This window comes from Streptomyces sp. NPDC058955, from assembly GCF_042741435.1.
In the GTDB taxonomy this organism is placed as follows: domain Bacteria; phylum Actinomycetota; class Actinomycetes; order Streptomycetales; family Streptomycetaceae; genus Streptomyces.
This window is the reverse complement of record NZ_JBHYKM010000069.1, coordinates 1-41338: the sequence shown is the minus strand read 5'-3', so window position 1 is coordinate 41338 and position 41338 is coordinate 1. Positions and strand designations below refer to the sequence as shown.

The 41338-nt window shown below is 73.1% G+C and carries 45 protein-coding genes; 23 read left to right on the top strand and 22 right to left on the bottom strand.

The annotated features are described in order from the left end of the window. Positions 1 to 134: 134 nt before the first annotated feature. Positions 135 to 938 (bottom strand): purine-nucleoside phosphorylase, encoded by an 804-nt coding sequence (locus ACFW1I_RS24325; protein ID WP_384673503.1) that lies wholly within the window; start codon positions 936 to 938, stop codon positions 135 to 137. Between the two features lie 193 nt (positions 939 to 1131). Continuing rightward, positions 1132 to 1569 (bottom strand): gamma-glutamylcyclotransferase, encoded by a 438-nt coding sequence (locus ACFW1I_RS24320; RefSeq protein ID WP_031012990.1) that lies wholly within the window; start codon positions 1567 to 1569, stop codon positions 1132 to 1134. 232 nt (positions 1570 to 1801) lie between these two features. On the opposite strand from ACFW1I_RS24320, the gene ACFW1I_RS24315 reads away from it, so the two are divergent. Then, positions 1802 to 3241, top strand: coding sequence for an NAD(P)H-quinone dehydrogenase (locus ACFW1I_RS24315; RefSeq protein ID WP_384673501.1), 1440 nt, complete (start codon positions 1802 to 1804; stop codon positions 3239 to 3241). A 189-nt stretch (positions 3242 to 3430) separates the two neighbouring features. Further along, complete coding sequence (locus ACFW1I_RS24310) at positions 3431 to 4393, top strand: DeoR/GlpR family DNA-binding transcription regulator (protein ID WP_384673498.1); 963 nt, start codon at positions 3431 to 3433, stop codon at positions 4391 to 4393. A 125-nt stretch (positions 4394 to 4518) separates the two neighbouring features. Here the strand turns inward: ACFW1I_RS24310 and ACFW1I_RS24305 are convergent, their stop codons facing one another. Beyond that, positions 4519 to 6273 carry an acetyl/propionyl/methylcrotonyl-CoA carboxylase subunit alpha gene (locus ACFW1I_RS24305; protein ID WP_384673495.1) on the bottom strand — a complete coding sequence of 585 codons (1755 nt, stop codon included), beginning with the start codon at positions 6271 to 6273 and terminating at the stop codon, positions 4519 to 4521. Positions 6274 to 6646: 373 nt separating this feature from the next. On the opposite strand from ACFW1I_RS24305, the gene ACFW1I_RS24300 reads away from it, so the two are divergent. Then, entirely contained in the window at positions 6647 to 7114 is a 468-nt protein-coding gene (locus tag ACFW1I_RS24300) for a hypothetical protein (protein ID WP_384673493.1), read from the top strand. A gap of 7 nt (positions 7115 to 7121) precedes the next feature. Here ACFW1I_RS24300 and ACFW1I_RS24295 read toward each other — a convergent pair whose 3' ends face one another. The 3 genes from ACFW1I_RS24295 to ACFW1I_RS24285 all read right to left on the bottom strand — a co-directional run bounded on the left by ACFW1I_RS24295 (position 7122) and on the right by ACFW1I_RS24285 (position 8666). Continuing rightward, positions 7122 to 7742, bottom strand: a complete 621-nt coding sequence (locus tag ACFW1I_RS24295) for a nucleoside triphosphate pyrophosphatase (protein WP_384673490.1) — start codon at positions 7740 to 7742, stop codon at positions 7122 to 7124. Between the two features lie 13 nt (positions 7743 to 7755). Continuing rightward, positions 7756 to 7884 (bottom strand): morphogenic membrane protein MmpB, encoded by a 129-nt coding sequence (gene mmpB / locus ACFW1I_RS24290; protein ID WP_384673488.1) that lies wholly within the window; start codon positions 7882 to 7884, stop codon positions 7756 to 7758. A 116-nt stretch (positions 7885 to 8000) separates the two neighbouring features. Beyond that, entirely contained in the window at positions 8001 to 8666 is a 666-nt protein-coding gene (locus ACFW1I_RS24285; protein WP_384673486.1) for a TetR/AcrR family transcriptional regulator, read from the bottom strand. 36 nt (positions 8667 to 8702) lie between these two features. On the opposite strand from ACFW1I_RS24285, the gene ACFW1I_RS24280 reads away from it, so the two are divergent. Beyond that, positions 8703 to 10094 (top strand): MFS transporter, encoded by a 1392-nt coding sequence (locus ACFW1I_RS24280; protein WP_384673484.1) that lies wholly within the window; start codon positions 8703 to 8705, stop codon positions 10092 to 10094. A 62-nt stretch (positions 10095 to 10156) separates the two neighbouring features. Here the strand turns inward: ACFW1I_RS24280 and ACFW1I_RS24275 are convergent, their stop codons facing one another. Next, the gene (locus ACFW1I_RS24275) at positions 10157 to 10369 is read right to left on the bottom strand and encodes an acyl-CoA carboxylase epsilon subunit (protein ID WP_384673482.1); all 213 of its coding nucleotides are present in this window, start codon (positions 10367 to 10369) and stop codon (positions 10157 to 10159) included. A 20-nt stretch (positions 10370 to 10389) separates the two neighbouring features. After that, positions 10390 to 11994, bottom strand: a complete 1605-nt coding sequence (locus ACFW1I_RS24270; RefSeq protein WP_384673480.1) for an acyl-CoA carboxylase subunit beta — start codon at positions 11992 to 11994, stop codon at positions 10390 to 10392. Between the two features lie 134 nt (positions 11995 to 12128). Between ACFW1I_RS24270 and ACFW1I_RS24265 the strand changes: the two genes are divergently transcribed. The 5 genes from ACFW1I_RS24265 to hutH all read left to right on the top strand — a co-directional run bounded on the left by ACFW1I_RS24265 (position 12129) and on the right by hutH (position 17948). Further along, positions 12129 to 12980, top strand: a complete 852-nt coding sequence (locus ACFW1I_RS24265; RefSeq protein WP_384673478.1) for a biotin--[acetyl-CoA-carboxylase] ligase — start codon at positions 12129 to 12131, stop codon at positions 12978 to 12980. A 115-nt stretch (positions 12981 to 13095) separates the two neighbouring features. Further along, on the top strand, positions 13096 to 14268 hold the full coding sequence (locus ACFW1I_RS24260; protein WP_384673476.1) for an adenylate/guanylate cyclase domain-containing protein: 1173 nt from the start codon (positions 13096 to 13098) through the stop codon (positions 14266 to 14268). Positions 14269 to 14319: 51 nt separating this feature from the next. Next, positions 14320 to 15108 (top strand): enoyl-CoA hydratase/isomerase family protein, encoded by a 789-nt coding sequence (locus ACFW1I_RS24255; protein WP_384673474.1) that lies wholly within the window; start codon positions 14320 to 14322, stop codon positions 15106 to 15108. A gap of 85 nt (positions 15109 to 15193) precedes the next feature. Continuing rightward, a complete protein-coding gene (locus tag ACFW1I_RS24250) occupies positions 15194 to 16327 on the top strand; it encodes a diguanylate cyclase domain-containing protein (protein WP_384673472.1) in 1134 nt (377 codons plus the stop codon). A gap of 79 nt (positions 16328 to 16406) precedes the next feature. Next, positions 16407 to 17948 (top strand): histidine ammonia-lyase, encoded by a 1542-nt coding sequence (hutH, locus tag ACFW1I_RS24245; RefSeq protein WP_384673511.1) that lies wholly within the window; start codon positions 16407 to 16409, stop codon positions 17946 to 17948. 236 nt (positions 17949 to 18184) lie between these two features. Here hutH and ACFW1I_RS24240 read toward each other — a convergent pair whose 3' ends face one another. Further along, positions 18185 to 18448: a hypothetical protein gene (locus ACFW1I_RS24240; protein ID WP_384673509.1), complete on the bottom strand. Its 264-nt coding sequence runs from the start codon at positions 18446 to 18448 to the stop codon at positions 18185 to 18187. A 114-nt stretch (positions 18449 to 18562) separates the two neighbouring features. Here ACFW1I_RS24240 and ACFW1I_RS24235 point away from each other — a divergent pair, with 114 nt between their 5' ends. The 3 genes from ACFW1I_RS24235 to ACFW1I_RS24225 all read left to right on the top strand — a co-directional run bounded on the left by ACFW1I_RS24235 (position 18563) and on the right by ACFW1I_RS24225 (position 20998). Next, positions 18563 to 18922: a hypothetical protein gene (locus ACFW1I_RS24235; protein ID WP_384673469.1), complete on the top strand. Its 360-nt coding sequence runs from the start codon at positions 18563 to 18565 to the stop codon at positions 18920 to 18922. Between the two features lie 193 nt (positions 18923 to 19115). Next, on the top strand, positions 19116 to 20387 hold the full coding sequence (locus ACFW1I_RS24230) for an Ig-like domain-containing protein (protein ID WP_384673466.1): 1272 nt from the start codon (positions 19116 to 19118) through the stop codon (positions 20385 to 20387). A 212-nt stretch (positions 20388 to 20599) separates the two neighbouring features. Then, positions 20600 to 20998 carry a DUF1330 domain-containing protein gene (locus ACFW1I_RS24225; RefSeq protein ID WP_384673463.1) on the top strand — a complete coding sequence of 133 codons (399 nt, stop codon included), beginning with the start codon at positions 20600 to 20602 and terminating at the stop codon, positions 20996 to 20998. On the opposite strand, the gene msrA is transcribed toward ACFW1I_RS24225, so the two are convergent. Next, positions 20938 to 21597 carry a peptide-methionine (S)-S-oxide reductase MsrA gene (msrA, locus tag ACFW1I_RS24220; RefSeq protein WP_384673461.1) on the bottom strand — a complete coding sequence of 220 codons (660 nt, stop codon included), beginning with the start codon at positions 21595 to 21597 and terminating at the stop codon, positions 20938 to 20940. The genes ACFW1I_RS24225 and msrA overlap by 61 nt on opposite strands. A 78-nt stretch (positions 21598 to 21675) precedes the next feature. Beyond that, the gene (locus ACFW1I_RS24215; RefSeq protein WP_384673458.1) at positions 21676 to 22782 is read right to left on the bottom strand and encodes a hypothetical protein; all 1107 of its coding nucleotides are present in this window, start codon (positions 22780 to 22782) and stop codon (positions 21676 to 21678) included. 72 nt (positions 22783 to 22854) lie between these two features. Here ACFW1I_RS24215 and ACFW1I_RS24210 point away from each other — a divergent pair, with 72 nt between their 5' ends. Beyond that, positions 22855 to 24009 (top strand): cystathionine gamma-synthase, encoded by a 1155-nt coding sequence (locus ACFW1I_RS24210; protein WP_384673456.1) that lies wholly within the window; start codon positions 22855 to 22857, stop codon positions 24007 to 24009. Positions 24010 to 24220: 211 nt separating this feature from the next. Here the strand turns inward: ACFW1I_RS24210 and ACFW1I_RS24205 are convergent, their stop codons facing one another. From ACFW1I_RS24205 to ACFW1I_RS24190, 4 genes are all read right to left on the bottom strand, one after another. Then, positions 24221 to 24412, bottom strand: a complete 192-nt coding sequence (locus ACFW1I_RS24205; protein WP_384673453.1) for a DUF1059 domain-containing protein — start codon at positions 24410 to 24412, stop codon at positions 24221 to 24223. 57 nt (positions 24413 to 24469) lie between these two features. Beyond that, on the bottom strand, positions 24470 to 24718 hold the full coding sequence (locus tag ACFW1I_RS24200) for a hypothetical protein (protein WP_384673450.1): 249 nt from the start codon (positions 24716 to 24718) through the stop codon (positions 24470 to 24472). After that, positions 24715 to 25170: a sigma factor-like helix-turn-helix DNA-binding protein gene (locus tag ACFW1I_RS24195; protein WP_384673448.1), complete on the bottom strand. Its 456-nt coding sequence runs from the start codon at positions 25168 to 25170 to the stop codon at positions 24715 to 24717. Before ACFW1I_RS24195 ends, ACFW1I_RS24200 begins: the two co-directional genes overlap by 4 nt. A 64-nt stretch (positions 25171 to 25234) precedes the next feature. Continuing rightward, complete coding sequence (locus ACFW1I_RS24190; RefSeq protein WP_384673445.1) at positions 25235 to 25735, bottom strand: MarR family winged helix-turn-helix transcriptional regulator; 501 nt, start codon at positions 25733 to 25735, stop codon at positions 25235 to 25237. A gap of 146 nt (positions 25736 to 25881) precedes the next feature. Here ACFW1I_RS24190 and ilvA point away from each other — a divergent pair, with 146 nt between their 5' ends. The 3 genes from ilvA (at position 25882) to ACFW1I_RS24175 (ending at position 29093) form a co-directional block, all read left to right on the top strand. Then, positions 25882 to 27111: a threonine ammonia-lyase gene (ilvA, locus tag ACFW1I_RS24185; protein ID WP_384673443.1), complete on the top strand. Its 1230-nt coding sequence runs from the start codon at positions 25882 to 25884 to the stop codon at positions 27109 to 27111. Positions 27112 to 27174: 63 nt separating this feature from the next. After that, positions 27175 to 28248: an ATP-binding cassette domain-containing protein gene (locus tag ACFW1I_RS24180; protein WP_384673441.1), complete on the top strand. Its 1074-nt coding sequence runs from the start codon at positions 27175 to 27177 to the stop codon at positions 28246 to 28248. Beyond that, positions 28245 to 29093 (top strand): ABC transporter permease, encoded by an 849-nt coding sequence (locus tag ACFW1I_RS24175; RefSeq protein WP_384673439.1) that lies wholly within the window; start codon positions 28245 to 28247, stop codon positions 29091 to 29093. Before ACFW1I_RS24180 ends, ACFW1I_RS24175 begins: the two co-directional genes overlap by 4 nt. Positions 29094 to 29167: 74 nt before the next feature. Here the strand turns inward: ACFW1I_RS24175 and greA are convergent, their stop codons facing one another. Continuing rightward, positions 29168 to 29665, bottom strand: coding sequence for a transcription elongation factor GreA (greA, locus tag ACFW1I_RS24170; RefSeq protein WP_031013045.1), 498 nt, complete (start codon positions 29663 to 29665; stop codon positions 29168 to 29170). 189 nt (positions 29666 to 29854) lie between these two features. Then, positions 29855 to 30256 (bottom strand): DUF4307 domain-containing protein, encoded by a 402-nt coding sequence (locus tag ACFW1I_RS24165; RefSeq protein WP_384673436.1) that lies wholly within the window; start codon positions 30254 to 30256, stop codon positions 29855 to 29857. 97 nt (positions 30257 to 30353) lie between these two features. Between ACFW1I_RS24165 and mca the strand changes: the two genes are divergently transcribed. From mca to ACFW1I_RS24150, 3 genes are all read left to right on the top strand, one after another. Then, positions 30354 to 31235: a mycothiol conjugate amidase Mca gene (gene mca, locus ACFW1I_RS24160; RefSeq protein WP_384673434.1), complete on the top strand. Its 882-nt coding sequence runs from the start codon at positions 30354 to 30356 to the stop codon at positions 31233 to 31235. Continuing rightward, a complete protein-coding gene (locus ACFW1I_RS24155) occupies positions 31228 to 31470 on the top strand; it encodes a hypothetical protein (protein ID WP_384673432.1) in 243 nt (80 codons plus the stop codon). Before mca ends, ACFW1I_RS24155 begins: the two co-directional genes overlap by 8 nt. A gap of 204 nt (positions 31471 to 31674) precedes the next feature. Beyond that, positions 31675 to 33699, top strand: a complete 2025-nt coding sequence (locus ACFW1I_RS24150; protein WP_384673429.1) for a thioredoxin domain-containing protein — start codon at positions 31675 to 31677, stop codon at positions 33697 to 33699. Positions 33700 to 33775: 76 nt separating this feature from the next. Here the strand turns inward: ACFW1I_RS24150 and ACFW1I_RS24145 are convergent, their stop codons facing one another. Together ACFW1I_RS24145 and ACFW1I_RS24140 are read right to left on the bottom strand one after the other, a co-directional pair. After that, positions 33776 to 34174 (bottom strand): rodlin, encoded by a 399-nt coding sequence (locus ACFW1I_RS24145; protein WP_384673427.1) that lies wholly within the window; start codon positions 34172 to 34174, stop codon positions 33776 to 33778. Between the two features lie 95 nt (positions 34175 to 34269). Then, positions 34270 to 35304, bottom strand: a complete 1035-nt coding sequence (locus tag ACFW1I_RS24140) for an LCP family protein (protein WP_384673424.1) — start codon at positions 35302 to 35304, stop codon at positions 34270 to 34272. Positions 35305 to 35464: 160 nt separating this feature from the next. On the opposite strand from ACFW1I_RS24140, the gene ACFW1I_RS24135 reads away from it, so the two are divergent. Next, positions 35465 to 35650: a hypothetical protein gene (locus ACFW1I_RS24135; RefSeq protein WP_384673422.1), complete on the top strand. Its 186-nt coding sequence runs from the start codon at positions 35465 to 35467 to the stop codon at positions 35648 to 35650. A gap of 79 nt (positions 35651 to 35729) precedes the next feature. On the opposite strand, the gene ACFW1I_RS24130 is transcribed toward ACFW1I_RS24135, so the two are convergent. Beyond that, positions 35730 to 36140: a rodlin gene (locus tag ACFW1I_RS24130; RefSeq protein ID WP_384673419.1), complete on the bottom strand. Its 411-nt coding sequence runs from the start codon at positions 36138 to 36140 to the stop codon at positions 35730 to 35732. Between the two features lie 223 nt (positions 36141 to 36363). Here ACFW1I_RS24130 and ACFW1I_RS24125 point away from each other — a divergent pair, with 223 nt between their 5' ends. Both ACFW1I_RS24125 and ACFW1I_RS24120 read left to right on the top strand, forming a co-directional pair. Beyond that, a complete protein-coding gene (locus ACFW1I_RS24125; protein WP_319010284.1) occupies positions 36364 to 36774 on the top strand; it encodes a rodlin in 411 nt (136 codons plus the stop codon). Between the two features lie 173 nt (positions 36775 to 36947). Further along, positions 36948 to 37181: a chaplin gene (locus ACFW1I_RS24120; protein WP_384673416.1), complete on the top strand. Its 234-nt coding sequence runs from the start codon at positions 36948 to 36950 to the stop codon at positions 37179 to 37181. Positions 37182 to 37256: 75 nt separating this feature from the next. Here ACFW1I_RS24120 and ACFW1I_RS24115 read toward each other — a convergent pair whose 3' ends face one another. Beyond that, positions 37257 to 38519 carry an FAD-dependent oxidoreductase gene (locus ACFW1I_RS24115; RefSeq protein WP_384673505.1) on the bottom strand — a complete coding sequence of 421 codons (1263 nt, stop codon included), beginning with the start codon at positions 38517 to 38519 and terminating at the stop codon, positions 37257 to 37259. Positions 38520 to 38563: 44 nt separating this feature from the next. Further along, the gene (locus ACFW1I_RS24110) at positions 38564 to 39871 is read right to left on the bottom strand and encodes an ATP-grasp domain-containing protein (RefSeq protein WP_384673415.1); all 1308 of its coding nucleotides are present in this window, start codon (positions 39869 to 39871) and stop codon (positions 38564 to 38566) included. A gap of 154 nt (positions 39872 to 40025) precedes the next feature. Here ACFW1I_RS24110 and ACFW1I_RS24105 point away from each other — a divergent pair. Beyond that, positions 40026 to 41338: glycoside hydrolase family 26 protein (locus ACFW1I_RS24105; protein WP_384673412.1), on the top strand; the 1313-nt coding region annotated here is incomplete at its 3' end.

Here is a 41338-nt window from a genome sequence, read left to right as displayed (position 1 = left end):
GGCCGTACGGGGGCCCGGGGGCTCCCCCCCGGTTTCGGGAAGGGGCGGGGTGGGGGAGAAGCCCCGCGCAGCGGCCCCGCCCCTGGGCCCGCGCCCCCGCCGCCCGCCCATTCAGGCCACCGGTCGGCGAAGAATCAGATCCGGTCGAGAACCCGCGTCAGCAGTTCACCCATCCGCGCCGCCGAGTCCCGCCCCGCCTGGAGGACCTCCTCGTGGTTCAGCGGCTCGCCCGACAGGCCCGCCGCCAGGTTGGTGACGAGCGAGATGCCGAGGACCTCCGCGCCGGCCTCGCGCGCCGCGATGGCCTCCAGGACGGTGGACATGCCGACGAGGTCGCCGCCGAGCACCCGCACCATGTTGATCTCGGCGGGGGTCTCGTAGTGCGGGCCGGGGAACTGGACGTACACGCCCTCCTCCAGCGTCTCGTCGACCTCCTTGCACAGCGCCCGCAGCCGCGGCGAGTACAGGTCCGTCAGGTCGACGAAGTTCGCGCCGACGATCGGCGAGGCGGCCGTCAGGTTGATGTGGTCGGAGATGAGGACCGGCTGGCCGGGGCGCATGCCCTCGCGCAGACCGCCGCAGCCGTTCGTCAGGACGACGGTCTTCACGCCGGCGGCGACGGCCGTGCGGACGCCGTGGGCGACGGAGGCGACGCCGCGGCCCTCGTAGAAGTGGGTGCGGCCGAGGAAGACCAGGGCGCGCTTCTCACCGATCTTGTACGAGCGGATCTTGCCGCCGTGGCCCTCGACGGCCGGCGGCGGGAAGCCCGGGAGCTCGGTGACGGGGAACTCGGCCTCGGGGGCGCCCAGGGCGTCGACGGCCGGGGCCCAGCCGGAGCCCATGACCAGGGCGACGTCGTGGTTCTCGACTCCGGTCAGCTCGCGCAGGCGCGCGGCGGCGGCGTCGGCGGCCTCGTACGGGGTGGCAGTAGCGTTCACTGGCTCTTCTCGCCTCGGGGAGGGGGTCCGAGGGAGGTGACCCCGGACGGAATTCGTTCGCGAAGAAGCCTAGCCCGAGAATTCCTACGCGCGTAGATGACGGCGCGGACGGACATGCGATCGTTGTCTTGTCGTTTCCGACAAACGCACGCGAACCAAGCGCACGCGAACCGAACACACGCGCGGCGCGGCGTCAGCACGGCCGCTTGCGGATCTCCATCACGTAGTCGTGCGGCGCGCCCGCCGACTCCGCCGCGTCGGCGACCTCGCCGAGGTAGCGGGCGGACGGCAGCCCGCCCTCGTACGCGTTGAGCACGTACACCCAGGCCGGCTCGTCCCCGTCGAGGGTGTGCACCCGGACCCGCATCCGCCGGTAGATGTCGAGCCCGACGCCCTCCCAGCGGTCCATCGAGTCCTCGTCCATCGGGGCGATGTCGTACAGCGCCACGAAGACCTGCTGGCGCGGGGCCTCCACGAGGGTGGCGAGCGCCCCCTCCCAGCCCATCTGCTCGCCGCCGAAGGTGAGCCGCCAGCCGTTCAGCCAGCCGGTGCCGCGCAGCGGGGAGTGCGGGGCGCGGCGGCTCATCAGCCGCGCGTCGAGGTTGCCGGCGTAGGCGGCGTAGAGCGACATGGGACCGAGGGTACGGGAGTGGCTCCGGTATCCGGTGAACACCGAGGTGGGGGCCGCGGGGGCGGATCGGGGCCCGTGCGGGGGCGCGTTCGCGGGCCCCGGCGCGAGGGAGTCCGCCGCGTGCGGGAGAATGGGGTACGCACTTGAAGCGTGCGGGACAATGGCGTACGCACTGCAGCCCAGCGGGGGCCGCACACCCCCGGCAGAACGAGAGCGCGAGGCGTAGATCCCAGTGACCCGGATCGTGATCATCGGCGGCGGACCCGGCGGATACGAGGCTGCCCTGGTGGGCGCCCAGCTCGGCGCGGAGGTGACCGTCGTCGACTGCGACGGCCTCGGCGGCGCGTCCGTCCTGACCGACTGCGTCCCCTCCAAGACCCTGATCGCCACCGCCGAGGTGATGACCACCTTCGACTCCTCGTACGAGGAGCTGGGCATCATCGTCGCGGACGACACCCCGCACATCGAGCAGGCCGCCCGCGTCGTCGGCGTGGACCTCGGCAAGGTCAACCGACGGGTGAAGCGGCTCGCGCTCGCCCAGTCGCACGACATCACCGCCTCCGTCACCCGGGCCGGCGCCCGGGTGCTGCGCGGCCGCGGCCGGCTCTCGGGCCGGCAGGCCGTGGACGGCTCCCGTCAGGTGATCGTGACGGCGGCCGACGGCACCGAGGAGACGCTGACCGCGGACGCCGTGCTGATCGCGACCGGCGGCCACCCGCGCGAGCTGGCCGACGCCAAGCCGGACGGCGAGCGGATCCTGAACTGGACCCAGGTCTACGACCTGAAGGAGCTCCCGGAGGAGCTCATCGTGGTCGGTTCCGGTGTGACCGGCGCCGAGTTCGCCGGCGCCTACCAGGCCCTCGGCTCCCGCGTCACGCTGGTCTCCAGCCGCGACCGCGTGCTCCCGGGCGAGGACCCGGACGCGGCCGCCGTCCTGGAGGACGTCTTCCGGCGCCGCGGCATGAACGTCATGGCCCGCTCGCGCGCCGAGTCCGCCAAGCGGGTCGGCGACCGGGTCGAGGTCACCCTCGCGGACGGCCGGGTCATCTCCGGCACCCACTGCCTGATGGCGGTCGGCGCGATCCCGAACTCCGCCGGCATGGGCCTGGAGGAGGCCGGGGTCAAGCTCAAGGACTCCGGCCACATCTGGACCGACAAGGTCTCCCGCACCTCCGCCCCCGGCGTGTACGCGGCCGGCGACGTCACCGGCGTCTTCGCCCTGGCCTCGGTCGCCGCCATGCAGGGCCGGATCGCCATGTACCACTTCCTCGGCGACGCGGTGGCCCCGCTCAACCTGAAGACGGTCTCCTCGAACGTCTTCACCGACCCCGAGATCGCCACCGTCGGCTACACCCAGGCCGACGTCGACGCCGGCAAGATCGACGCCAAGGTCGTCAAGCTGCCCCTGCTGCGCAACCCGCGCGCCAAGATGCAGGGCATCCGGGACGGCTTCGTCAAGATCTTCTGCCGCCCCGGCACCGGCATCGTGGTCGGCGGCTGCGTCGTCGCCCCCCGGGCGAGCGAGCTGATCCACCCCATCTCGATCGCGGTCGACAACAATCTGACGGTCGAACAGATCGCAAATGCTTTCACCGTGTACCCCTCCCTGTCGGGCTCGATCGCCGAAGTGGCACGGCAGTTGCACACCCGAAAGACCTCGGGCGAGGGCTGAGGCCGGCGGCGATCACCGGTCCCGCCTGCGGGAACGGTTCGCCGACTCGGACAACCCCCGGCACAACGGGGCATAGAACGATCAATGGCGGGGCTCTCCATACCACTTGGGAGCCCCGCCCGTGTGCATCTTCCGCAATCCGGTCCATAGTGCTGAAAAGCAACGGCGGCGCACGTTACTGTCAGTTTCGTGTTCGCTGCAGAACGTCGCCAGTTGATCCTCGAAATGGTGCGAGCCAATGGGGCCGTGTCGCTCCGCGAGCTCGCCCGCGTCGTCCAGACCTCCGAAGTGACCGTGCGCCGCGACGTACGGGCCCTGGAGGCAGAAGGACTCCTCGACCGCCGGCACGGCGGTGCGGTGTTGCCGGGCGGATTCACGCGAGAATCCGGCTTCCCGCAGAAATCCCATCTCGCGACCGCGGAGAAGACGGCCATCGCCGACGTCGCCGCGAGCCTGGTCGAAGAGGGCGAGGCCATCGTCGTCGGCGCCGGGACCACCACCCAGGAGCTGGCCCGCCGGCTCGCCCGGGTGCCCGGGCTGACCGTGGTCACCAACTCGCTGCTGGTCGCCCAGGCCCTGGCGCACGCCAACCGGGTCGAGGTCGTCATGACCGGCGGCACCCTGCGCGGCTCCAACTACGCCCTGGTGGGCAGCGGGGCCGAGCAGTCGCTCCAGGGGCTGCGCGTCTCCCGCGCCTTCCTCTCCGGCAGCGGGCTCACCGCCGAGCGCGGGCTCTCCACGTCCAACATGCTCTCCGCGAGCGTGGACCGGGCGCTGGTGCAGGCCGCCGCCGAGGTCGTGGTCCTCGCCGACCACACCAAGCTCGGCACCGACACCATGTTCCAGACGGTGCCGACCGACGTGATCACCCGCCTGGTCACCGACGAGCCCCCGCCGCACGACGAGCGGGCCGCCTCCGAGCTCCAGGCCCTCGCCGACCAGGGCGTGCAGATCGCCGTGGCCGGTACGGGGCAGGGCGGCGTCCCCGCCGGCGAGCAGCTGCCGCCGGGCGTCCGGGGCCGCCGCGAGATGCCGCTCCCCGTCCAGCGCGGCGGCAGGATCCCGGCCGGCCAGTTCCGCGGCCCCGGCCCCGGCCTGGGCGCCGAACCCCTGGAGCGCACGGCGCGCGTCGCGGACCTGCGCCGCCGCTGAGCCCGTAGCCCACCCCGTACCACCCGGGTCGTCCCCGTACGCAGTGAGCCGCCGCCCCTTCCCGTACCCCGCATACGGCGAAGGGCCCCCAGGCGGCTGCCTGCGGGCCCCTCGTGCGCGGGAACTCAGCCCTTGATCTCGCAGATGCCGGCGCCGGACGTCACCGACGCGCCGACCTCGGCGCTCAGGCCCGTCACGGTGCCCGCCTTGTGCGCGTTGAGCGGCTGCTCCATCTTCATGGCCTCCAGGACGACGATCAGGTCGCCCTCCTTGACCTCCTGGCCCTCCTCGACCGCGACCTTCACGATCGTGCCCTGCATGGGCGAGGCGAGGGTGTCGCCCGAGGCGGTCGGGCCGGACTTCTTGGTGGCGCGGCGCTTCGGCTTGGCACCGGCGGCCAGACCCGTGCGGGCCAGGGACATGCCGAGCGACGACGGGAGGGAGACCTCCAGGCGCTTGCCGCCGACCTCGACCACGATCGTCTCGCGGCCGGCCTCGTCCTCGTCCGCGTCGGCACCGGCCGGGGCGAACGGCTTGATCTCGTTGACGAACTCCGTCTCGATCCACCGGGTGTGGACCCGGAACGGGTCCGCGGTGAACGCCGGGTCGACCACCACGGCCTGGTGGAACGGGATGGCCGTGGCCATGCCCTCGACCTTGAACTCGGCGAGCGCGCGGGCGGCGCGCTGCAGCGCCTGCTCACGGGTGGCGCCGGTGACGATCAGCTTGGCGAGGAGCGAGTCCCAGGCCGGGCCGATGACCGAGCCGGACTCGACGCCCGCGTCCAGACGGACGCCGGGGCCGGTCGGCGGCTGGAAGAGGGTGACCGTGCCGGGGGCCGGGAGGAAGTTGCGGCCCGGGTCCTCGCCGTTGATGCGGAACTCGAAGGAGTGACCGCGCACGGCCGGGTCGCCGTAGCCGAGCTCCTCGCCGTCGGCGATCCGGAACATCTCGCGGACCAGGTCGATGCCGGTGACCTCCTCGGTCACCGGGTGCTCCACCTGCAGACGGGTGTTGACCTCCAGGAAGGAGATCGTCCCGTCGAGGCCGACGAGGAACTCGACCGTGCCGGCGCCGACGTAGCCGGCCTCCTTCAGGATCGCCTTCGACGCCGCGTACAGCTCGGCGTTCTGCTCCTCCGTCAGGAACGGCGCGGGGGCCTCCTCGACGAGCTTCTGGTGGCGGCGCTGGAGCGAGCAGTCACGGGTCGAGACGACGACCACGTTGCCGTGCTGGTCGGCGAGGCACTGGGTCTCGACGTGACGCGGCTTGTCGAGGTAGCGCTCGACGAAGCACTCGCCGCGGCCGAAGGCGGCGACGGCCTCGCGGACGGCGGAGTCGTACAGCTCCGGGACCTCTTCGAGGGTGCGGGCGACCTTGAGGCCGCGGCCGCCGCCGCCGAAGGCCGCCTTGATGGCGATCGGCAGGCCGTGCTCCTCGGCGAAGGCGACGACCTCGTCCGCGCCGGAGACCGGGTCGGGGGTGCCCGCGACGAGCGGGGCGCCCGCGCGCTGGGCGATGTGGCGGGCGGCCACCTTGTCGCCGAGGTCGCGGATGGCCTGCGGCGGCGGGCCGATCCAGGTCAGCCCGGCGTCGATCACGGCCTGGGCGAACTCCGCGTTCTCGGAGAGGAACCCGTAGCCGGGGTGGATGGCGTCCGCGCCGGCGTCCTTCGCGGCCTGGAGCACCTTGGCCATGTCCAGGTAGCTGGTGGCCGGGGTGTCACCGCCCAGGGCGAACGCCTCGTCGGCCGCGCGGACGTGCAGAGCGTCCCGGTCCGGGTCGGCGTAGACGGCTACGCTGGCGATCCCGGCATCCCGGCAGGCACGGGCGACACGAACAGCGATTTCGCCACGGTTGGCGATGAGCACCTTGCGCACGATGGCTCCCTCCTTGAAACAAGCTGAGTTTAGGGACTGCCGACACGGCCCCTCGACCCGTCCCCAAGGGTGAGCTTGCCCACACGGAGTGTGACGCGGCGGTCGCTCGGGTCGTGAAATCCCTTGTCGCACCACGGTACGCAGGGTTTCTTGACGGCACAGTAGCTCCGCGGTGTGGCGCAGGTCTCTGTTAGCGGAGCCAGTCGCCATTCGGGTTTCTTTGTCGAGTCCCTACGAATGGCTCAATGATTCTTTGCCGGACCGCCGCCCTTCGGCCATCGTGCGCGAACTCTTGTCCGGAGGTTTACCGGCCAGTAGCCTTCGCGCTGTCGACCGTACTGTCGGTAACAGGCGAATTCAGGGGGTGGCCGAGGTGGCCCGCAGACCGATCGCGCTCGTCACGGCCGCCGTGCTCCTCGTGGAGGCGCCCGCCATCGTCGGCATCAACGCGATCATGGCCCGGTTCGTGGAGGTCCAGTCGATGTCCCTCGACGGACTGGACCCCGATCACATGGTCACCGGCACCTGGGCCCTCGGCATCGGCTCCGGCCTCGCCCTCGCGCTCTGCGCCCTCGTCGCCCTCGTCGCGGGCGTCCGCGACCGCGGCCCCGGCCGCTTCGGCCGCGGGCTGCTGATCGGCTGCGCGGTCGTCCACGGTCTGCTCGGCGCCGTCGCGGCCGCCCTGATCGGCTGGGGCGCCTTCGCCGTCCTGATGACCGTCGTCGGGCTGATCGTGCTCACCCTGGTGATGTACGGGAAGGAGCCCGCCGGAAGGCCGGCGGCGGAGAAGCCGGCGGCCGGGAAGTCCGCGGCCGGGGAGGCCGGGGCCGCGACCGCCTGACGGGGGCTCAGGACCAGAGCTCGGTGATGCCCACGTCGAGCTTGGCGAGGAGCCGGCGCAGCAGCGGCAGCGAGAGGCCGATGACATTGCCCGGATCGCCGTCGATGCCCTCGATGAACGGCGCCGACCGGCCGTCCAGGGTGAACGCGCCCGCCACGTGCAGCGGTTCGCCGCTCGCCACGTACGCCGCGATCTCCTCGTCCGTCGGCTCGCCGAACCGCACCACCGTGGAGGCCGTGGCCGACTCGTACCGCTTCGCCGCCGTGTCGTAGACGCAGTGGCCGGTCTGCAGGATGCCGACCCGGCCGCGCATCTCCTTCCAGCGGGCGGTGGCCTCGCCGGCGTCGGCGGGCTTGCCCAGGGCGCGCCCGTCCAGCTCCAGGACCGAGTCGCAGCCGATCACCAGGGCGCCGCTCGCCTCCGGGCGGGCGGCGACGTGGGCCGCCTTGGCCTCGGCGAGCGCCAGCGCGAGCTCGGCCGGGGTCGGGGCGTGGACCTTGTCCTCGTCGACGCCGCTGACGATCACCTCGGGTGCGAGGCCGGCCTGGCGGAGCAGGCCGAGCCGGGCGGGGGAGGCGGAGGCGAGGACGAGCCGGCGGGGCGTGCCGCCCGGGTGATCAGCAGTCATGGGGGCAGCGTACTCAGCGCGCGCCGATGACGAGCATCAGGACGACGATGGCCAGCGCCAGGAGTACGCCCGATCTGCGGAGCATCTCCTGGGTCTCGCGCAGGAACTTCGGCGGCTTGTTCTCCGGGTCGGACCACAGCATGCCCCCGATCCTGCTGCCGGGACGGCCGGAGCGCCTGAGTACGGATACTCAAGCACCCCGGGAATCCGCCCCCGGGTCGCCTCCGGGGTTGTCCCAGGGTCGCCTCCGGGTCGCCCTCAGGGGACGTACGCACCGGCCGCCGCGGCCGCCAGGGCGGTCGTGACGGCCCGCTCGGCGTCGGCGGCGGTCAGCTCCTCCTGGGTGATGGCGAAGCGGTAGTAGAGCGGCGCGGAGACGGCCCGGAGCAGTTCCAGCGGGTCGGTGCCGGCGGGCAGTTCGCCGCGCGCGGCCGCCCGCTCGGCGACCGGGGCCCATTCGGCCAGCCGGGTGCGGTAGAAGCCGTGGAGGGCCCGGGCGCAGCCCTCGTCGCAGGCGGCGGCGGCGATGACGGCGCGGAAGACGGCGCCCATCCGCGGGTCGGTGAGCGTCTCCCGGACGAGCGCGGCGTTGGCGCGCAGGTCCCCGGCGAGGGTGCCGGTGTCGGCGGCGGGCCGGGACTGCTCGGCCATGTCGGTCAGCAGGTCGGCGACGAGGCCGACGGGGCTGCCCCAGCGGCGGTAGACGGTGGTCTTGCCGACGCCGGCGGCGGCGGCGATCTGGTCCATGTTCAGGGTGGGGAAGCCGCCGGTGGCGAGGGTCTCCTGGGTGGCGTCGAGGACGGCCCGGCGCACTTTGGCGGTACGGCCTCCGGGGCGCTGGGTGCCGGGCACGGCCGACGGGCTCTCGCTCAAATGGGTCTCCTGTTCCGTTAAGGCGGCTCGGTCTGCTACGGTCTCGTTCATCTTAACGGAACCAGTCTCCCATTAAGGGGTCCCGTCATGGTCGCCCTCGACGCTCCTCCCGTCGCCGCCCCGGCCGCCCGCATGGACGGACGGATGCGGCTCGTCCTCGTCGTCCTCCTCGTCGCCCAGTTCATGCTGGCCGTCGACTTCTCGATCCTGAACGTCGCCCTCCCCGTCATCGGCGAAGGACTCGGCTTCTCCCTCGGCGGGCTGCAGTGGATCGCCACCGCCTTCGCCCTCGCCGCCGCCGGCTTCACCCTCCTCTTCGGACGCCTCGCCGACCTCCTCGGCCGCCGCCGCGTCTTCCTCGGCGGCATGGCCGTCCTCGGCGCCGCCTCCCTCGCCGGCGGCCTCGCCACCATCCCCGAACTCCTCATGGCCGCCCGCGTCGCCCAGGGCCTCGCCACCGCCGCCGTCACCCCGGCCGGCCTCTCCCTGCTCACCTCCGCCTTCCCCGAGGGCCCGCTCCGCGACAAGGCCCTCGGCCTCAACGGCGCCCTGATGTCCGCCGGCTTCACCACCGGCGCCGTCCTCGGCGGCGTCCTCACCGACCTGCTCTCCTGGCGCTGGGCCTTCTTCGTCAACGTGCCGGTCGCCCTCGCCGTCCTGCTCGTCGCCCCCGCCGTCATCAAGGAGAGCCGCCCCGCCGCCCGCCCCCGGCTCGACGTCCCCGGCGCGGTCACCGTCACCGGCGGCCTGCTCGCCCTCGTCCTCGGACTCACCGCCGCCGGCGAGCACGGCTGGGCCGCCCCCGGCACCCTCGTCCCGCTCGCCGCGGCCGCCGCCCTGCTCACCGCCTTCCCCTTCGTCGAGCGGCGCTCCGCCGAGCCCCTCGTCCCGCTCCGGATCCTCCGGCGCCGTACCGTCGTCTGGGGCAACCTCGCCGGCCTCGCCGCCTTCGCCACCGAGACCTCACTGGTCTTCCTGATGACCCTGCACCTGCAGGACGTGCTCGGCTTCTCCCCGCTCGCCGCCGGCCTCTCCTTCGGCGTCCTCGGCGCCGGCACCGTCCTCGGCGGCCTGCTCGCCCCCCGCTTCCTCGGCCGCTTCTCGCCCCGCGCCGCCCTCGTCGCCGGCGGGGCCCTGCAGGCCGCCGCCACCCTCGCCCTCCTCGGCATCGGCGACGGGCGGAGCACCTACGGACTGCTCCTCGCGGCCACCTTCGCCGGCGGCGTCGGCAACATGCTCGCCATCGTCGGCTTCATGGTCACCGCCACCTCCGGCCTCCCCGACAGCGAGCAGGGCATGGCCACCGGCATCGCCACCATGACCCAGCAGATCGGCATCACCCTCGGCACCCCGGTGATGAGCGCCGTGGTCGTCACCGCCGCCACCCTCCCCGGCGGCATCGCCCGCGCGGTCGCCGTCAACGCGGCCCTCGTCCTCCTCGCCGCCCTCGCCTCCGCCGTCTTCCTCAGGAAGCGTTGAGCGGGCACGACGAAGGCCGGACCCCCCGCACACGGGGTCCGGCCTCCGCCGTACACACGCCTCTACGCCGGCCAGTAGGACCGCGCCCAGGCCCGCGGGCCCGGCCGCTGCCGTACCGCGCGCGCGATCCGCGCCGGATCCGACCAGCCCTCCGGTACCGCCGGGCCGCCGTCCCGCGCGGCCGCCGCCGCCGTGGCCGCGGCCCGGGCCTGGACCACCGCCAGTGCGGCGGCCAGCTCCTCGGGCGTCGGGTTGCCTCGTACGACCTTGATCATCGTGCTGTCCCTCCCGAGGGCTAGAGCGGGATGTTGCCGTGCTTCTTCGGCGGCAGGGATTCCCGCTTCGTCCGGAGCTGACGCAGCGCCTTCACGATCTGCGGGCGGGTGTCCGACGGCAGGACCACCCCGTCGATGTAACCGCGCTCGGCCGCGATGTACGGGTTGAGCAGGGTGTCCTCGTACTCCTGGATCAGCCGCGCCCGCACCGCCTCGACGTCCTCGCCGTTCGCCTCCGCCTCCGCGATCGTCCTGCGGTGCAGGATGTTGACGGCGCCCTGCGCGCCCATGACCGCGATCTGCGCCGTCGGCCACGCCAGGTTCAGGTCGGCGCCCAGGTGCTTGGAGCCCATGACGTCGTACGCGCCGCCGAACGCCTTGCGGGTGATGACCGTGATCAGCGGGACGGTCGCCTCGGCGTACGCGTAGATCAGCTTCGCGCCGCGCCGGATGATGCCGCCGTACTCCTGGTCCACGCCCGGCAGGAAGCCCGGCACGTCCACGAAGGTCAGCACCGGGATGTTGAAGGCGTCGCAGGTGCGCACGAACCGCGCGGCCTTCTCCGAGGCGTTGATGTCCAGACAGCCCGCGAACTGCATCGGCTGGTTGGCGACGATGCCGACCGGGAAGCCCTCCACCCGGCCGAAGCCGGTCAGGATGTTCGGCGCGAACAGCGCCTGCGTCTCCAGGAACTCGCCGTCGTCCACGACGTGCTCGATGACCTTGTGCATGTCGTACGGCTGGTTCGCCGAGTCCGGGATCAGCGCGTCGAGTTCCAGGTCCTCGTCCGACACCTCGGTGTCCGCCGTCTCCGGGAAGGCCGGCGCCTCGGAGAGGTTGTTCGACGGCAGGTACGAGAGCAGCTGCTTCACGTACTCGATGGCGTCCTTCTCGTCACCCGCCATGTGGTGCGCCACGCCCGACGTCGTGTTGTGCGTCCGGGCGCCGCCCAGCTCCTCGAAGCCCACGTCCTCGCCGGTCACCGTCTTGATGACGTCCGGACCCGTGATGAACATGTGCGAGGTCTGGTCCACCATCACCGTGAAGTCGGTGATCGCGGGGGAGTACACCGCGCCGCCCGCGCACGGGCCCACGACCAGCGAGATCTGCGGGATCACGCCCGACGCGTGGGTGTTGCGGCGGAAGATCTCGCCGTACATGCCGAGCGCGCTCACACCCTCCTGGATGCGGGCGCCGCCGGAGTCGTTGATGCCGACGACCGGGCAGCCGGTCTTCAGCGCGAAGTCCATCACCTTGATGATCTTCTGCCCGTACGTCTCGCCGAGCGCGCCGCCGAAGACCGTGAAGTCCTGCGAGAACACCGCGACCGGACGGCCGTCGACCGTGCCGTAGCCGGTCACCACACCGTCGCCGTACGGCCGGTTCTTCTCCAGGCCGAAGTTGGTCGACCGGTGCCGGGCCAGCTCGTCCAGCTCCACGAAGGAGCCCTCGTCGAGCAGCAGGGCGATCCGCTCACGCGCGGTCAGCTTGCCCTTCGCGTGCTGCTTCTCCACCGCGCGCTCCGAGCCGGCGTGCGTGGCCTCGCCGATGCGGCGCTTCAGATCCGCGATCTTGCCCGCGGTCGTGTGAATGTCGATCTCGTACTGCTCTGCCGGCTCGGACATCGGGATGCGGCTCCCTGCCTGGTCACGGGGGGTTCGTTGACTGCGAATGGGCTACTGACGGCCTACTGGTCCGTAGCGTATCGGCGCCGGTACGGCAGCGCAGTGCGGTCTATCCCACACCTAGTCTGGCTTGCATGACGTCCTCCCACGCATCAGGCGGACCCTGGTCCGACCTCGAACGGCCCCCGCTCAACGCCCGCGCCCTGCGCCAGGCACTGCTCCTCCCGGACGGCCTCTGGACCTCCCTCGACGTGGTCCCCACCACCGGCTCCACCAACTCGGACCTCGCCGCCCGCGCCGACGCACTGCCCGAGGGCGCCGTCCTCGTCGCCGAGGAGCAGACCTCCGGTCGCGGCCGGCTCGACCGCACCTGGAGCGCCCCCGCCCGCTCCGGGCTCTTCCTCTCCGTCCTGCTCAAGCCCGACGTGCCCGTGCACCGGCTCGGCTGGCTGCCGCTGCTCACCGGCGTCGCCGCCGCCACCGGCCTGGTGAAGGCCGCCGGCGCCGACGTCTCCCTCAAGTGGCCCAACGACCTCCTGGTCACTGTGGACGGCGAGGAGCGCAAGGCCGGCGGCATCCTCGCCGAGCGGGCCGGCGCGGACGGCGTCGTCGTCGGCCTCGGCCTCAACGTGTCGCTGCGCGCCGACGAACTGCCGGTCCCCACGGCCGGCTCCCTGCTCCTCGCGGACGCCGTCTCCACCGACCGCGACACCCTGCTCCGGGCCGTCCTCCGCTCCCTGGCCGACTGGTACGGCGCCTGGACGCGGGCCGGCGGCGACCCCGAGGCGTCCGGTCTCCAGGCCGCGTACAAGGCGCACTGCTCCACCCTCGGCCGCCGGATCCGCGCCGACCTGCCGGGCGAGCGGATGCTGGAGGGCGAGGCGGTCGCCGTCGACGGCGACGGGCGCCTGGTCGTCGCCACCGAGGGCGGCGGCACCGATGCGGTCGGCGCCGGCGACATCGTCCACCTGCGCGCGGCGGACTGATCCCCCGGCCGTTCCGGCGTGAGCCAGCCCACACCTGTCGTATCGTGGAGCGCGATCCAGGCGAACAGATCGGCAGGACAGTGGGCAGCGGCAGGGAACGGGCAGGAGGCGGCCGGTGACCGTCGACGACGCGAACACGGGAGACGGCCGGTCCGAGCCCCCCGAGCCGTCCGGGACGGCCGCCGAGCCCTCGGCGTACCCGACCCCGCACCACGCCGTCGACCACACGGTCGAGCCGACCGACGACCCGCTCGCCATCCGCCTCGAACAGCTCATCCTCGGCGCCGACCGCCGCTACACCCCCTTCCAGGCCGCCCGCACCGCCGGCGTCTCCATGGAGCTGGCCTCCCGCTTCTGGCGGGCCATGGGATTCGCCGACATCGGACAGGCCAAGGCGCTCACCGAGGCCGACGTGCTCGCCCTGCGGCGGCTCGCCGGCCTCGTCGAGGCGGGGCTGCTCAGCGAGCCGATGGCGGTGCAGGTGGCCCGCTCCACCGGGCAGACCACCGCCCGGCTGGCCGAATGGCAGATCGACTCCTTCCTGGAGGGCCTGACCGAGCCGCCCGAGCCCGGCATGACCCGCGCCGAGGTCACCTACCCGCTGGTCGAGCTGCTCCTGCCGGAGCTGGAGGAGTTCCTGATCTACGTGTGGCGGCGGCAGCTCGCCGCCGCCACCGGCCGGGTCGCGCAGGCCGCCGACGACGAGGAGATGGTCGACCGGCGGCTCGCCGTCGGCTTCGCCGACCTCGTCGGCTTCACCCGCCTCACCCGCCGCCTGGAGGAGGAGGAGCTGGGCGAGCTGGTCGAGGCCTTCGAGACCACCTGCGCCGACCTGGTCGCCGCGCACGGCGGCCGGCTCATCAAGACCCTCGGCGACGAGGTGCTGTACGCGGCGGACGACGCCGGCATCGCCGCCGAGATCGCGCTCCGGCTGATCGAGACCCTCAGCCAGGACGAGACCATGCCGGCGCTGCGGGTCGGCATCGCCTTCGGCACCGTGACGACCCGGATGGGCGACGTCTTCGGCACCACCGTGAACCTGGCCAGCCGGCTCACCTCGATAGCGCCGAAGGACGCCGTCCTGGTCGACAGCGCCTTCGCCGAGGAGCTGACCCGCACCGGCGAGGTGCCCCGCTCCGAGGCCGAGGCGGCGGAGGAGGCGGCCCGCGCGGAGAAGGAGGGCCGGGCCCCGGAGACGTACCGCTTCGCGCTCCAGCCGATGTGGCAGCGGTCCGTCCGCGGCCTCGGCGTCGTGGAGCCCTGGCTCCTGAACCGCCGCCCGACCTAAGATCCCTCCCGGTGAACATGTGAACCGTCGTTAACCGGGAGGGCGCAGGAGATGTCCGAGCAGCGTTTTGGTGAGTTCGTGCTGGTCCGCAAGGAGGGGCACGTCGCCGAGTTCGTCCTCGACCGGCCCAAGGCGATGAACGCGGTCTCCTCCGAGATGGCCCGCTCCATCGGCGAGGCGTGCGCGGCGCTCGCCGCCGACCGGGAGGTTCGGGTCACCGTCCTGACCTCCTCGAACGACCGGGCCTTCTGCGTCGGCGCCGACCTGAAGGAGCGCAACTCCTTCACCGACGCCGAGCTGGTCCGCCAGCGGCCCACCGCCCGCGGCGCCTACACCGGCGTCCTGGAGCTGCCCATGCCGACCGTGGCGGCCGTGCACGGCTTCGCCCTCGGCGGGGGCTACGAGCTGGCGCTCTCCTGCGACGTCATCGTCGCCGACGCCACCACCGTCGTCGGCCTCCCCGAGGTCTCCGTCGGCGTCATCCCGGGCGGCGGCGGTACGCAGCTGCTGCCGCGCCGGGTGGGCGCCGCGCGCGCCGCCGAGCTGGTCTTCACGGCGCGCCGGGTGGAGGCGGCCGAGGCCGCGGAGCTCGGCCTGGTGGACGTCGTCGCGGAGGACGCCCGGACGGCCGCCCTGGAGCTGGCCGGGCGGATCGCCGCGAACTCGCCGGTCGGGCTGCGCGCCGCGAAGAAGGCGATGCGGCTGGGGCAGGGCCTGGACCTGCGGGCCGGCCTGGAGGTCGAGGACGCGGCCTGGCGCTCGGTGGCCTTCTCCGCCGACCGGGCGGAGGGCGTGGCGGCGTTCAACGAGAAGCGGAAGCCGGAGTGGCCCGGCGAGTGACCCAAGTGATCCCATTTTGTACCAGATGTCACTTTCTGTGACGTCTCGGTGGGGAAAACGGATCAAACCTCCCTAAGCTGGAGGAATGGGTGAGGATGTGCGGCTGCGGGCCGTGGTGGCGCTGGCGCAGGGGATGGCGGCGGCGCACACCCCGCGCGAGTTCTGGCGGGCCGCGGCGCTCGGAGCGTCCGCCGGTCTGGACGGGAGCTTCGGCGCCCTGTCGGTCTGGGAGCGGGACCACGGGCGGCTGAGGGTGCTGGTGAACGCCGGGGACCGGGCCGTCGGCGAGGAGGAGTTCCCGGACGCGGAGACGTATCCGGTCCACCAGTTCCCCGAGATCACCGAGTTCCTGCACGAGCGGTGGGCGGTCGGCGCGGGCCCGCACGCCTGGGTCGAGAGCGCCGACGCGCCCGTCCTGACCGGCCGGGTGGCCGGCCTCCGCCGTCGAGGGAGGTGCTGCTGCGTGGTCGCCCCGATCGTGCTGCACGGGCGGGCCTGGGGTGAGCTGTACGTGGCCCGGCCCGCGGGGGCGAAACCTTTCGCCGCCGCGGACGCGGACTTCGCGAACGTCCTCGCGGCGGTCGTCGCGGCCGGCATCGCCCAGGCCGAGCGCCTGGAGGAGGTCCGCAAGCTCGCCTTCACCGACCCGCTCACCGGCCTCGCCAACCGGCGCGCGGTCGACGCCCGCCTCGACGAGGCCATCGAGCGCTACCGCGCCGACGGCTCGGTCGTCAGCCTCGTGGTCTGCGACCTCAACGGCCTCAAGCGCGTCAACGACACCCACGGCCACGCCGTCGGCGACCGCCTCCTGGAGCGCTTCGGCTCCGTCCTCTCGCGCTGCGGGGCCCGTCTCCCCGGCGCCCTCGCGGCCCGGCTCGGCGGCGACGAGTTCTGCCTCCTGGCGGTCGGCCCGACCGCCGACGAGGTGGTCGCGGTGGCGGAGGAGCTCTGCGTCCGCGCGGCCGAGCTGGAGCTCGGCGAGGGCGTCGCCATCGGCGTCGCCTCCACCGGCGACCCCATCGGCCCCCTGAAGTCCGCCCGCCGGCTCTTCCGGCTCGCCGACGCCGCCCAGTACCAGGCCAAGGCGGCCCGCTCGGCGAAACCGGTGGTGGCCGGCCGGGACGGCACCGTCATCCGCCTCGCCGACGCCCCGCCCGGGGTCCGCGACCGGCGCCGCTTCCGCGACGCCCCGACGGTGGAGCTCCCGCCGGAGCCGTAAGGGGCCGTCCCGGTGGGGGACGGTGACAGATTGCCTAGTGACAGGTCGGTCTTCAATCCGTAGGGTGCTGAATATGGATATGCAGACAGTCGTTCTCGGCACGTCCGGCACGACCCCGCAGGACGTCATCGCCGTCGCCCGCCACGGCGCTCGTGTCGAGCTGTCGGAGGAGGCCGTCGCGGCGCTCGCCGCCGCCCGCGCCGTCGTCGACGCGCTCGCCGCCAAGCCCGAGCCCGTCTACGGCGTCTCCACCGGATTCGGCGCCCTCGCCACCCGGCACATCGACCACGAGCTGCGCACCCAGCTCCAGCGGAACATCGTCCGCTCGCACGCCGCCGGCATGGGCCCGCGCGTCGAGCGCGAGGTCGTCCGCGCCCTGATGTTCCTGCGGCTCAAGACCGTCGCCTCCGGCCACACCGGCGTCCGCCCCGAGGTCGCGCAGACCATGGCCGACGTCCTCAACGCCGGCATCACCCCGGTCGTCCACGAGTACGGCTCCCTCGGCTGCTCCGGCGACCTCGCCCCGCTCTCCCACTGCGCCCTCGCCCTCATGGGCGAAGGCGACGCCGAGGGCCCCGACGGCACCGTGAAGCCCGCCGGCGAACTGCTCGCCGCCGCCGGCATCGAGCCCGTCGTCCTGCGCGAGAAGGAGGGCCTCGCCCTCCTCAACGGCACCGACGGCATGCTCGGCATGCTGATCATGGCCCTCGCCGACCTCGACACCCTCTACAAGTCGGCCGACGTGACCGCCGCGCTCTCCCTCGAAGCCCTCCTCGGCACCGAGAAGGTCCTCGAACCCGAGCTGCACGCCATCCGCCCCCACCCCGGCCAGGCCGCCTCCGCCGCCAACATGCTGGCCGTCCTCAAGGGCTCCGGCCTCACCGGCCACTTCCAGGCCGGCGAAGCCCCGCGCGTCCAGGACGCCTACTCGATCCGCTGCGCCCCGCAGGTCGCCGGCGCCGGCCGCGACACCATGGCCCACGCCCTGCTCGTCGCCGAGCGCGAGCTCGCCGCCGCCGTCGACAACCCGGTCGTGCTGTCCAGCGGCGAGGTCCGCTCCAACGGCAACTTCCACGGCGCCCCGGTCGCGTACGTCCTCGACTTCCTCGCCATCGCCGCCGCCGACCTCGGCTCCATCGCCGAGCGCCGCACCGACCGGCTCCTCGACAAGAACCGCTCGCACGGCCTGCCGCCCTTCCTCGCCGACGACGCCGGCGTCGACTCGGGCCTCATGATCGCCCAGTACACCCAGGCCGCCCTGGTCAGCGAGATGAAGCGGCTCGCCGTCCCGGCCTCCGCCGACTCCATCCCGTCCTCGGCGATGCAGGAGGACCACGTCTCCATGGGCTGGTCCGCCGCCCGCAAGCTGCGCACCGCCGTCGGCAACCTCGCCCGGATCATCGCCGTCGAGCTGTACGCCGCCACCCGCGGCATCGAGCTGCGCGAGGGCCTCACCCCCGCCCCCGCCTCGCGGGCCGCCATCGACGCGCTGCGCGCCGCCGGCGTCGAGGGCCCCGGCCCGGACCGCTTCCTCGCGCCCGACCTGGCCGCCGCCGACGCCTTCGTCCGGGAGGGCCGCCTGGTCGCCGCCGTCGAGCCGGTCACCGGCCCGCTGGCCTGACACACGGCCGAGGGGCGCCCCCCCCCGGGGGGGGCCCCCGCCCCGTGCCGGATACCTCGAATGCTCCGCCCCCCCGGCCCCGCCTAGCCCCCCCCCCCCCAACCCCGCCCCCCCCCCCTTCGGCGGGGCGGCCCGCGGGGTCCCCGCCGACGAGCGGGCCCCCGCCCCGTGGGAGAACCACCGGCCGGGGGCCCCCCCCCGCCGGGGGCGGCCCTCAGCCGTGTCCGGAAGCCGTCCTAGGACGCGCGCCCGTGCCGCCGCATCGCCAGCGCCACGAACCCGGCGCCCACCCCGAGGAACCCCGACCCGCCCAGCACGTAGGCGGTCGTGTCCGGGCCGCCGGTCTCGGCCAGCCGGCCGGTCGCGGGCGCGGTGCTCCCGCTCCGTACCCCCGCCCCGGCCGCGCTGTCGGAGGCGTTCGCCGAGGGGACGAACCAGAGGGCGCACAGCAGGGTCCCCGCCGCGGTGGCGGTCAGCAGCGGGCGTCGGGCGGCGGACACGTCGATCTCGATCTCCCTCACGGAAAGCCCCGCGGGACTCCGCGGTGGCCAGATGCTAGTGAACCCAGCGGGTCGCGGGAAAGCCGAGGCCGGGCAGACCCTACGCTCCCAGCCATGAGCACCTCCGAGACCACCGGTACCGAGACCACCACCCGTCACGTCCGCCTCCGCGTCGACATCGTCCTGGAGATCGACGGGCCCGCCGAGCTGACCGCCGCCGCCGAGGGGCGGATCGACTCCGACGAGTTCATGCCGGCCGACGAGCGGGACCACGCCCGCGCCTCCGTCCAGGAGGACCCCTCCGAGGCCCTCGCGTACCTGGTGGAGCCCTTCGACCTCGTCCGCGACCTGCCCGGCGTCGAGCTCGTCCAGGCCGCCTGGAGCAGCGAGGAGATCGAGTACGACCCCGACTCCATGGAGTGGGAGCTCGACGAGGAAGATGAGGCCGAGGAAGACGACGACGACCGGCCGTAGCGGCGGTACGGACCGCCCTGTCCGCGGGCCCCGGGACGGCGTCCCGGGGCCCTTTCGCGCCGGTGCGCGGCGAACCGGGAACCGGAAGGCGCCCCCGCGCGTGTCGATCAGTGGTGTTCCCCACAAACCCCCCGGTACCGGAACCGGCGGGGTGTCATGGGTGTTCTGATGGATTGACAGGGAATCGGCGACGATGGAGAAGCGTGTGATGACGGTCGGCAAGCGCAGCAGGAGCCTGGCCGCGGCGGCGGCGGTGCTGAGCGGCGTACTCGTGCTCTCGGCCTGCAACGACGACGACCCGGCCGGCGCGGCCGCGGCCGGATCGCCCACCGCCACGTCACAGGCCCAGGTCGACGAGGCCGCCGAGCAGAAGACCTCCAAGGCGCAGATCACCATCTCGCCGGAGAACGGCGCGCAGAACGCCTCCATCAACAACGACGCCAAGGTCGCCGTCACCGAGGGCAAGCTCACCGAGGTCACCATGACCTCCGCCGAGGGCACCGAGGTCAAGGGCGAGATAGCGGCCGACGGCCTCTCCTGGAAGCCGACCGGCCAGCTGGAGCGCGCCACCGTCTACAAGATCGCCGCCACCGCCGTCGACGCGGGCGGCCTGGAGGCGCACGAGAACTCCTCCTTCACCACCGTGTCGAAGGAGAACAGCTTCATCGGCAACTTCACCCCCGAGGACGGCTCGACCGTCGGCGTGGGCATGCCGGTCTCGATCAACTTCAACAAGGCGATCACCGACAAGAAGGCCGTCCAGAGCGGCATCACGGTCTCCTCCAGCTCCGGTCAGGAGGTCGTCGGCCACTGGTTCAACTCGACCCGCCTCGACTTCCGCCCGGACGACTACTGGAAGGCCGGCTCGAAGGTCACCCTCAAGCTCGACCTCGACGGCGTCGAGGGCGCCGACGGCGTCTACGGCGTCCAGCAGAAGACCGTCACCTTCACCGTCGGCCGCAGCCAGGTCTCCACGGTCGACGTCGAGAAGAAGACGATGACCGTCGTGCGCGACGGCAAGGTGCTCCGGACCATCCCGATCTCCGCCGGCTCCCCGGACAACACCACCTACAACGGCCAGATGGTGATCTCCGAGAAGTTCAAGGAGACCCGGATGAACGGCGCCACCGTCGGCTTCACCGACTCCGACGGCAAGGGCGAGTACGACATCAAGGACGTGCCGCACGCCATGCGCCTGTCCACCTCCGGCACCTTCATCCACGGCAACTACTGGGGCGCCCGCTCCATCTTCGGTTCCGTGAACACCAGCCACGGCTGCGTCGGCCTCGCCGACGTCAAGGGCGCCGGCGACCCCAACCAGATGGCCGCCTGGTTCTACGACCAGTCGATCACCGGCGACGTCGTCATCGTCAAGAACTCCAAGGACAAGACGATCGCCCCCGACAACGGCCTCAACGGCTGGAACATGAACTGGTCGGCCTGGAAGGCCGGCTCGGCGGTCTGACCCGCCGCACGGCTCCGGGACAAGGGCCCCCTCCGCTGCGGAGGGGGCCCTTCCCCGTGCTCAGGCCACCTTGTCGCACAGCGGCTCGACCGAGCCGCGCAACAGGTCCAGCCTCCTGTACCCGGTGGCCGACACCTCCACCCCGCGTCCCCGGCCGGAGCATGACCTCCGACGTCATCGAACCCGCCGCCGCGCCCCGGCAGGCTGGTCCCATGACCGCATACGCGATGGCCAACCTGAGCCCGACACCCGTCCTCGACCCCGAGGTGCTCGCCTACATGGAAGGCATCCAGGCCACCCTGGACCCCTTCGGCGGACGCTTCCTCGTGCACGGCGCACCCCGGCGCGAGGTGCTCGAAGGCGAGTGGCCCGGCGCCGTCGTCATCATCGCCTTCCCGTCGTACGACAAGGCGAGGGCCTGGTACGACTCCGAGCCGTACCAGGCCCTGCTGCCCCTGCGGACCCGCCACATGGCGGGCGACGTGCTGCTGATCGACGGCACCCCCGAGGGGTACGCCCCGGCCGCGACGGCCGCGGCCCTGCGCGCGGCCTACTCCGCCGGCGCCACCCCGATCGGGCAGGAGACGCCGGTGCCGCCGATGCCGCAGTAACCGGCCGGGTTCTTGTCCAGGTACTGCTGGTGGTACGCCTCCGCCGGGTAGAACGGGCGGTCGTCCACCGGGAGGACGGCGGTGGTGATCTCGCCGTAGCCGGAGGCGGCGAGCACCTTCTGGTAGGCGGCCCGGGACGCCTCCGCCGTCTCCGCCTGGGCGGGGGAGTGGGTGTAGACGGCCGAGCGGTACTGGGTGCCCACGTCATTGCCCTGGCGGAAGCCCTGGGTCGGGTCGTGGGACTCCCAGAAGACCTTCAGCAGCGTCTCGTACGACACCTTCGCCGGGTCGAAGACCACCCGGACGACCTCGGTGTGCCCGGTGAGACCCGAGCAGACCTCCTCGTACGTCGGGTTCGGCGTGTAACCGCCCTGGTAGCCGACGAGCGTCGTCCAGACGCCGTCGGTCTGCCAGAACTTCCGCTCGGCGCCCCAGAAACAGCCGAGCCCGAAGTCGGCCGTCTCCAGGCCCTCCGGGTACGGCCCGAGCAGCGGGTTGCCGAGCACCGTGTGGCGCTCGGGGACGGAGAACTCCGGCTCCGGGCGGCCACGCAGGGCCTGCTCCGGGGCGGGCAGCACGGGGGTACGGGACAGGAACATGCGGCATCTCTCCTCGACGCGGACCGGGCAGTCCGCACAACACCGGCGCGCCCACCCCTGTTCCCCGCCGCCGCCCGGTCAGCGCCGCAGCGTCGCCGGGTTCCCGCCGTTCGCCTCGTAGCCGGCCACCGCCAGGTTCCGGTGCAGGGTGTACTCGGCCGCCGGGTCGCCGCTCAGGGTCCAGGGCAGCGCGCCGACGTGGCCGTCGACGTGGACCAGCTGGTGCATCGCCTCGGCCCAGCGCTCGCCGCGGACCAGGAACCACACCAGCAGGTGGCGCACGTGCGCCAGCATCGGGTCGTCGGGGCGGGCCGAGTGGACCGCGTACAGCGCGCCCTCCATCGCCTTGCTCACCACCGCCGTGCGGTAGAAGTCCTGCACCAGCACCACGTCCGGCACGTGCTCGAAGACCGCGAAGAGCGGCAGCGCGGCGAGCAGCGAGCCCTGCGGGGCGCGCGCGGCGGCCGTCGTCGCGAAGTGGTCGGCCTCCTCGCGCGAGCCGTGCCACTTCTCGCACCAGTAGTGCAGCGCCGCCAGGTGCGCGCCCATGTGCCGCGGCGCCCGGTCGATGACCTTCGCCCACACCTGGTCGAACTGCTCGGGGCTGTAGCCCAGTCCGCGGGCGACCGCGAGCTGCGTGATGTACGGGACGGGGTCGCCGGGCGCCAGCAGCGCCGCCTCGTCGGCGACCTTCCGGGCCTCCTCCAGGATGATCCGGAAGTCGTCCGAGCCGGCCGCCGAGGAGCGCCACGCCTGCTGCACCAGGAACTCGGCGTGCACCGCGGCGGCGCCGGCGTCCTTCGGCGCGTCCGAGCGCCAGGCGCGCAGCCAGGCGCCGCCGACGCCGGGCTTCTCGGCGAGCTCCAGGGAGGCCGCCCCGGCGAACGCCTGGACGCGCTGCCAGCGGACCTCGCCGTCCTTCCCGGTCCCGGCGAGCAGCTGCGAGGCGGCCCGCCAGTCCTGGGTGGCCTGCACGACGTCGAGGACGTCGAGGAGATCCCGGTCGGGACCGGGCAGCCGCACGTCCAGCTCCTCCTGGCGGACGAATCCGTACGCCTCCGGATCGGCCGCGTCGGGCGTGCCGGGCGCGACCTGCCGGATGCCGCCGCCGCGGCGGCGCAGCACGTAGGGGCCGAGGACGCCGAAGAGCAGGCCCAGCGCGATCAGGAACCAGAGAATCTCCATGGGTCCATTGTCCAGGACGCCGTCGTGGACGAATCGCGGCGGTGGGCCGCACCCGGCACTACGCTCCTGACCATGAGCGACCAGCACAGCCACCAGAACTTCGAGACCCGCGCCATCCACGCGGGCAACACCGCCGACCCGCTGACCGGCGCGGTCGTCCCGCCCATCTACCAGGTGTCCACCTACAAGCAGGACGGTGTGGGCGGGCTCCGCGGCGGCTACGAGTACAGCCGCAGCGCCAATCCGACCCGTACCGCCCTGGAGGAGAACCTGGCGGCCCTGGAGGGAGGCCGCCGCGGCCTCGCCTTCGCCTCCGGCCTGGCCGCCGAGGACTGCCTGCTGCGCACGCTCCTCGTGCCCGGCGACCACGTGGTCATCCCCAACGACGCCTACGGCGGCACCTTCCGGCTCTTCGCCAAGGTCGTGCAGCGCTGGGGCGTGGACTTCTCCGTCGCCGACACCTCCGACATCGCGTCCGTGCGCGGCGCGATCAACGACCGCACCAAGCTGATCTGGGTCGAGACCCCGTCGAACCCGCTGCTCGGCATCACCGACATCGAGGCGATCGCGGGCGTGGCCCGCCAGGCCGGGGTGAAGCTGGTCGTCGACAACACCTTCGCCTCGCCCTACCTCCAGCAGCCGCTGGCGCTCGGCGCGGACGTCGTCGTCCACTCCCTCACCAAGTACATGGGCGGCCACTCGGACGTCGTCGGCGGCGCCCTGATCGCGGCCGACGCGGAGCTCGGCGAGGAGCTGGCCTACCACCAGAACGCGATGGGCGCGGTGGCCGGTCCGTTCGACTCGTGGATCGTGCTGCGCGGCATCAAGACCCTCGCCGTCCGGATGGACCGGCACAGCGAGAACGCCACCAAGGTCGCCGACTTCCTGACCCGGCACCCGAAGGTCACGCAGGTCCTCTACCCGGGCCTCGCCGAGCACCCGGGCCACGAGGTCGCGGCCAAGCAGATGCGCTCCTTCGGCGGCATGATCTCGTTCCGCGTCGAGGGCGGCGAGGAGGCGGCGGTCGGCGTCTGCAACCGCGCGAAGCTCTTCACCCTGGGCGAGTCCCTCGGCGGCGTCGAGTCGCTGATCGAGCACCCGGGCCGGATGACGCACGCCAGCGTCGCCGGTTCCGCCCTCGAGGTCCCGGCCGACCTGGTCCGCCTGTCGGTGGGCATCGAGAACGCCGACGACCTGATCGCCGACCTGCGCGAGGCGCTGGGCTGACCCGTACCCCGAACCGGAAGGGGGGCCGGGGGGGGGGGTGCCCCCCCCCGGCCCCCCGCCGGGCGGCGCCGGGCCCGGGCGCCCGGGCCGGGGGCGCCCCCCGACACACTCGGGCCCCCCCCGGGGGGGGTGGTGGGGCGCGCCCCCCGCCCGACGGCGGGGGGGGGGGGGGGGGGCCCCGCCCCCCCGCCGGCCCCCGTGCCGGTGCCGCTCAGGTCCCGGGCAGCGCGTCCTTCAGGCTCGCCCTGACCTCGTCGCGCAGCTCCTGGGTGTCCTGGTGCTCGTGGACGGAGACCGCGTGCTCGGCCGCGGCGCGGACCACTTCCTCCTCCTCGCCCGAGATGTAGAGCGTGCAGCCCGACACGCTCGGGGTGTCCCGGCAGTCGGCGGCTTTCCTGGTCATGTCGGCCTCCTGCGATCCGGTTCCGACCGACCCCCTCCATCCAGGCTAGGGCCGTCGTCACGGCCCGGCGAACGGCGGCGTCGTCGCCGCCGGCGGCGCCTCCCACGGGCGGGCCTCCACCGCCCAGACCGTGAAGCAGAGCGCCGCGATCCCGGCCAGCACCCCGCCGGCCCGCCGCAGCACCCGGCGCCGCCGCCGCACCCGGCCGCCGCGCTCCGCCGCCCGCGCCCCGAACCCGGCCGGCACCGGAGGGTGCGGGGTGTCGAGCAGCCGCCGGACGGCCGCCTCCTTCTCGCCGTGCCTCACGCCGCCTCCTCCGACCGGCCCGCCACCCGCATCCGGGCCACCGCGCGGGCGCACACCGCCCGGATCCGGGCCTCCGGGAGCCCGAGCAGCGCGGCGGTCTGCTCCTCGGGCACGCCCTCGTACAGCCGCAGCACCAGCACCAGCCGCTCGGCGGGGGTGAGGGCGCCGAGGATCCCGCCGCGGCCGGTGCGGTGGCGCCAGGCGGTCCGGGCGAAGCGGAGCGCCAGCTCGTCCCGGGTGAGCGCGTACGGGTCCTCGTCGCCGCCCCGGTCGAGCACCGCGTACGTGTGGGCGAGGGCGGCGGTCAGCAGGGCGTGGGCGTACGGGTTCCGGGCCCGGGTCTCGGCGGTGAGCAGCGTGGCGACGTGCAGCAGCCGCCCTGCGGCGCCCGCCACGAAGGCGTCGAACTCCCCGGCGCGGGCGGCGTGTTCGGATCGGCTCCGGTTCCCCATCCCTCATGTATGGGTCCGGGGCGGAGCGGGGTCAACCCCCGTGCGCGGGTCTCCCCGCGCGGGGTCAGCCGCTCTGCGGGGAACCGGTGGCGGCGCCCTGGCGGGCGGAGAGCGCCGCGTTGAAGCGGGTGAGCAGGGAGCAGAAGGAGGTGCGCTCGTCCTCGGTCCAGCCGTCGGTGACCTCGGCCATCAGCGTGCGCCGCGAGGAGCGGACCTCCTCCAGGCGGTCGAGGCCGCGCGGGGAGAGCTGCAGGACGACCGCGCGGCCGTCCTCGGGGTGCGAGGTCCGGCTGACGAGGCCGGAGTCGACGAGCGGGGCGACCTGGCGGGTGACGGTCGAGGAGTCGATCCCCATGCCCGCCGCGAGCGCCTTGACGCCCATCGGCCCTTCCTGGTCGAGCCGGTTCAGGAGGAGGTAGGCGGCCCGGTCCATGGAGTTGCGGAGCTGGCCGGTGCCGCCGAGGCGGGTCTGCTCGGCCCGGCGGGCGAAGACGGCCACCTGGTGCTGGAGGGCATCGAGGAGACCGGGATCAAGCTCAGTCGTCATGTCCTGAGATGTGGGCATGGCTGGGGGGCTCTCTCGTGCGGGGGTGGTCGGTGTGGGGGACAGAGTACGCGGACGGGAGGGGCTCCGTACCGGCCGTGCGCAAACCCGTTCCGGGACCGCGGTCCGCGCGGCCGCAGGGCCGGTGAGCTGCGAGACTTGGGGTCATGACCTTCGGTACGCGACGCCCCTTGCACCGCCTGATGCTCGACGACGTGCGCGGGGCGCAGAAGATGCTGGCGGGGGTGGCCCGGACGACCGCCCTGGAGGGCAGCCGCCATCTGTCCTCGCTGGTCGGGGCGCCGGTGCTGCTCAAGTGCGAGAACCTGCAGCGGACCGGCTCGTTCAAGCTGCGCGGCGCGTACGTGCGGATCGCCGGGCTCCGGCCGGAGGAGAAGGCGGCCGGGGTGGTCGCCGCCTCGGCGGGGAACCACGCGCAGGGCGTGGCGCTCGCCTCGCGGCTTCTCGGTGTGCGCGCGACCGTGTTCATGCCGGTCGGGGCGCCGCTGCCGAAGGTCGCGGCGACCCGGGAGTACGGCGCCGACGTGCGGCTGCACGGGCACGTGGTGGACGAGACGCTGGCCGCGGCGCAGGAGTACGCGCGGGAGACCGGCGCCGTCTTCATCCACCCCTTCGACCACCCGGACGTGATCGTCGGCCAGGGCACGGTGGGCCTGGAGATCCTGGAGCAGTGCCCGGAGGTGCGCACGATCGTCGTCGGCATCGGCGGCGGCGGGCTGGCGGCCGGCATCGGCCTCGCGGTGAAGTCGGTCCGCCCGGACGTGCGGATCGTGGGCGTGCAGGCGGAGGGCGCGGCGGCCTATCCGCCGTCGCTGGCCGCCGGGCACCCGGTGGTGGTCGACTCGCCGGTGACGATGGCCGACGGGATCAAGGTGGGGCGGCCGGGGGACGTGCCGTTCGCCCTGGTCCAGGAGTACGTGGACGAGGTGCGCACGGTCTCGGAGGACGCGCTCTCCTCGGCGCTGCTGCTCTGCCTGGAGCGGGCGAAGCTGGTGGTGGAGCCGGCCGGGGCGAGCCCGGTGGCGGCGCTGCTGAGCGACCCGGAGTCGTTCCGTGGCCCGGTCGTCGCGGTCCTGTCGGGCGGCAACGTGGATCCGCTGCTGCTCCAGCGGATCCTGCGGCACGGCATGGCGGCCGCCGGGCGCTATCTGAGCCTGCGGCTGCGGGTGGCGGACCGGCCGGGGGCGCTGGCGACGCTGCTCGCGGTGCTGACGGTGGTGGACGCGAACGTGCTCGACGTCAGTCACGTGCGGACCGATCCGCGGCTCGGGCTGACGGAGGTCGAGGTGGAGCTGCACCTGGAGACGAAGGGGCCGGAGCACTGCCGGGAGGTGGAGGGGGCGCTGCGGGAGGCGGGCTACACGGTCCTGGCCTGAGCACGGCGCCGCCCACTGTCCTAGGATCGGCAGAAATGCCCGAAATGATCCGGGAGTGTGGACATGCCAGGCGCGATCCACGCCGAGGGACTGGTGAAGACCTTCGGCGACGTCACCGCTCTGGACGGGGTGGACCTCGACGTGCCCGAGGGCACCGTCCTCGGTCTGCTCGGTCCCAACGGAGCGGGGAAGACCACCACCGTACGGGTCCTGACGACCCTGCTCAGGCCCGACAGCGGCACCGCCACGGTCGCCGGGGTCGACGTCCTGAGACACCCCAACGAGGTCCGCCGCTCCATCGGCCTCTCCGGCCAGTTCGCCGCCGTCGACGAGTACCTCACCGGCCGCGAGAACCTCCAGATGGTCGGCCGGCTCTACCAGATGAAGGCGCGGGCCGCGAAGGCCCGGGCCGACGAGCTGCTGGAGCGGTTCCGCCTCGACGACGCCGCCGACCGCCCCGCCAAGACGTACTCCGGCGGCATGCGCCGTCGCCTCGACCTCGCCGCCGCCCTGGTCGTCTCCCCGCCCGTCATGTTCATGGACGAGCCGACCACCGGCCTCGACCCCCGCAACCGCCAGGCCCTGTGGGACGTCATCAAGGAACTCGTCTCCGGCGGCACCACCCTCCTCCTCACCACCCAGTACCTGGAGGAGGCCGACCACCTCGCCCACGACATCGCGGTGGTCGACCACGGCAAGGTCATCGCCCGCGGCACCTCCGACCAGCTCAAGGACCGCACCGGCGGCGAGCGCGTCGAGGTCGTCGTCCACGACCGCGACGCCATCGCCCCCGCCCGCGCCGTCCTCGCCCGCTACGGCCCCGGCGAACGCGGCCTCGACGACGTCTCCGTCGAGGACCACACCCGCAAGCTCACCGTCCCCGTCACCGGCGGCGCCAAGCTGCTCGCCGAGGTCATCCGCGACCTGGACGCCGTCGGCGTCGAGATCGACGACATCGGCCTGCGCCGCCCCACCCTCGACGACGTCTTCATCTCCCTCACCGGCCACGCCGCCGCGCGCGAGCAGTACGACGAGAACGGGAACGAGAACGGGAACGGGAACGGGACCGGGACCGGGACCGGCGCGGACCGGCCCCCCGCCCGGGGCCGCAAGCACCGGAAGGAGCCCACCGCGTGACCACCCTCACCGACACCGCCCCGCACGTCCCCGCACCCCGCGGCGGGATCGTCCAGTCGATCGCGGACTCCCTCGTCGTCACCCAGCGGAACCTGATCCGCATGACCCGGATCCCGGAGATGGTCATCTTCGGACTGATCCAGCCGGTCATGTTCGTGGTCCTGTTCAGCTTCGTCTTCGGCGGCTCCATGAGCGTCGGCGGCAACACCGACCCGGTCGTCTACCGGAACTTCCTGATGGCCGGCATCTTCGCCCAGACCGTCACCTTCGCCACCGCCGGAGCGGGCGCCGGCATCGCCGACGACATGAGCAAGGGCCTCGTCGACCGCTTCCGCTCGCTCCCCATGGCCCGCGGCGCCGTCCTCACCGGCCGCACCCTCGCCGACCTCGTCCAGACCGCGCTCACCCTCGTGGTCCTCGCGATCGTCGGCCTCCTCGTCGGCTGGCGCATCCACGAGGGCGTCCCCAAGGCGCTCGGCGCCTTCGCCCTGCTGCTCCTGCTCGGCTACGCCTTCTCCTGGATCGGCGCCCTCATCGGCCTCTCCGTCCGGACCCCGGAGGCGGCCACCTCCGGCGGCCTGATCTGGCTCTTCCCGGTCACCTTCGTCTCCAACGCGTTCGTGGACCCCAGCCAGATGGCCGACTGGATCCGGCCCATCGCCGAGTGGAACCCCTTCAGCGCCACCGTCCAGGCGTGCCGCGAGCTCTTCGGCAACCCCGGCGTCGTCCAGTCCGACGCCTGGCCCATGCAGCACCCCGTGTGGGCCTCGCTCCTCTGGTCGCTGCTGATCATCGCCGTCTTCCGCACCCTCTCCGTCCGCAAGTACCGCTCCGCCTCCGCCTGAGCGGCAGCCGGAACGTCGAAGGGCCGGCCCCCTCGGGGGGACCGGCCCTTCGCACGTACGGAAAAGGGGGAGCCTCAGCCGGTGTACGGCTTCGCGCTGAGGATCTTCACCATGGCCTTCTTGCCGTTCGGCAGCTCGTACTCGGCGTCGTCGCCGGCCTTCTTGCCGTTGACGCCGATACCGAGCGGCGACTGCGGCGAGTAGGTCTCGATGTCACCGCTCGCGTACTCGCGGGAGGCGAGCAGGAAGGTCATCGTGTCGGACTCGTCGCCGTCGAAGGCGATCGTCACGACCATGCCGGGCTCGACGACGCCGTCGTCCGCCGGGGCCTCGCCGACCTTGGCGTTCTGCAGCAGCTGGGTGAGCTGGCGGACCCGGAGCTCCTGCTTGCCCTGCTCCTCCTTGGCCGCGTGGTACCCGCCGTTCTCGCGCAGGTCGCCCTCCTCGCGCGCGGCTGCGATCTTCGCGGCGATCTCGGTACGCGCGGGACCAGACAGGTACTCAAGCTCGTCCTTGAGCTTGTTGTACGCCTCCTGGGTGAGCCAGGTGACGTTGTCGCTGGTCTGGGTCACAGGTGCTCCTCGTAGGTACTGGGAATACAAAGCATCGCCCTACGCGGAAAACCCTCGCTTCCCGGGTGGGCGAAAGCACGAGCCTAACAATGAGTGGCGGAAAGCGGGAGGACATAAACCATCGGGATGGCGTCGCTCCAGGTCACCGCGGCGACCCGCCGGAACTCGCTCCCCCTCCCCTACCCACCGCTACCGCGCCGTACACCCCATGAGCTCGGCACTGGTCGCGCGGGCGGTGGTCCGCAGGGAGTAGACGCGGTCGACGCGGGTGCCCGGCTCGGCGACCGTCACGTCCTTGCGGGCCACCTCGGCGCCGTCCTCGGAGCGGGACCGGAGCGTGCACACGCCCTCGACGCCCCGGTCCTTGCGGACCTCCAGGTGCACCTGCACCTCGGTGTCGCTCACCACGTCGAACTTGATCATCTCGGCGCTGATCTCGCTGTCGACCACGTAGTGCCAGCCGAACCAGCCGATCATGGCCAGGAAGAGGGTGCCGAGGACCGCTCCGACGACCTTCAGCTTCCGGTCGGCCCGCTCGTCCGCCGAGCGCCCGTAGCGCCCCTCGGGCAGCTGCTCTCGCACCGCTGTCATGTATCGGTCCTCTCGGGGCGGGGGCGCGGAATTTTCCTCCCCCCGATTCCGTCACTATAGAGACCACCCTCCGCGACGAATCACCGAGGATCGAGTCTTGACTGAGCAGCTGCGACTGATGGCCGTTCACGCCCACCCCGACGACGAGTCGAGCAAGGGCGCGGCGACCATGGCCAAGTACGTGTCCGAGGGGGTGGACGTCCTCGTGGTGACGTGCACGGGTGGCGAGCGCGGCTCGGTCCTGAACCCCAAGCTCCAGGGCGACCCCTACATCGAGGCGAACATCCACGAGGTCCGCCGCAAGGAGATGGACGAGGCCCGGGAGATCCTGGGCGTCGAGCAGGAGTGGCTCGGCTTCGTCGACTCCGGCCTCCCCGAGGGCGACCCGCTGCCCCCGCTCCCCGAGGGCTGCTTCGCCCTGGAGGACGTGGACCACGCCGCCGGCGAGCTGGTCCGCAAGATCCGCTCCTTCCGTCCGCAGGTCATCACGACCTACGACGAGAACGGCGGCTACCCGCACCCCGACCACATCATGACCCACAAGATCACGATGGTGGCCTTCGACGGTGCGGCCGACGCCGACGCGTTCCCCGAGGCCGAGTACGGCCCCGTCTTCCAGCCGCAGAAGCTCTACTACAACCAGGGCTTCAACCGGCCGCGCACCGAGGCGCTGCACCAGGCCCTCCTCGACCGGGGCCTGGAGTCCCCCTACGGCGAGTGGCTGCAGCGGTGGAGCGAGTTCGAGCGCAAGGAGCGGACGCTCACCACCTTCGTCCCGTGCGCCGACTTCTTCGAGACCCGCGACAAGGCCCTGATCGCCCACCGCACCCAGATCGACCCCGACGGCGGCTGGTTCCGCGTCCCGATGGAGATCCAGAAGGAGGTCTGGCCGACGGAGGAGTACGAGCTCAGCAAGTCGCTGGTGCCGACCTCCCTCCCCGAGGAAGATCTCTTCGCGGGCATCCGCGACAATGCCTGACATGAGCGCACACCTCGCACTGACGCAGCTGGTCCCCTTCGCCGCCGAAGAGCTGGACAAGAACAAGGTGACGCCGGGCGTCCTCGGCTTCGTCGTCTTCGCCGCCCTGGCCCTCGCGGTCTGGGCGCTGATGAAGTCGATGAACCGCCACATGAACCGCGTCTCCTTCGAGGAGGCCCCCGACCCGGCCGAGGCCGGCAAGGGCGGCACGAAGGCGCCCGCCGCCTCGAAGTAGCGGCACGGGGGGGCCGCGCCCCCCCCGGGCGGGGCGCCCGGGGCGCCGGGGGCCCCCGCGGGCCCCCCGGGGCCCCCGAGCACCCCCCCCCCCCCCCCCCCCCCCCCCCCCCCCTTGGGCGGCAGTAGGGCCCCCCCCGCTTGTAATTCGCGCCCCTCCGGCCCCACCCCCCGGGGACCGGGCCGACTGCGGCAGGATGGCCCCATGGCGAACCGACTGGCCCATGAGACCTCCCCCTACCTCCTCCAGCACGCCGACAACCCGGTCGACTGGTGGCCCTGGTCCGCCGAGGCGTTCGAGGAGGCCCGCCGCCGCGACGTCCCGGTCCTCCTCAGCGTCGGCTACAGCTCCTGCCACTGGTGCCACGTGATGGCCCACGAGTCCTTCGAGGACGAGGCCACCGCCGCGGTGGTCAACGAGCACTTCGTCGCCGTCAAGGTCGACCGCGAGGAGCGGCCCGACGTCGACGCCGTCTACATGGAGGCCGTGCAGGCCGCCACCGGCCAGGGCGGCTGGCCCATGACCGTCTTCCTCACGCCCGACGCGGCGCCCTTCTACTTCGGCACCTACTTCCCGCCGGAGCCGCGCCACGGCATGCCGTCCTTCACCGAGGTCCTCGAAGGCGTCCACACCGCCTGGGCCGAGCGGCGCGGCGAGGTCGCCGAGGTCGCCGACCGGATCGTGAAGGACCTCTCGGGCCGCTCCCTCGCCGTCGCCGGCGACGGCCTCCCCGGTGAGGAGGAGCTCGCCGCCGCGCTGCTCGGCCTCACCCGGGAGTACGACGCCACCCGCGGCGGCTTCGGCGGCGCGCCCAAGTTCCCGCCGTCGATGGTCCTGGAGTTCCTGCTCCGCCACCACGCCCGCACCGGCTCCGAGGGCGCCCTCCAGATGGCCGCCGACACCTGCGAGGCGATGGCCCGCGGCGGCATCTACGACCAGCTCGGCGGCGGCTTCGCCCGCTACGCCGTGGACCGCGCCTGGGTCGTCCCGCACTTCGAGAAGATGCTGTACGACAACGCGCTGCTCTGCCGCGTCTACGCCCACCTGTGGAAGGCGACCGGCAGCGACCTGGCCCGCCGGGTCGCCCTGGAGACCGCCGACTTCATGGTCCGCGAACTCCGCACCCCCGAGGGCGGCTTCGCCTCCGCGCTCGACGCGGACTCCGACGACGGCACCGGCCGGCACGTCGAGGGCGCCTACTACGCCTGGACCCCGGCCCAGCTGGAGGAGGCCCTCGGCGCGGACGACGCCGCCCTCGCCGCCCGTCACTACGGCGTCACCGAGGACGGCACCTTCGAGCACGGTGCCTCGGTCCTCCAGCTCCCCCAGGAGGCGGGCCCCGCCGACGCCGGCCGGATCGCCTCCATCCGCACCCGGCTGCACGCGGCCCGCGAGCGGCGCGAGCGCCCCGGCCGCGACGACAAGATCGTCGCCGCCTGGAACGGCCTCGCGGTCGCCGCCCTCGCCGAGACCGGCGCCCTCTTCGACCGCCCCGACCTGGTCGAGCGCGCCACCGAGGCCGCCGACCTGCTGGTCCGCCTCCACCTCGACGACGGCGGCCGGCTCACCCGCACCTCGAAGGACGGGCGGGCCGGCGGCCACGCGGGCGTCCTGGAGGACTACGCCGACGTCGCCGAAGGCTTCCTCGCCCTCGCCGCCGTCACCGGCGAGGGCGCCTGGCTGGACTTCGCCGGCCTCCTCCTGGACCACGTCCTCGACCGTTTCACCGGCGAGGGCGGGGCGCTGTACGACACGGCCCACGACGCCGAGGCCCTCATCCGGCGCCCCCAGGACCCCACCGACAACGCCACCCCGTCCGGCTGGACCGCCGCGGCCGGAGCACTGCTCTCGTACGCGGCCCACACCGGCTCGGAGGCCCACCGGACCGCCGCCGAGGGCGCCCTCGGCGTGGTGAAGGCGCTCGGCCCGCGCGCCCCCCGCTTCATCGGCTGGGGGCTCGCCGTCGCCGAGGCCCTGCTCGACGGCCCCCGGGAGATCGCCGTCGTCGGCAACGCCGCCGACCCGGTCTTCCAGGAGCTGCGCCGTACGGCCCTGAGGGCGACCACCCCGGGAGCGGTCCTCGCCGCCGGAGCCCCCGACGGCGAGGAGTTCCCGCTCCTGCGCGACCGCCCCCTGGTCGCCGGGTCCTCCGCCGCGTACGTCTGCCGCCACTTCACCTGCGACGCACCCGTCACCGACCCGGACGCCCTGGCCCGCGCGCTCGGCTGAGCCCCGTGCACGGACACGGCCCCGCCGCCCCTCCGGAGAGGGACGACGGGGCCGCGCCGTGGCCGAGCGGCGTTGCTCAGCTGTTGCCGGCGCCGTTGCCGGACAGCACGGGGATGTCGCTGAGGATGTGCGACAGCGGCTCGTCGCCCTTGGCCTGCGTCGAGTTCTCGACGCACTGCTGGTTCTGCGGGGAGGACAGCACGTTGATGTCCTGCACCGCGATCGGGACGAGACCGACGATCGAGCCGGCGTTGACCTTGGCCGGGAGACCGATGCACGGCTTGTTCAGGGAACCCTGGACGAGCGCGAACTGCGGGCTCATGTCGCCGTAGGTGGCGGAGTTGCCGAACTCCTGGTGCGCGCCGTTGCCGGAGAGCGAGGTGGTGCCACCGTCGTCGGCGATCGCGAGCGCCTGCCCGGCCGTCGCGCCGACGACCGAAACAGCCACCGCAGCGGTCGCGAGGAGCTTCTTCATGTTCTGGCCTTTCGATGACTGGCCCGCGCTGAGTGCCGAGCCGTGCTGATCAACTGGTCGGAGGGTCGGAGGTTCCGGCATGTCCACCGGACGGCCTACGGGCAGATGAGCGAAGAGCCCCGGGCCGGCGCGTAGTCGGCGACGGAGATCTCGCTCGGGGCGACCGCGTCGCCGGGCGGCAGCGGACGGTCCGCGCGGAGCCGGGCGAAGACCTCCGCGGCCCCCTCCTCGTCCCAGCCCACCGTGGACCCGACGCCCTCGACGACCGGGTTGAAGCCGCGTACGGGCACGGTCGCGAACTCGGTACGGGACGGCCCGACGGCCTTCAGCCGGGTGGCGAGCGTGAGCAGTTCGGCCACCGAGACACCGCGCTCGGCGCTCTCCGTCCCGCGCAGGGCCGAGGCGAGCGCGCGCAGCTTCGCCGGGTCCTTGAGGATCCCGCCGGACCGGATCCGGTCCAGCGTGTTGACGACGAACTTCTGCTGCTTGCGGATGCGGCCGAAGTCCATCTCCCCGTCGGCCTTCCGCGAGCGCACGTACTGGAGTCCCTCGCCGCCGCCCACCCGCCGGGTGCCGACCGGCAGGTCGAGCCCGGTCGCCGGGTCCTTCAGCGGCTTGGCCGTGCAGATCGGCACGCCGCCGTCGACCTGGTCGACGGTGTCCATGAACCGCCGGAAGTCGATCTCCAGGTAGCGGTGCACGTCGAGCCCGGTCGCCGCCTCGACGGTCTCGACGGTGAGCGCCGAACCGCCCTCCGCGTGGGCCGCGTTGATCTTCGCCAGGTGCGGGTCGTGGACCTTGCCGGTCCGCAGGTCGGTGTGCGGGCCCGGGAGTTCGGCGAGCGAGTCGCGGGGCAACGACACCACGCTGACCCGGTCGTTCCCGGCGGAGACGTGCACGAGCATCATCACGTCGGTGCAGTCGCAGTCCTGGCCGCCGAGCCGGAAACGTTCCTTCTCGGTGGCGGTGATCCCGTCCCGGGAGTCCGTGCCGACGACGAGCAGGTTCAGTCCCTGGGCGGGGGCGGGGAGTTCGGCGGGACCGCCGAGGGCGGAGGCGAGGGCCCCGGGGGCGAGCGCGAGAAGCGCCGCCGGTACGAGCAGGAGCCGCCGCGGACGCGGAAATCTCATACCCGCACGGTATTTCGAGTCCGTTCGCACAGAGATGCGCGACGCGTCGACGCGTGACTGAATCACTCCGTTGCGATGCTTGTGTAATGATGCGGGAATAGCAGCGGAGGGAGCGAGAATGGCGCCGCCTGATCCCGGTCGTCCCGGGAAATGGGAACGGATGGCCTTCATTCCGAAGAGCCGGTATGTGAGCGAGCCGCCGACCGCCGACCGGATCCGGTCGACCCGGCAATTCCCCGTCTATTCCGCCCTGGTGACCCAGTGGGCCCAGGCCGGCCGGACGGTCCCGGGAATGCCCGACCGGGAATGGGAGCGGCTGATGTCCACTCCCGTCTGGCCGCGCTAGCGACGCGGCGGGACGTGCGAAGGGGCCGCCCCGGCGGGGCGGCCCCTCGACGCGCGGACGTCGCCGGCGAGGCGGGACGTCAGCTGTTGGCCACGCCGTTGCCCGAGAGGATCGGGATGTCCTCCAGGATGTGCGACAGCGGCTCGTCGCCCTTGGCCTGCGTCGAGTTCTCGACGCACTGCTGGTTCTGCGGGGAGGACAGCACGTTGATGTCCTGGACGGAGATCGGGACGAGGCCCACGATCGAACCCGCGTTGAGCTTGGCCGGCAGACCCACGCACGGCTTGTTCAGCGAGCCCTGGACGAGCGCGAACTGCGGGCTCATGTTTCCGTAGGTGGTGGAGTTGCCGTACTCCTGGTGGGCGAAGTTGCCGCTCTTGGAGGTGGTGCCGCCGTCGTCGGCGATGGCGAGGGCGGGGGTGGCCGCGGCGGCGGAGGCGCCGACGATCGAGGCGGCGGCGGCCGCGGTGGCCATGACCTTCTTGATCACGGGAGTTCCCTTCTAGAACCGGCTCCGTGCAGGGAGCCCCCTGATCAACTCGCCCCGGACCGGCGGGTTCCGCCCTGTCACCCCGATGGCGGAGCGCGCGGGGCAGCGCTCGTGGCCGTACCCAGTCGATCGGGTGAAGCGCCGGAACCTCCTCCCCGGCCCGCGTGTTGATCCGGTCGCATCAATCAGGTCGATTGGTGGGAAGAGAAACGGATTCACCGTGATCAAGAAGATGATGACGGCCGCGGCCGTCACCGCTTCGGCCGTCGGCGTCGCCGCCGCGGCCGCCGCTCCCGCGATGGCCATCGCCAACGACGGCGGCACGACCTCCCTCTCCGGGAACGGCGCCCACCAGTCGTTCGGCAACTCGAAGACCAAGGGCGACATGAGCCCGCAGTTCTCGGCCGTCCAGGGCTCGCTGAACAAGCTGTGCCTCGGCGCCCCGGTCAAGGGCAACGTCGGCTCGGTCGTCGGCATCCTCGTCCCGGTCGCGGTCCAGGACGTCAACGTCCTGTCCTCCCCGCAGAACCAGCAGTGCGCGGAGAACTCGACGCAGGCCAAGGGCGACGAGCCGCTGTCGCACCTCGTCGAGGACATCCCGGTCCTCTCCGGGAACGGCATCGGCAACAGCTGATCCGGAAGCGCGCCGCAGGGCCGGAGGAATTCCTTCCTCCGGCCCTGTGTCGTGCGCGCAACGGAGTGAATGCCGGAATCGGATCGGAATTCCCGGTTGCCTTCGCGGAAGCCTGTCGTTGTCCCTGTGTGCAGCGGAGGCCGATCTTCCGCCGCGGAAAGGAACCAGACGAAATGAAGTGCAAGAAGGCTGCTGCCGTCATTGCCGGAGTCATCATGGCCATGGGCGCGGCCACGCCCGCCTTCGCCGACGCCGACGCGCACGGTGCCGCCATCGGTTCGCCGGGTGTCCTCTCGGGCAACGTCGTCCAGATCCCGATCCACGTGCCGATCAACGTCTGCGGCAACAGCGTGAACATCATCGGTGCGCTGAACCCGGCCGCCGGCAACGTCTGCATCAACGCCTGACCCCGGCCGCCGCGACCGCGGACGGCCATGGACCGGCCCCGGGGAGAGCATCCGCTCCCCGGGGCCGGTCCGCGTCTACGCCCCCACCGGCGCGGCCCGGCCGCCGCCGCGGGGCCGGCCCACCACGGGGCCGCCCCGGCCCCCGGCCCGCAGCCGCCGCCGTACCCCCGTCACCAGCCGGCCCGCCGTGTAGCCGGCGCCGAACACGAAGCGCATGGAGGGGCCGTACGAGGGGGCGGTGAGCAGCCCGGCGAGGAAGAGGCCCGGCCAGGACGACTCGAAGAGCGCGCCGGTCTCGGGGGCGCCGGCCGGCCCGACCGTGCGCAGCGCGGACCGCAGCGCCGGGTCCAGGACCCCGGCCCGGTCGAGGGACGGCACGAAGCCGGTGGCCGCGACCACGTGGTCGGTCTCCAGGACGCCCGTCCCGTCCGGGCCCTCGACGTCGAGCCGGAGCCGGTCGTCGCCGGTGACCGCGGCCGCGGTGATCCGGTGGCCGAGGCGCACGTCGCCGACGGCGGCGAACCGCTCGCGCAGCCACCAGGCGCCGGCCGGGCCGAGCGCCGAGTCGAAGATCCGCGCCCGGGTGGCGGCGGGCAGCCGCCGGAAGACGCCCGGGGTGTCGGCGTACAGCTTGTTCCGCCAGCCGCAGCCGAGGCCGGTGTGCGGGGCGCGCAGGGCGGGCCACGGGCCGCGGTCGAGGGCGGGCGGCAGGGTGTTCCAGCGGAGCCGGTCCGCCCGGGCGAGGACCCGGACGGCGGCGGCGCCGGCCTCGACGAGGAGCGCGGCGGTCTCCAGGGCGGCCTGCCCGGCGCCGACGACGGTGACGTCCCGCCCGGCGAGGGCGTCCAGTTCGCCGTGGTGGCTGGAGTGGGTGACGTACCGGCGGGGGAGGTGCCGGAGCGGGCCGGGGACCTCCATGAAGGGGAGCACGCCGACGGCGAGGGCGACCGTGCGGGCCCGTACGGTCCCGCCGTCCTCGGCGGTGAGGAGGAAGCCCTCCGGCGCGGGCGCCACCGAGGTGATCAGCCGCTCGTCGACGGCGGGCACGGCCCGCCGGGCGAACCAGTCGCCGTAGGCGGCGAAGAAGGGGACCGGGAGCGGGACGCCGTGCTCGGCGGGCACGCCCCGGGCCGCCGCGAAGGCGTCGAGCCCGTACGCGCCGGCCGGGTCGGAGAGGTGGGAGGCCCAGGGCTCGGACTTCAGGTACATCCCGGAGGGCATGGCGTGCCAGGACTCCATGGGGCGGCCGAAGGTGACCGGGTCGAGCCCGTGGGCCGCCGCGTGCGCGGCCACCGAGAGACCGTAGGGGCCGGCCCCGACGACCACCAGGTCGTGCACCGGGTGCGCCGTCGTCATCGCGTTCGCCATCGTGTCTTCCGTCTTCATCGCTGGGTGAGCTGGGTGGAGGAGCCGCGGGTCGCCGGGCCCGGCAGCGTGGCCGGGTGCCGGGGCCGGCCGGCCGCGAGCCGCCGCCGCACCGCCGCCAGGGCCCGGCGCAGCAGATGGGCGAGCCAGGCACGGCCCATGGCGAGCGCCGGCACCGGGTCGTCGGCCGCGAACCAGGCGCGCTCGGCGGCCCGCCGGGCGGTGCCCGGCTCGGGGGCGTACCGGCGGCGCGGGGAGGTGAGCAGGGAGAGCGCCGCGTAGTTCTCCACGACGAAGCGGCGGCCGTACGCGGGGGAGTGCGGCGGCACCGGCCGGCCGGTGAGGTCCAGGTGCAGCGCCCGCACCACGTCGAGCCCGGCGGGGTCGGCGAAGAGCCGGAACTGGGCGCCGGGGCGCGGGTTGAAGTCGAGCAGGTGGTACGCGCCGGTGGCCCGGTCGAGCCGGAAGTCGAGGTCGCACACGCCCCGGTAGCCGAGCGCGTCGAGCAGGGCGCGGGCGAGCCGGTCCACGTCCGGGTTGGGCGTCCAGCGGCCGACGGCGGTGAGCCCGGCCCCGTCCGGCCAGGAGCGCTCCTTGCGCCCGGTGGCCCCGGCGGCGCAGCGGCCGGCGGAGTCCGCGTACCCGTGGAAGAACCAGTCGAGGCCCGGCCCCGGCGGCAGCAGCTCCTGGAGCAGCAGCCGGCTGCCGGCCTGCGGGGTGCGCCCGTACAGCTCCCGCACCTCGGCGAGCGAGCGGAGGATCGTCGTACTGCGCAGCCCGGATCCGGTCGGCAGCAGCCAGGGGCGGCTCCACTTGGCGACCACGGGCAGCCCCAGCGCCCAGGCCATGGCGGCGGCCTCGTCGGCGCCGGAGGGGAGTGCGGTACGGGGGTGGGGGAGGCCGAGCGCGGCGCAGGTCGCGGCGAGGGCGGCCTTGTCCGCGACCTTCAGCAGCTGCGCCTCGCTCTGTTCGGGGAGCAGGATCCTGCCCGCGAGGTCGGCGCGGCGGCGGGCCAGCGCGAGGGCGCTGATGTCGTCCAGGGGCACCGCGAGCACGGGATCTGACGGCGTGTCGGTGATCTCGCCGGCGATCCGGAGGAGCAGCGCGGCCAGTTCGGTGGAGGCCGAGGAGGCGGGCCGGGGGTGGGCGGAGCGGACGTACCGGGAGCGGGCGGCGGGGCTGCCGACCGCCTCGACGACCGCGTGGACGGGGACGCCGGCCCGGCCCAGGGAGCGGGCGGCGCCCAGGGTCCCGTGGTGGAAGGGGTTCCGGTCGAGCCGCACGAGGACTGCGGGTACGCGGGTGTCGAAAGGCGGCACGGGCATTTGCCCCTTCATCTCGGGTGCCCCAACTGGGCGATGAAATCCTCTAATGGACTACGGAGCGGAGGGAAGCGGAGTTCACGGTCGGCTCATTAGGAATACTTTCTGAACATCGGAATGACTGATCGTCAAATGGCGTGCGTGTGAAGGAGCGGCCGTGGAACCTGTCGGAGGAACACCGAGAAGAAGACGGACATGGCTGGGGGTGATCACCGCCGGTCTCCTCGCCTCGGGTTCGGTCGTGCTGTCGGCCCCCGCCCACGCCGCCGCATCCCTAACGACGGAGGACCCCGGTCCGACTCTCCCCGCCACCAGCGCCATGGGAGCCTTCCTCGATTCCGGTTCGCTCGGGGTGACCCGGATCGCCCAGCTGCAGCGCTGGCTCGGGGGCCGTGAGCTGCGGGTGGGCCACACGTACCTGCCCGGCGATCTCTGGTCCAACATCGAGGGCCCGCCCGGCTTCCTCGACGCCTGGGCCGACTGGCGCAACTCGAAGACCGACCGGATCTTCGTCCTCAACGTCCCCATGCTGGAACGCAACGAGGCCGGCGTCTCCGACCAGGAGGTACGCCGCCAGCTCCAGCTCGGCGCGGCCGGCTACTACGACCACCACTTCCGCACCCTCGCCCGCCGGCTGGTCGAGGCCGGGGCCCTGGACACGGTCCTCGTCCTCGGCTGGGAGATGAACGGCACCACCTACACCCACCGCTGCGGTCCCGACCCGACCGCCTGGAAGAAGTACTGGAACCGGATCGTCACCACCATGCGGTCGGTGCCCGGCCAGAGGTTCCGCTTCGACTTCAACCCGAGCCGGGGCCTGGACGCGGTGCCGTGGACCGAGTGCTACCCGGGCGACGACGTCGTCGACATCATCGGCATGGACTCGTACGACCAGCCGTCCGGCGCCGATTTCGACCGGCACGTGAACGAGCCGTACGGACTCCAGAAGCAGGTCGATTTCGCGGCCGAGCACGGAAAGCAGATCTCCTACCCGGAGTGGGGGCTCTTCCGGAACGGCGACAATCCGACGTACATGCGGCGGATGCTGGAATGGATCCGCGACCACAAACCGCTGTACCACACGATCACGGACTACTGCCCGCACGGCGTCTGGCAGTGCGACCGGAATCCGCAGTCGTCGCGGGTGTTCCGGGAAATGCTGTACGGGGTGGAGCCGTCGGTGCCGGTGGATCCGGTGGACCCCGTGGACCCGGTGGACCCCGTGGACCCCGTGGATCCGGTGGATCCGGTGGACCCCGTGGACCCGGTTGACCCTGTCGACCCGGTGGATCCGACCAAGCCTGAGCCGAAGCCTGAGCCGAAGCCTGAGCCGAAGCCTGAGCCGAAGCCTGAGCCGAAGCCCGAGCCGAAGCCTGAGCCGAAGCCTGAGCCGAAGCCTGAGCCGAAGCCTGAGCCGAAGCCTGAGCCGAAGCCTGAGCCGAAGCCTGAGCCCAAGCCTGAGCCGAAGCC

What these genes read in the sequence shown, in the direction of transcription:
- ACFW1I_RS24320 (WP_031012990.1), bottom strand. Translation starts at nt 1,569, where the DNA reads ATGTCGCTCTACGCCGCCTACGCCGGCAACCTCGACGCGCGGCTGATG.
- ACFW1I_RS24295 (WP_384673490.1), bottom strand. Translation starts at nt 7,742, where the DNA reads ATGACTGCTGATCACCCGGGCGGCACGCCCCGCCGGCTCGTCCTCGCC.
- mmpB (WP_384673488.1), bottom strand. Translation starts at nt 7,884, where the DNA reads ATGCTGTGGTCCGACCCGGAGAACAAGCCGCCGAAGTTCCTGCGCGAG.
- ACFW1I_RS24285 (WP_384673486.1), bottom strand. Translation starts at nt 8,666, where the DNA reads ATGAACGAGACCGTAGCAGACCGAGCCGCCTTAACGGAACAGGAGACC.
- ACFW1I_RS24280 (WP_384673484.1), top strand. Translation starts at nt 8,703, where the DNA reads ATGGTCGCCCTCGACGCTCCTCCCGTCGCCGCCCCGGCCGCCCGCATG.
- ACFW1I_RS24275 (WP_384673482.1), bottom strand. Translation starts at nt 10,369, where the DNA reads ATGATCAAGGTCGTACGAGGCAACCCGACGCCCGAGGAGCTGGCCGCC.
- ACFW1I_RS24270 (WP_384673480.1), bottom strand. Translation starts at nt 11,994, where the DNA reads ATGTCCGAGCCGGCAGAGCAGTACGAGATCGACATTCACACGACCGCG.
- ACFW1I_RS24265 (WP_384673478.1), top strand. Translation starts at nt 12,129, where the DNA reads ATGACGTCCTCCCACGCATCAGGCGGACCCTGGTCCGACCTCGAACGG.
- ACFW1I_RS24255 (WP_384673474.1), top strand. Translation starts at nt 14,320, where the DNA reads ATGTCCGAGCAGCGTTTTGGTGAGTTCGTGCTGGTCCGCAAGGAGGGG.
- ACFW1I_RS24250 (WP_384673472.1), top strand. Translation starts at nt 15,194, where the DNA reads ATGGGTGAGGATGTGCGGCTGCGGGCCGTGGTGGCGCTGGCGCAGGGG.
- hutH (WP_384673511.1), top strand. Translation starts at nt 16,407, where the DNA reads ATGCAGACAGTCGTTCTCGGCACGTCCGGCACGACCCCGCAGGACGTC.
- ACFW1I_RS24235 (WP_384673469.1), top strand. Translation starts at nt 18,563, where the DNA reads ATGAGCACCTCCGAGACCACCGGTACCGAGACCACCACCCGTCACGTC.
- ACFW1I_RS24230 (WP_384673466.1), top strand. Translation starts at nt 19,116, where the DNA reads ATGGAGAAGCGTGTGATGACGGTCGGCAAGCGCAGCAGGAGCCTGGCC.
- ACFW1I_RS24225 (WP_384673463.1), top strand. Translation starts at nt 20,600, where the DNA reads ATGACCGCATACGCGATGGCCAACCTGAGCCCGACACCCGTCCTCGAC.
- msrA (WP_384673461.1), bottom strand. Translation starts at nt 21,597, where the DNA reads ATGTTCCTGTCCCGTACCCCCGTGCTGCCCGCCCCGGAGCAGGCCCTG.
- ACFW1I_RS24215 (WP_384673458.1), bottom strand. Translation starts at nt 22,782, where the DNA reads ATGGAGATTCTCTGGTTCCTGATCGCGCTGGGCCTGCTCTTCGGCGTC.
- ACFW1I_RS24210 (WP_384673456.1), top strand. Translation starts at nt 22,855, where the DNA reads ATGAGCGACCAGCACAGCCACCAGAACTTCGAGACCCGCGCCATCCAC.
- ACFW1I_RS24205 (WP_384673453.1), bottom strand. Translation starts at nt 24,412, where the DNA reads ATGACCAGGAAAGCCGCCGACTGCCGGGACACCCCGAGCGTGTCGGGC.
- ACFW1I_RS24195 (WP_384673448.1), bottom strand. Translation starts at nt 25,170, where the DNA reads ATGGGGAACCGGAGCCGATCCGAACACGCCGCCCGCGCCGGGGAGTTC.
- ACFW1I_RS24190 (WP_384673445.1), bottom strand. Translation starts at nt 25,735, where the DNA reads ATGCCCACATCTCAGGACATGACGACTGAGCTTGATCCCGGTCTCCTC.
- ilvA (WP_384673443.1), top strand. Translation starts at nt 25,882, where the DNA reads ATGACCTTCGGTACGCGACGCCCCTTGCACCGCCTGATGCTCGACGAC.
- ACFW1I_RS24180 (WP_384673441.1), top strand. Translation starts at nt 27,175, where the DNA reads ATGCCAGGCGCGATCCACGCCGAGGGACTGGTGAAGACCTTCGGCGAC.
- ACFW1I_RS24165 (WP_384673436.1), bottom strand. Translation starts at nt 30,256, where the DNA reads ATGACAGCGGTGCGAGAGCAGCTGCCCGAGGGGCGCTACGGGCGCTCG.
- ACFW1I_RS24155 (WP_384673432.1), top strand. Translation starts at nt 31,228, where the DNA reads ATGCCTGACATGAGCGCACACCTCGCACTGACGCAGCTGGTCCCCTTC.
- ACFW1I_RS24150 (WP_384673429.1), top strand. Translation starts at nt 31,675, where the DNA reads ATGGCGAACCGACTGGCCCATGAGACCTCCCCCTACCTCCTCCAGCAC.
- ACFW1I_RS24145 (WP_384673427.1), bottom strand. Translation starts at nt 34,174, where the DNA reads ATGAAGAAGCTCCTCGCGACCGCTGCGGTGGCTGTTTCGGTCGTCGGC.
- ACFW1I_RS24140 (WP_384673424.1), bottom strand. Translation starts at nt 35,304, where the DNA reads ATGAGATTTCCGCGTCCGCGGCGGCTCCTGCTCGTACCGGCGGCGCTT.
- ACFW1I_RS24135 (WP_384673422.1), top strand. Translation starts at nt 35,465, where the DNA reads ATGGCCTTCATTCCGAAGAGCCGGTATGTGAGCGAGCCGCCGACCGCC.
- ACFW1I_RS24120 (WP_384673416.1), top strand. Translation starts at nt 36,948, where the DNA reads ATGAAGTGCAAGAAGGCTGCTGCCGTCATTGCCGGAGTCATCATGGCC.
- ACFW1I_RS24110 (WP_384673415.1), bottom strand. Translation starts at nt 39,871, where the DNA reads ATGCCCGTGCCGCCTTTCGACACCCGCGTACCCGCAGTCCTCGTGCGG.